Here is a 51752-nt window from a genome sequence, read left to right on the forward strand (position 1 = left end):
GCCGTCGACGCCGACACCTCGGTGACCACCGGCGACGGCGGACACACACTGCTGCTCGCCGGGCATCCGCTTGCCGCGGGTGATCGGCCGGTGCTCAGCGCCGTCGCCAATCAGGCAGTCGGACTTGTGCATTCGGCACGGTTGGCCGCCGAGGCGAACGCGGCGCAGGCGATGCTGGAGGCCGACCGGCTGCGCGGGGCATTGCTTTCGGCGGTGAGTCATGATCTGCGCACACCCTTGGCGGGTGCGAAGGCGGCGGTGTCGAGCCTGCGCAGCGACGACGTGGAGTTCTCCGCCGAGGACACCGCCGAATTGCTGGAAACCGTGGAGGACTCCGTCGATCAGCTCACCGCGTTGGTCGGCAACCTGCTCGATTCCTCGCGCCTGGCCGCCGGTGTGGTGACTCCGCATGCCACCAGGATCTATCTCGACGAGGTCGCCCACCGTGCGCTGGTCGGAATAGGGATGAGCCCGCACGGTTTACGTCGCGGCGCGCTCGATCGGGTGTCGATCGAGGTCGGGGCGCTCTCGGTGCTCGCGGATGCCGGTTTGCTCGAACGGGTGCTCGCCAACCTCATCGACAACGCGCTGCGGCACGCGCCGGAGCCGACCACGGTGCGGGTGCGCGCCGAGTGGGATGGTGCGGTGGTGGTCATCGCGGTCGTGGACACGGGTCCCGGTGTGCCGCACGGAGTCGAGGAGCAACTGTTCGAGCCGTTTCAGCGGCTGGGTGATCGGGACAATTCCACCGGTGTCGGCCTCGGTCTCTCTGTGGTGCGTGGTTTCGTCGAAGCGATGGCGGGGGCGGTGCACGTGGAGTCGACGCCGGGTGGTGGGCTGACCGTGGTGGTGGAATTGCCCTCCGGTGAACCGGCGACGCCAGCACCCGCGGCGGCCACCGGCGAGGGTAAGGAGGATGAGCGATGAGATGCGCGGATGTGAACGGCGAAGTCGTTGCGCGGCAGGAAGATACCTTCGCGACCCGATCGTTCGGTGCTCGCCGCGAGAATCACGGATCAGCGCGATGAGCGATATCGCGAGGGTGCGGGTACTCGTCGTCGACGACGAACCGCATATGGCGCGCGCGTTACGGATCAACCTGTCGGCGCGCGGCTACGAGGTGCTCACCGCGAGCACGGGCGCGGGGGCATTGCGGCTCGCGGCCGAACGTCGTCCGAATGTCGTGATCCTCGATCTCGGGCTGCCGGACCTGGACGGCATCGAGGTCTTGGCCGGGTTGCGTGGCTGGACCGCGGTGCCGGTGATCGTGCTGTCGGCGCGTACGGATTCCGGGGACAAGGTCGCCGCCCTCGACGCGGGCGCCGACGACTACGTCACCAAGCCGTTCGGCATGGACGAGCTGCTGACTCGCCTGCGTGCGGCGGTGCGCCGAGGCGCCGCGGCGATCCCCGACGACCCCGTCGTGGCTACCGACTCGTTCACCGTCGATCTGTCCGCGAAGACGGTCACCAAGAACGGCGAACGCATCCATCTCACACCCACCGAATGGGGTGTGCTGGAAACCCTTGTGCGCCATCGCGGCAAGCTCGTCAGCCGCGCCGAACTCTTGCGCGAGGTATGGGGTCCGTCATACGAGACCGAATCCCATTACCTGCGTGTCTATCTCGCGCAATTGCGGCGCAAGCTCGAAAACGACCCCGCCCGCCCCGAGTACCTGATCACGGAGGCGGGAATGGGGTATCGGTTCCAGGGATGACCTCAGCGTGCGGCGCGCAGGCGCCGACCCGACCACAACAGCGCGGTGCTCGCGCCATAGCTGATCAGGTGGCCCAGGCTGATGCCCGCGCCTTGCATCAGATGTTTCGCAGGGCCGGGAAGGTGATGTTGACCGGAGACAACGCTGGCCGCGGCGATCGGCAGGGCAGGAGCCACCAGAGGGCCGGCCCAGCGCGGGTACGCGGTACGACCGGTGGCTACGGCGGCGATGGTGAGTGCCGACGCGGCGACCGTCGCGATGCCGAAGGGCCAGTAGGCGATGGCGATCGCCCGCCCGAAGTCGTTGGCCTGACGTAAGAGCCGCTGCTTGGCTTCCTCGCTGGTCGGCGCCAGTTCTTCCGCGATCTTGTAGGCCTCACCCCAGTGAAAGAAGGTGCCATGAATGAACGCGGGGGTGGTCCATGCACCCGCGAGCAGCAGCGCCGGCGGCAGCGCTCGCGCTTTCCCCGCGGGTGCGAGCCCTTCGTACAGGTGCCAGGCGGCCGCCAAATACAGTGGCGCGCCGAAGACTCCGCACATCGCTCCCGCGGTGAGCCGCGTTGTCGAGGCGGGCAACATCGAGCCGATCTCCGGTTTCACGTCCGGCTCGTGCAGGATCGGATGCTTGTCGGGTTCGATCTTCGACCCCAGCAGCAGTGCGTCGCCGAGGGCGTAGAGGAGAGAACCGGCAATGCCCGCGCCACCCGCCCAGCGAACCAGCGCCGTGTGATCAACCGACCGGCGTCGGATCTGAAATCGCGTCATGCGCACGACGGTACCACTTAATTAGGCTTACCTAACTAGAATTTCGGTGGATCATCGACTCAGCGCAGGGTCCTGGCCGCCGCCTCGGTGATCGCGGTGGCGACCTGCGCCAGTGCGGGCGAATCCAGGCGCCACTGCTGCCAGTAGAGCGGGACATCGATGTGGGCGTCGCGGTCGATGCGGACCGGTGCTGGAGTGTCGTGCTGGGAGTTGGTGAGCAGGTCGGGCAACAAACCCCAGCCGAGGCCGAGGCGGACCGCATCGGCGAACGCCGTGGCCGAAGGGACGTAATGACAAGGCGGATCGACCACCTGTCTGGTTCTTCGACGCAGGTAGCGGTGCTGAAGATCGTCCTTGCGGTCGAAGGCCACCACGGGCGCGCTCGCGTAGGTCTTCGCGGTCGCGCCGTCCGGAAACCAGGTGCGAGCGAACGCGCGGCTGGCCATCGGGCGATACCGGATGATGCCGAGCTTCTCGACCGTGCAGCCCTGCACGGCTTCGGCGGTAGCGGTGATCGCGGCCATCACGGTGCCGTCGCGCAACAGGCGCGTGGTGTGTTCCTCGTCCTCGCGGTGGATATCGAAGTACACACCGGCGGGTGCCGCGCACAGTGCGGGCATCACCCAGGTTTCCAACGAATCGGCATTGACCGCCAAGGGGATTCGAATCGGTTGATCGCCGGGACGGTAGGCGTCGCCGAGTTCGCGGGCGGTATCGATCGACAGCAGCTCGATCTGCCTGGCCAACCGCAGCACCGCGAGCCCGGATTCGGTGGGGCGCACGGGTTTCGTGCGTTGCACCAGGATCCGACCCGCCGCGTCCTCCAGTGCTTTGATGCGCTGGCTCACGGCCGAGGGGGTGAGCCGTAATCGTCGCGCCGCGGCCTCGAAGGTGCCTTCGCTGACCGCGGCATTGAGCGCGGCCAGCTGGTCCAGTTGCAGATCCATGATTAGCAACTCTAATGATAGTGCAGAATATTTAGCTGGAATGCCCTGGATGGCGGCCCTAACCTCGAGCGAGTGACATCTACTTCCGCGGCGTTGGCCGCCCTCTCCGGTCTGGGTTTCGGGCTCGCGTTGATCGTGGCGATCGGCGCACAGAACGCCTTTGTCCTGCGTCAGGGGTTGCGCCGACAACACGTGCTCGCCGTGGTCGCGGTGTGCACCGTCTCCGACGCCGTGTTGATCGCCGCGGGCATCGGCGGCGCGGGAGTGCTCATGACGTCGGCGCCGCTGGCGATGACCGTCGTGCGCTACGCCGGGGCCGCGTTCCTGCTCGGTTACGCGGTTTTCGCCGCGCGCCGCGCGTTCTCCTCCTCGACGTTGATCGCGGAGTCGAACGGCAAGACCGTCGCGCTCGGTGCCACGGTTCTCACCTGCCTGGCGCTGACCTGGCTCAACCCGCACGCCTACCTGGACACGGTGGTCCTGCTCGGCTCGTTCGCCAACACCTACGCGGGTGCCGATCGTTGGTTCCTCGGTGCGGGGGCCATGGTGGGTAGCGCGCTCTGGTTCGTCGCGCTCGGCTTCGGCGCACGACTGCTCGGACCGTTCTTCGCCCGGCCGGTCGCCTGGCGCATCCTCGATTCGGTGATCGCGTTGGTAATGCTCTGTCTGGCAGCGGGATTGGTGCTGACCGCATGACCGCGAGCATGGCCGGGCGGTGCGCTCCACACTTCCGGCACCGCAACGACTGACCGGCACGCACCGAGGCGGTCGGTGGACAACGTGGGCTGCGGCGTCAGGATCTCCTCGATCGTCCTGGCGGCGTCGCCTGTCGGCGTTCGGCGTCGATCTGCTGACGCCGTGCTGCCATGGCCTCGGTGGGCGAGGTTCCTTCGCGGAGTGCCCGGTGCAATGCGGCGGCGTCTTCGATGGCGTCGCGGGCGCCGACCCCCGCGGCAGGGGTGATGGCGTGGTCGGCGTCCCCGCAGAGGATCAGGCCCGGGTGCGGGGGTTCGGCGCGGGCGAAGGGGACGTTGCGGGCGTTGGAGAAGTGTGCGGTTTCGGTGTTGGCCAGCAAGAGGTCGATCGTGTCGGAAATCGCAGGGGCGGTGGACTCCACGGCCCCGACCCACGGGGCCACCGGTTGGATTCCGATATCGGCGGCAGCGAGCTGTTCGCGGGTGATCCTGGCGAACCACACCGAGATCGAGTCGTTCCAGATATGACCGAAAGCCGGTGTGGGGGAGACGGTCTCATCGATCTGTCCGTTGAAGTGCAGCACCGACGGTTCGGTGTCCGGCTGGAGGGGTTTGTCGGTTCGCCCGTAAACCACCACCTGGCCCGCGTATTCGGGTGTTCGCTCGGGTTCGAGATGGTTTCTCGCCCTTGAATCGATGCCGTCCGCGGCGATGATCAGTTCGTCGGCGGCGAATCGGGTGGAATCGCCGCACAGGGTGCGGCTCTCGAGGTCGAGATCGGCAATCGGTGTGTCGTAGTGGAACTCGGCCGGGGTGCTCGCCGCGAATTCGGTGAGCACACCCATGAGGTCGGCGCGCAGATACATGCGATGGTTGCTCGGCCGCGAGCGCACCGGTCCCGGCGCGTATTCGACGCGAATGGTCGACACCGGTTGCGACGCCGCGTACAGCCGATCGCGCGCGACCCCCAACCCTTCGAGCGCGTCGTGCCCTCGGTCGTCGAGAAACAGGAACGCCCCCGCGCGCACTGCCGGTCGACTCTCGAACACCGTGACCGCCATGCCGTCACGCGCGAGCGCACCGGCGAGCACGGTTCCGGCGATTCCACCACCGATGATCGTCACCATGTCTCGAGGGTAAGGGGATTCGCGCGGCGACGGCCACCCCTCGGTCGAGATACTTGCGCGCAACACCCGGCGACGGGCAAGCGTCGATGACGAATTTCCGGTCGGTCGAACACGAGGTCTCGTCGCGGGCTGGCTAGGTCATCAGCACCGGGCCTCGGCGGCCGGTCCGCGCCGCGCTTCTCGGACCCGCACTCGGCCGGTCAGCCTATTGTGCGTGCGGCGGTGAGCAATTCGGTGACCACCGCGGGGACGGCGTCGGCGAGGTCGGCGATGTCGGGGACCGATTCCTTACAGGCGATGAAACCGAAATTCAGCGCGTTGTGCGTGGACAGCACCGTCACCGTGAGCCCGGCGCCGTGGAAGACCGGCCCGAACGGGTACATGCCCGCCACCGGCACACCGAGGAAATACAGCGGCGCTGGCGGTCCCGGCACGTTCGACACCACCAGGTTGTGCACCACGGGGTGCTTCTCGGCCAGCCGCAGTGCCGAATACATGCGCGCGCCGAGCTGAAAGGTATTGGGCGGCGCGTATTTCGACCAGTCCTGCAAGAAGTCCGAGCCGACCAGGTCGTGTTCCTCCTTGGCGTCGCGGTTGGCCTCGGCGACCTCACGCAGCCGCTGCGCCGGGTCCTCGATATCGGTGCCGAGGCGGGCGAACAGGGCAGAGACCTTGTTGATGCCCTTGGTGTGGCGGGTCGAATCGTGCACGGAGACCGGCACGGAAGCCATCAGCGAGCGGTCGGGCAACTCGCCGTGCGCCAACAGATAACTACGCAGCACCCCGGCCACGATGGTGAGCACGACGTCGTTCACCTTCACGCCGAAGGCGGACTTGATCTCCTTGATCGCGGCGATGTCGGTGTCGGTGAACGCGACCGCGCGGTGCGGAGTGATCGTCCGGTTGAACGGGGTGCGTGGCGCCGAGAACGGTAATGCCATGCCGCTCTGGTTCTTTCGACGGCGATCGGCGAAACCGGCGACCATTCCCAGAGTTTTCGGCACCATGGCGAGCATGCCGATCTTGGCCGGGAACCGCAGCGCCGCCTCGGCGAACAGCCGCGCCTCGCCGGGGCTGCGTTCGGGTTGCCACTCGTCGGGCGGCACCTCGGTGTCTGCGCCGGGAGTGAGGTCGCACAGGTGCATCATCAGACTGGTGGCGGCGATACCGTCGACGGCGGCGTGGTGGTACTTGCACACCACGGCGATCGTGCCGTCGGCGAGTCCTTCCACCACCGTCATCTCCCAAAGCGGGCGCTCCCGATCCAAGGGTCGACCCGCGATGTCGCCGATCAGCTCGGCCAGTTCGGTATGACCGGCCGGTGCCGGAATGCCGACGCGGCGGACGTGGTAGTCCAGATCGAAGTCCTTGTCGGCCACCCAGACCGGGTGGTCGAGGTGGAAGGGCACCTCGTAGAGGCGGCGGCGCAACTGCGGAACGAGCGGTAGCCGGCGGGCGAGCTCGTCTTTGAACGCACCGAAGGAATAGTCGCCTTCGGCCGGATCGAGCAGCAGCAGTGCGCACACGTGTAGGTGCTGTGTGCCGGTCTCCAGGTAGAGGAAGCTGGCGTCCAATCCGGTCAATTTCTCCATAGCGAAAGGCTACAAGCGCGGCCGAGAAGGGGCTTGTGTATCGGTCCGCAATGTGTGTTACTAAAAGTTCCACATACTGACGTGGTTATTGCTACGCTGGCGCAGGGAGTTCGTGTTCGCCGGCACTATCCGGTCGAACACGAGCGGATCACGATCGAGGAGTACCGATGAAGCTGCTTCGCGCAGACCGACGCCGCCCGGACGTCGACCCGGGTGAGGTGGCATTGCACGCCCGCGACGTGCGCTTCGACTGGACCGATACCCCACTGCACTGGATGCCCGCCGAACCCGTTGCCTCACACCTGATCAACGCGCTCAACCTGCTGCTCCCCGAAGGTGAGCGGATGTTCTGCGCCACCTACGCCGAGGCACTGGCGTTCGTGCGCGACGAGAAACTACGCGAGGCGATGCACGGCTTCATCGGGCAGGAATCCATGCACGCCGAAACGCACGACAAGGTGCTGCTCGAGGTACTTGCCGCCAACGGGATCGATCCGGGACCCTATGTGCGTCAAGCCGAGTACCTGTTCCGCAAGACGCTCGCCCCCGCGCTGCCCGACGGCGTCGCCTACCGGCAGGTGCTGGTGGAACGACTCGCGGTGATCGCCTGCCTAGAACATTTCTTCGCCTACCTCGGCGACTGGGTGCTCAACGCCGATCTGGAGAAATTCGACGCCGACCCCCGCGTCGTCGACCTGTTTCGCTGGCACGGTGCCGAAGAGGTGGAACACCGCCACGTCGCGCACGATGTGGCGCTGTATTTCGGTGTCGGCTACCTGCGTCGCGCGGCGGTGATGACGATCGTGTTCCCGATGTTCCTCGTCCTGGTGGGTCGAGGCACCAAATTCCTGGTGCACCAGGACCCCGCGCTGCCCGATCTGGGATACGCGCGGCTGATCCCGAGGATATTCGGTGCCATGTGGCGTGGCGCGCTGCCGAGTGTGCCTTCGCTGGTGCGGAGCGCGGCGTCGACCTTCGTGCCCGGATACAATCCGGAATCAGTGGGGTCCACCGGTCAAGCCATCGCGTATTTGGCGAAATCACCTGCCGCGCAAGGTGTCGCATCATGATTTCGCCGAGCGGCATGGAAGTGGTGGCATGAATCTGCGGCCGCCGCCCGAGCGCCTACCCGCCGACCTCTTCGCCAAGCACAGCCGCGACCGGACGGTGCGCGCACTCGACGCCGTGGCCTCGGCGCGGCTGCGGTGGAGCGCGCTGATCAATCGCCGTGATCTCACGCCGAAGGTCGACGATCGTCGGATCGTGCTCGAGGTCGCCGAACGTCGCGTAGAGGCGCGCGACCAGGACGTGATGAGCGTGCGGCTGCGAGCACCGGACGGGCGACAGCTGCCGCCGTGGCGTCCCGGCGCGCACCTGGACCTCGAGCTGCCCTCGGGCCGGTTGCGTCAGTACTCGCTGTGCGGTGACCCCGCCGATACCCGCGCGTATCGAATCGCGGTGCGGCGCATACCGAATGGGGGCGGCGGGTCCGTCGAGGTACACGACACGTTGCCGGTCGGCAGCGCCCTCACCGTCCGCGGACCACGCAATGCCTTCCCGTTCGCCGTTCCCGGCTACGGATCCTCCGCCGCGCGTGTGCATTTCGTAGCCGGCGGGATCGGAATCACGCCGATTCTGCCGATGGCACGGTTGGCGAATCGACTCGGTGTCGACTGGACGATGGTCTACACCGGCCGCAGTCGCGACACCATCCCGTTCCTCGACGAGATCGCGGGATTCGGCGACCGGGTCACCGTGCGCACCGACGACGAACACGGTGTGCCCGACGCCGAAACGCTGTTGCCGAACGTGCGGGCCGACACCGCCGTCTACTGCTGCGGGCCGACGCCGATGACCAGCACGGTCGCCGCCGCCGTCCGTGAGATCCCCGGCGTAGAACTGCATTCCGAGCGGTTCTCGCCGCCGCCGATCGTGAACGGGGTGGCCTTCGAGGTGCAATTCGCCTCCACCGGCGAGGTGGTCGAGGTGGCCGCTGATCAGTCCGTGCTCGACACGATCCTGCGCACCGACCCGAATCGGCCGTACTCGTGTCGGCAGGGATTCTGTCGCACCTGCACCGTACGGGTACTCGATGGCGAACCGGAGCACCGGGATTCGGTGCTCACCGCCGCCGACCACGAGGCGGGTCAGATGCTGGTGTGCGTCTCGCGCGCGCGAGGTCGATTGGTGCTCGACCTCTGATCAGCACTGGCGAAAGCGCCGTGCGCACGGCCGCTACCTGCTCAGCAGAGATTCCCCACGGATGTTCGACGCCGACCTCGCGGTCGAGGTTCCAGAGCACGCATTCCTCGCCCGGTTCGGCGACCATCGACCACGCGACCACCGTGCGGCCGAGCTGTTCGGCCATCGAACCGTGCGAAACCTTCGGCGGCCCGGAACCTTCCGGGAAATGGTGCAGGAATCGTCCGTAGGCGCTGCCGCAGAATTCGGCATACCGTTCGGTGCACAGGATCAAGCCGTGCCACGCCTCGTCGACCGCGTGCGAGGGCATGCCGATCACCTGACCGTCACGCATCGCCGCCCCGCAACACCGCAACCACTGCCGCAAACCGGTTTCCACCAGTTCCCTCGGCTGCCACGGACAGGTTTTGTACACGGCCTCGGGCAGCGTCAATTCCGCGACTATTCGGGACATTTCGGTCAAATCTGTACCCCGCCGCCGCGACCAGGGAAAACGAAACGTCGCCACCTTTTCACTGTACGTCGCCCACCTCGGCCGTTACCGTGTGATATGACCGCAATCGTCATTGTCGCGATCGTGCTGGTATTCCTGGGGGTCGCCGTCGCGTCGACGGTATTCATCGTGCTCCGTACCCAACACGACCGCGCCGCGAACCCCTTCCCGGCCGACCCCACCGACCCGCGCTGGCGCAAACCGGAATCCGCCACCACCGATTCCCCCACGCAATGGGCCGTCGGAGGCGCCGCCATCATCGGAGTAGGTTCCGGCGACTGGTCCACCTCCCCGAACCCCGCCCACCACCACGGTCACGACCCCGGCAGCGCCCCGCCCGGTGGCTGCGGCGGCGGCACCTCCGATTCCGGTGGACAGAACGACAGCGGCGGTGGCGATACGGGCAGCAGCTGTGGCGGCGGGAGTAGTTGTGGTGGGGGAGGAGGTAGCTGCGGTGGTGGAGGCTCCTGATTAGGCTGTTGTGCAAGAAAGTCGCGAGCGTGCCCGCCGAGCACACGAAATACTCCGCCGCCTCGAGCTATTGGAGCGCTGGCAACGCCTCGGAAAGCCTGGACGGCTTCGCTGTGCTTAGCGACTGCGCGGTCGACGCCAATGTTCGCGCCGCTCACCCCACGGATGCGCTCCACGATTCTTGCGCTGAAGGCGCAGCGCGAAGCTGGGGGCCCGGCGCACCCGTCGATCGATATCTATCGCGGGGTAGTCAGTGGCGGGATAACCTCCAGCGCAGAACTTTCCGAATGGTTGAACGAACACCCGTCCGACGGACTCACAGGCTCTACCGCAGCCGGTTTGCTTCGACTGCGCTGATCGGCGCCAAAGTTCCTGGATACTGGGGGTGTGGTCGAGGATGTGCCGCTACCGGGCGGTTTCGTCAACCCGACCGTCAAGCGTGGCGATCGGGTGGTGCGACGGTGTCCGGCGCGGGCCGAGTTCGTGCATTCGTTGCTCGACTTCTTCGAGCAGATGGGCTGGCGGGGTGCGCCACGTTTTCTCGGTACCGAGGCGCCGGATCGTGAAATCCTCAGTTACGTAGCCGGATACGTCGCCTGGGAGCCCGATCGGGTGGCGGCGGTTCGGTCGGACGCCGCGCTCGTCGACCTCGCGCGGCTCGTCCGGCAGTTCCACGATCTCACGGCGACGCATCCGCTACGTGGTGCGGGGGAAGTGGTGTGTCACAACGATTTGTCGCCGAAGAACACGGTGTATTCCGGCACAGGCGATGCGCTGCGTCCGATCGCGTTCATCGACTGGGATGCCGCGGCACCGGGGCGGCGCATTCACGACCTCGCGCACGTCTGCTGGCAGTATCTCGAGCTCGGCCCGAGCGTGGACGATGTCGCCGAGGCGGGCGGTCGGATGCGGCTGATCTGCGACGCTTACGGTCTGCGCGTGCGCGACGAGTTGCGCTACGAACTGCTCGACACCGTGTTGTGGTGGCAGAGTCGATGTGCTCGTGGTATCGAAACCGGCGCTGCCGCAGGGGAACCCGGAATGCGCGAGTTGTGTCTATCCGGTGTCCCCGAGGTGATTCGCACCGCGCACCGGTGGGTCGTCGACCATCGCGCGGCGCTCGAGCGTGCGCTGTGAGGGGTAATCGCCGCTTGCCTCGGAATGTGGTGCCACAGTAGGAGAAGGGCTCAACCGAGTTGTCGCACAAGGGAGTGCGGCAATCGCGCCGATGCCATCGCGAAGACGTGGGTTCGATGAGGGCGCACCGCACAGATCACCATGCGGGCGGAAGTGACCGAGCGCCCCCTCTGTCAGGACACGTTCTGCCGGTGCGTACGGACCGTTCCTCCGGCGCCGGTGCGCGGTTCTCGTCTGGTATTTGCCCGACCTCACGCGTATTCCGACACCGATACGTGGCGGTCCAGCAGTCTGGCCCGATCGCCCGTCGGGTGACAACGCGTCACGAGGTGCGGGGCATCGCTTCAGCTCGTGGCGCTACGGTCCCATGACCAGCTGTTCTACCAGCGACATTTGACCTCAATATAGCTTTAGGTTGCACGCTTGCGGTGTTCGATCACGCGACAGTCGATGGAGGAATGCCATGCGAGCCGTATACGTGCCCGAGTTCGGTGGGCCGGAAGTGTTGGAGACCCGTGCGGTGGACGCGCCGGAAGCCGGAGCGGGGGAAGTGGTGGTGGCGGTCGCCGCCGCGGACGTGATGTTCCTCGACACTCGGCTGCGGGCCGGATGGGGGCGGGAGTTCTTCAAGATGGCGCCGCCGTATGTGCCGGGTGGTGCGGTCGGCGGCGTAGTCGAGTCGGTGGGCGCGGGAGTAGACCCGTCGTGGATCGGCAAGCGGGTCGCGACCAGGACGGTCGCCAGCCGGATCGGTGGTGGTCAACCGATCGGTGGGTACGCGGAGAAGGCGGTCGCCGAGGTCGGTGTGCTCACCGAGGTGCCCGAGGGGGTGAGTGTGCGGCAGGCCGTTGCGCTCGTGCACGACGGAAGGACCGCGAAGGCCGCATTCGAGCGTGCCGCGATCGCATCGGGGGAGTGGGTATTGATCACCGCCGCGGCCGGTGGGCTCGGCATTCTGCTGACTCAGTTCGCGCACGCCGCGGGCGCGCAGGTGATCGCCGCCGCGCGTGGGGCGGAGAAATTGGCACTGGCCAGTCGGCTCGGGGCCGACGTCGTGGTCGACTACTCCGAACCCGGTTGGGCGGACACCGCGCGTGCGGCAACAGGTGGAGCCGGACCGCAGGTAGTTCTCGACGGCGCCGGTGGGGATCTCGGTGGGGCGGCGTTGCGGATCGTCGCCGACAACGGAAGCTTCCTCGGATACGGTTCCGCCGCAGGAGAATTCGCTACCGGCGACGCGGAGTCGGCCGAAGCGCGGGGCGTCACCGTCTACAACCTGTTCGATATCACCACCGCCGACACCGACTGGCAGGCGCTCGCGGCGCAGGTCCTCGACGACGTTCGCGCCGGACGTCTCGAAGTGGTCATCGGCCAAACCTTCGCACTGGAAGATGCCGAAAAAGCCCACGCCGCTATCGAATCCAGGGCCGCTATCGGCCGAACCCTGCTGCTCACAGACTCGGTGTCCTAGCTCATACCATGCGATCATCCCGGCACGACGATAGGGTGCCGGGATGGAGACTCTCATCGTCGTCGGCGTTGTCGTCGTGGTCCTCGGTGTGGTGGTCGCCGTCGTGCAAATCGCCAGCAGACCTCCCCGCGCCAAGGACCGCGTCGACGAGTACGACGACTACGACGACGCGGCCGATTATGACGACTACGACCCCGACGACTACGACGAGTGGGGCGACGACTACCGCCGTTGAGCCAGCTCAGCCCACCGGAGTCAACGCGACCACCGCGATCTCGCGCGTGGTCTTCTTCTGGTATTCCGCGTAGCGACCCTTGTTGACCTTGTCCACGACCGCGAACAACCGCGCGTAATCGGGATCATCCGGCAACTTCGCCGCCGCCACCACCCGCACCTTGCGCCGCCCGACCTGAATCTCACACTCCGGCTTGGCTTTCAGATTCGCCAACCACCCCGGAGCCCGCGGCGATCCACCGTTGGACGCCGTCACCAAATAGCTGTCCCCGTCCTTCCCGTACGTCAACGCCGACGTCCGCGCCTGCCCCGTCTTACGCCCCACGGTCCGTAGCAACAACGTCGGATTCCCCGCCAACACCCGATGCCCGATCAACCCACCGCTGTTGTCATACACCCACTGATGCGCCTTCAGCACCTTCACGAACACACTGGCCACAATCGCCCCTTCACCCGTCATCGACCCCCACCCCACCACCCTATCGACCACCTCCGACTGGAACCCCCCGCACCCGAGCCGGTACCATCCACCCAGCCCGCCGCATTGCGGGTCCGGGGCGGTAGCTCAGTCGGTTAGAGCCGTGGACTCATAATCCATTGGTCGCGGGTTCGAGCCCCGCCCGCCCCACAAGACTGCTGGTGAGCCCGTCGACGCGGGCTGAGGGCTTGGCCATAACCAGCGAAATTTCGTGGAATTTCTCTACGGCTCCGCCTCCCCTGCGTGTCAGGCTGAGCTGAGGCCGCGACTTCACAGCAACTCGACCCGACGCGGGGTGAGAGACGGGCCGATTACCTCGAGAGCACCCACCGTCATGCCGATCGCGGACAATGATCCGACCCAGCCACGCGTCGGCGGTGGCAACCGCCGCAGTTCCACCCGGCTCAGAAGCTCGAGCACCTGGCCGCCTATGACCAGGCGTGTGTCGACGCGAAAACCCTCCGGCTCCACACATCGCTTGGCGGGTGGTTGCCACCTGCTCGCGACTCGCCACGACCGCAAGGGCGCTCATTTCCGGGGTTGCCTTACCTTGGCCGCGATGTCGATCTGCTACAAGGAGCTCGCCATGACCCACGGGCTATGTGCGGCAAGCCCTTGGTGGGGCTTCATTTCAGGCGCGGGACATCAGTGAAATGGCGCATGGTCTGAAACGTATTGTTTCACAATGTAATTCCTCTGGACGCCTGTCGTGAATGAATGTAATATGGGGACATGGGGGAACAATTCGGTGCACCGCACCAAGTAGGTCTTGGGTTGCTGGATGCTGTCACGAAGTTATCTGATCGTGATTGCACCGAACTGGCGGACGAACACGTGCTGGATAGGTTGCGTGAAATCGAAACTGCCACACGAATGCTCACCTCCGCCGGTATCGCCACGCTGGTCGAAGTGTCCGACCGGGGGATGCCGGAGCGAGCTGGTGCGCGGACGTTGAAGAAGTATCTGATGCAGACGTTGCGGTTGTCGCATGCCGAGGCTGGTGCGCGGGTCAACGCGGCCAAGGCGCTCGGACACTGGCATGCCCTGGACGGCAGTACTCGTGAACCCGAATTACCGCACACTGCGGAAGCTTTACGGCACGGTGAGATTTCTACCGAGCATGCGCGGCGTATCGCGAAGGTGATGAAACGTGTCCCTGGGCTGACCCCGAGCGCGGATGTGCAAGCAGCGGAGGAGATCCTGGCCGACTTCGCCCGCAATGGTTCGCCAGATGACATTCCGAAGGTCGGGGATCGGATCCTGGCGCATCTCGACCCCGATGGTGTGTTGACCGATGATGTCGACCGCCAACGCATGCGTGGCATCATTATCGGAGCCCAACGCGCGGACGGGATGTCACCGATCAGCGGCGAGATCACGCCCACGTTGCGGGCGTTGCTGGATCCACTCGTCGCGAAATACGCGCGCCCCGGGATGTGCAATCCGGAAGACCCCGACAGTCCTCGTGGTGGCACCGAGTCCGTCGATCGTGACGTGCTTGTGGCTGCGGCCGAGCGTGATCGGCGTAGCGCCGCGCAACGCACCCACGACGCGTTCCTGACAATCCTGCATCCCGACAACCCCGGCGGGTGGGGAACTCACCGGGGTGTTCCAGTGTCGACGATGCTGACGTTGAGCGTGGCAGAAGTGGAGAAAGCCGCCGGTGTCGCAACCACCGCAACCGGCGGCACCGTCCCTATCAGCGACGCACTCGAGCTGGCCCAGAAATCGCGACCGTTCCTGGTGGTGTTCGACCACGCGGGTGTTCCCCTACATTTCGGCACCACCAAACGCCTCGCGACCCGCGAGCAACGCATGGCACTCATCGCAGCCCTGCGGGGTTGCTCGCGTCCGGGGTGTGACGCACCAGCGAGTCTGTGCGCCGTCCACCATATTCGCGATGCCGCCAAAGGCGGACCGACGGACATCGGCAACGAGACTTTGGCCTGCGATGCCTGCCACGCGCTGATTCATGACGGTCCGAATGGTTGGAAAACCATTGTCATGGACAAAGATTGCGAATATCCAGGACGCACCGGGTGGATCGCACCAGCCCATATCGATCCCACTCGCACGCCGAAAATCAACCACCGTCACCGCTCCTCAGAGCTACTCGCCGCGGCTCTGACAAGAATCCATCACCGCCGCGAACACCAACAGCATGAACAATGGCTCCAACAACACCACCCACCACCGGCAGCATGAGTTAATCGACGCAGGAGCGGCCGAACAAGCACGCACGCGACTGCGCGACACCCTTGCCTCGCACACCACCGACTGTGGCGTGTACTTCGACTCGCGCGCCTGGATCATCACAGCCCGCCGTCGCTGAAACCAGGAGGCTGCGAGGCACGATGGATACGGTGAAGGGTATGGATCACCTTCCCGTACTCCAGGCGGCGCTCCTCGAATTCGGTGCGCTCATCACCAACGAGGTAGACCTGTCCGCGCCCGTACCCAGCTGCGGTGACTGGACTTTCCTCGATCTGGTCGACCATCTGCGCAACGGCAACATGTGGGTGGTGACCGCTGTGCGTGAAGGGCGGGGCGACAGTCGGGACGAGCCCGCGCCTGCGGATCCTGCGCGGTTACGGGGCTGGTACGACGAAGCCGCCGCCGCTCTCGTATCGACACTGTCCGCGGATCCGGCCACTCCCGCTTGGACTTTCACCAGTCAGATGCCGCGCACGGTGGGCTTCTGGCGGCGTCGCCGAATGCACGAGACGCTGATGCATCTGTGGGACGGGCAGAACGCGCTCGGCACACCGGTGCCGTTCGCCCGAGACCATGCTGCCGACGGCGTCACGGAAGTCTTCGACCTTTTCGCACCCCGAATGATCAAGCGCGGCTTGGCTGCCGAGCCGGACACGGCGATCCGTCTCCACGCCACCGACACCGACGACAACTGGACCTACGGCACTGCCGAACCCGCTGCCCAACTGTCCGGCACCGCAGCAGATCTGCTCCTCGCTCTCTGGACGCGTAAGCCGCTCTCCGATCCCGCGCTCACGTGGTCGGGCGATCGCAGTGCTGGTGAGCGGGCATTGTCGGGTCCGCTGGTGCCGTAGCTCGAGCGGGCGAAGCCGTAAGGAATGGCGCAACAGTGTTCGAGAGCGCGGAGCAGTCTGGATCACCCGAAGAGGTTTGCGCACACGGACGCATAGCGTTTGTCATAGCTGGGGTTGGATATCGTCGGCGACCCTCAGCAAGAGCTGTCCGTGGGGAGTGGCGGTCGTTCTCGAGGCAGCGGAAGAGCTCGAAACCGCGATGGTGGAGGGCGTGCGTGTCCGATGGGCGTGGGATGCAGCGTATCCACCGGAGATACTCCCGCAAGCTGATGACATGGAAGTACTGAGCGATGCGCTGATGCGAATCCGCAACAAGCGGAGCGGATCTGCTGCGGCAGAGCAAATCGGCGACGGCTGACGATGGTGGGCGAACCCCCGTTCGCGATAAGTCATTTTTGCGTCCGCACACATGAAACCCCCTGCCAGGTCGTTACGCCGACGCGGGGCTGAATTATCAGATCGTCCGTCTGTTGCCGAGCGCGGCGGTGATCAAGGAGCGTGCAGCTTGTCCGGTCACCGACTGGCCGGCGAGTGCGTTGAACGCTCGGCCATACACCGCGATCTCTCTCGGTTGGGTGATCGTCAGTTCAGCGGTGATGGCCTCAACGTTGACCATACGGTCATCGAACATTACGAAGTTCGTCAGCTGTAGCGGCAATTCTGCCGTTGCCGGAACGATCCCTACCGATGCTCGAGGCAGTCCTATGACGGCTAACAGCCGGTCGAGTTGTCCGATCATCACCGTGTCGTCGCCCACCGTGGTTGACAGTGCCTGTTCGGCGAACAGGATATGAAACCGGCGGTCACCACGGTAAAGGAACTGTTGGCGTTCCATGCGGTTGGCGACCGCTTCTTCGATGTCATCGCTGGGGAGCCGATAAAACGCGGTGGAATATCTGAGTATGGCCTCGGCGTACTCGGCAGTCTGGAGTATGCCCGGTATGACAGCGGTCTGATATATCCGCATCAGCTTCGCTTGCTCCGCAAGCTTTATCGACTTCTTCTGCCACTGCCGTAGCCCTGCGGCGTGTTGGCGCCGGTACTCCATGTACGCGGCGTCGATGTTGTGGACGGTCGCCAACAGGTCTGGCAGCTGACCGTTCGCGCGTGCGTGCTCGCAGTAGGCGCGAACGTCAGCGTCAGAGGGGTTCAGTCTTCCGTATTCGATTTTCGATACCTTGGATTCGTGCCAGCCGGACAGACGCGCGAGTTCACGGCCGCTGATTCCCGCTCTCCGGCGAATCTCGCGAAGTTGGGCTCCCAGCGCCTCTCTCGCGTCCCGAACACTATTCGCCATCTACCGGACATACTCCGCATACGGTGTAGCTAGCGGCCACAACCGATCCCGCACCCGACGAAAATGCTCAACGATTCCCGGGTCGGTAGTCTGAGCGGAGACGCCTGCCGCATGGCCGGTTTGGTCGACAAGATTGAAAACTACCTTCTCATCGAACAACCAGAAATCGTCAGTGGGTACTTCATTCGTATCGACCAGATGTCGGGGGATGTACCGAATGTCTTCGCCGGCTTCGGTGTTCATCGCCGCCACCGCGAGCAGCCACCGTTGATAGTCGACGTGCGGAACGGTGACCACTCGGATACGGGCCACTTTTACGCCACGGTTGGTGGCTTCCCGTACGAGACTCGCCCAAGGGACGAACCAGGCAGCATCGGTGGCGACGCTGGTTTCGCCATCGAGGAACCGCCTCAACGGTTCCGATTCATTCGCAACCTCGTAGGTGTCTCTGACCTCTACATGGACAGCTTCACGCTGGCATTGCCCGAACAGGTCAGGCCACGGGTCGCCGGTCAGCAGTTGCACCGAAGTACGTCCTCTCTCGTAGGGGAACCTCCACCACTGTTTCATCGTCGGCCAGTTCCAGTTGACCCAGTGCCTCACTGTCGGTGACGGCTTGACCCGCCAGTGTGAACGTCCCGCGTCCGGTGTCGGCGAGTGTGGCACCGATGTAGGTTCGTGGCTCCGCGAAACCAGGGAGCAGGTGGGGGATCTCCACCGTTCCGGGCGTATCGGTTTGCCACCCCTGTACGAGAAAGCTGTTCCGGTCGGTGACGTACAAGGACGGGCAGTCATTCGTGCCGCTGCCACCCTTGCCGAGAAATGTGATCCGCATGGTCTGACCCTTGTCCAAATAGTGTGCACAGGATTTCTGTGTCGTCTCCATGATGCTTCCCTCGCGAAGCAATAGAAACCCTGTTCACAAAATATGTGCAAATTTGTGCACACTTGTGGACAGTGGTAGACGCACTTCTTAACGTCCGTATCGAGCCCCGGCGCCGGGCGGTTGGGTCCTCGGCGTCGGGTGCGGACCACTCAGGGGATGACAGGGGAAACACCATGCGGCCTACTGCTTTCGGGTGGATCGACTACGACTCGAGTATTTCGCCTGATCGGGATCGGGCTCAGGTGTCGAGACTTGCGCAGCGGCTCGGTTATCGCGTGGTGTGGGCGGATGTGCGGTCGGTGTTGCCGGTGGTCGATCAGGTGCGTAACACCGGGGCAGCTGTGGTGGTCATGCCCAGTCCGTACCACGTCGACCCGTTGGTGCTGAACCGTCTGATGGAGGTCGTTGATGTCGAGACTGTGCTACCTCGGTTGTCGTTCGCGCGGTGGGTGGTGTTCGGGCTCGGTCGGTGATCGCGTTGGGATATGCGGTCGCGATCGGGTTGCCGTTGGGTGTGCTGGTGTGGGCGGTGTTTTGGCCGCGCAGATGACGAAAAGTACATCCTTGCAATCGGGTTGGATTGCGAGGGTGTCGTATGGTCGCACCTTCGAGAACGGTAGGAGCCGCGCCGATGGAGCGGGTGAGGAAGGCCCCGGGCAGGCCGAGCGAGCGGGTGTCAGCCGAAGGGGTCGAATCCGGCGGTAGTCGATCGCGATCAACGCTCACCGCCGAGCTGCCGAGCCCGTGACTCACCGGCGAGCGCGAGGTAGTTCTCCAACCGCACCCGCACGGCCGCTCGCGCGCGGTGCAGGATGACGCGTTGGTTTCCCGCGGTGATGCCGAGCAGCTCGCAAACCTCGTCGGAGGAATAGCCTTCCGCGTCGCGCAGGGTCAATACGATTCGGCTGCGGTCGGGGAGTTCTGTCATTGCGGCGGCGATGATTTCGCGCATTTCGACACGCTCGGCGGCGGCTTCGGGTTCGGAGTGGCGTTGGGGTTCTCGACCGGGGCGCCAGTGGCCGGGGTGGGGGTCGCCGACGGGGCGGAATCGGGTGGGGTCGACGGTGGGGTTGCCGTCTTCGGCGAGGAGGCTGCCGAAGGGAATCGTTCGATGTTCTTTCATGCCACGCTTTTTCGAGGTATTCACCAGGATGCGGAACACCCAGGTCTTCAGGGTGGACCGGCCTTCGAAGCCGTCGATGCCGCGGATGACCGCGATCCACGTGTCCTGGACGACTTCCTCGGCGGAGGCAGGGGTGGAGACGAACGATTGCGCCAGGCGCAGCATGGATCCCGACCAGGCGTCCAGGATCAGTGCGAACGCGGCTTCGTCGCCGTGGCGTAGTCGGCGGACCAGGACATCGTCGGTCGGGAAGGCGGCGTCGGTGCTCATGCGCTTGCACTCGATCGCGGGACAGGCACCCGTCGGGTGTTTTCTCCACCGTTCACTTCATCGACCGTAGGGTCGTTATGTCGGAAATGACGTGTTGAGCCGCTGACGAAACTATGACGCCACGGTCCAGGGGCGCGGGCTAGCTTTCGTGCGGAGCCTGTCCGCGTCGGCAGCGTCGTGCGGCAGCGTCGAGTTCTTGCGCCACAGCGGGATTCGATGCGGTGGTGGCGGCCAAGTCGAGGAGATCGGCAGCGACGGTGCGCAACTGTGGCTCGGCGAGGCCCGAGCGGGCGGCTTCGTCCCATGCGTCGGCAAGTGGTGCGCCGAGCGTGGTCGCCGCGGCGAGCGACTCGGGGGTGGGCAGGAGCGCTTCGAACGTGTGCAGGGGGGTGGACCACGAGTTGTCGGGCTGGGCGTCCAGGTAGCGGATCTCGAGGTGGCCGGTGGCACGCACGGGTGGGAACAGAGTGGTGAGGTGGTAGTCGAGGTCCGCGCGGGTGGGTGGTCGGCCGATCTCGTCGTCGAGGGCACCCGCGATCCAGTCCGCGAAGGTGGCGTCGGGTGCGTCCCATTCGGCAGTGGATTCGGTGGTCGGTCGAACGCACAACAGTGGTACGGCCAGTGCCCAATGCGCGTAGGCGGTAATCGGGTCGGCGCCATGTGGTGCCGGGGGACGAGTGCGTGCTGGATCCAGCTGGAACCAGGCCCGCATGCGCTGCGACGCCCAATGTCCCGGCGGGACGCCGCATGCCGACGGTGAGCAGGCGAACGCCGCGAGTAGCGCTGGCCCGACGTCGTGTAGGGCGCGCCAGCGCGCGGTGACTTCCGCGCGGTCGGCACCCGCGTCGACACTGATCTGGGTGGCGGCGGTATTGCACATCATCACCGCGCCGAACGGGCCGATCTCGGCGAACGCGCGCTCCATCGTCCGGTACCTGGGTGCGGACAGGATGCGTTCGGGACGACGCCGGTCATCGGCGGCCCGCGCAACGAGCCGGACTCCTTTGGTCGCGAGCATGTCGGTCAGCATCGCGGTGTCGGCGTGCAGGTGCTCGCACAGTCGGTCGACGTCGTCACACGGCACGCTGGACAACTCGACCTGACCGCCCGGCTCGACGGTGACGCCGCTGCCGCCCGGCAGTGCGTGCTGTGGTGAATCGGGGGCGATAGAGCGCGGTGCGTAATCGCCGAGGGCGGCGGCGAGGACACCGGACCTGGGTCGGTGGCCGTAGGTGGAACCGGGTGGGCCCAGGACCGTCAGCCATTCCAGTTCGACGCCGATCCGCGTCGGCGGCGCGAGCGCGAAGCATGCTTGTTCGAGGTAAGCGGCCGCCGCGGATCGGGTCGAACAGACATCGGTGTCGTGCGTGACCGTCGTATTCCATTGTGCGAGAGCAGCAGCCATTTCTACCTCCATGTCCGGTCACCGCGCAGTTCCCGGTGGACATCTCGGCGTTACAACGGTTGTAACGAGTCGCGCCGTGCGTAGCACTGGATGAACTGCACGCGCTCGTCGATGAGCGATGTGCCGTATGTCGACTCGTTCACAGAATGGAAGAACTCATGATCACGACTCTTATCCGTCGGCCCGTTGTCTGGGTGGTCGCGCTGGTGGTGGCCGCCGTATTGGTGGTCGCGCTGTTGCTGTTTCAGCCGTGGCGGGTATTCACGACCGTCCGGGTCGACGAAACCGCGCTCGTCGCCCCCGACGCCGATGAGGTGCAGTCTGTATCAACGGGTTCCTTTGTGTCCCATGAGCATTCGACCACGGGCGAGGTTTCGTTGCAGACGCTGACGGATGGCACGGTCACGCTGCGGCTGGCCGACCTCCGTACTTCCGATGGCCCTGCCCTGCACGTGTGGCTCAGCGATCAGCCGCTGGAGCCGGGGCAGGGTGGCAATCTCGACGACGGCAGGCATGTGGACCTGGGTTCGTTGAAGGGTAACGAGGGCAATCAGAACTACGCCGTGCCCGCGGGAACCGATTTGACGGGGCTGCAAACCGCCGTCATCTGGTGCGAACGGTTCGGCGTCTCCTTCGGTGCCGCGACACTCACTCAGGTCTGAGACGCCGGGCCGGCGACCGTCGGGTGAGCTGATGAGGGGTGGCTCGCCCGACGGCGCCGGCGACGGTGGCTCGTGCTGTCCGGCACGGTGCGCCACCGCCATCGCGTCGGGTCTCGACCGGGAGTCACAATCCGGTCCGCCGCGACCGAGCACTGTGGTGCCGATAGTCGGAAGCGTTACGGCGGTTCACCCGATTGATCGGCTCCTCGACAAGACCGCTCGTTGCCGGTACTCGCCCGACGTGCGATATCGATGCGCCACGGCCGCTGAGGAATTCGTTGAATCAACGCCGCCCATCTCGGCGTGGTTCACCGCGCGGTATTTCTCGGATTTCCGGACGGCGCGGGGTAGCCGCCGCGGTGTGCGTGCCGCACCGGCGAGGATCGCGGCCGTCTGCCCCCCGATGGGGATGAAGATACCTTTGGGTCACGTCGTTCGCGATCTCCCTGCCGTGCTCAATGGTCTAGGAAAAGCCTGTGGCACAGTGAGTGTCACTGTTCGTGTGCGGCGACGGGTCGACGCCGTGTGCCATACAGCCGTCGAACGATGTCGAGGGCAACCAGTGCCCAGACTGTCCCGATCGCCACCAGCAGACCCACCCCGAAGTTGCGATCGAGCACACTGTCGTTCGCGACGATCTCACCCTCACGTCCCACAACGGGGACCGCGAGAATGATCAGGGTCGCGGTGCACACGGCGCCCACGGTGATCGGCGCCCACCAGCGTGCGGGCAGGATGCGTCGAGCGGCGAGGCCGAGACCGGCGAACAGTGGCGCGATCACACCATCGTGTAGCAGGATTCCGCCGCCGAACCACCAGGCCAGCGAAACCTGGTCGGCAGGGCCCAAATCGAGGACGAGCGTGAGGCCGTACCAGCCGAGCCAGAGTCCGGCGAGGCCGAGCAGCAGACGGGTCGCGGTCATGTCAGCACCTCGATCGCGGAGAGCCATTTGGTCTGGAGCACACCGGGTCTGGTGGGTGCGATGAGTCGGCACGGGTAGCCGTGGTCGAGGTCGAGTTCCGCACCGTTGAGGCGCAGCGCTACCAAGGTATCGGCGTCGACGACGTGTGTTTGCGGCAGCACCGACCGCCGGTACAGCCCACTGCGTTCCAATGAGCGGAATTCGACGTCGCCGCCGCGGTATTCGCCGACGGCGGCGAGTAGATCGCGCAACCGGATCCCGGACCAGTGCGCCGAAGCACTCCAACCTTCCACGCAAGCCAGCGGCACTTCGGCCTCGGTCTGCGGCAGTGCCGCCAGTTCGGCACGGGTGAACCCGCGTTTCGCCTCGCCCACACCGACTTCCAGGCGGTACTCCTCGGCGGTCGCCTCCGCGATCACATTGGCTTGATCCGCCGTGCGATTGACCGGAAGACCCTGTGGCCCTTCACCACTACGCGGAGCGAGCACCGAGACTCGGCGCAGCAGCGGCACCGATTGGCCCGCGATCGCCACCCCCGCGACCACGGCCGCCGCCGTGGCCGCGACGAAAACTCCGCGACGAGACACGGCCCCGGGTTCCTTCGGCGCCGAGACGGTTTCGGCGGACGGCCGTGCCAACGCGGAGCGGACCACCGGAAGCTTGACGGCCAGATGCACCGCGAGCGCACCGAACGAGACATACGCCATGGCGTAGTGCGTGGTGGTGAAGAAGAACTTCCACGGATAGAACTGTGCCGTGTTGAACAGGCCGGTCACCAGCTGGAAGATGATCGAACCCACCAGTACGGCAATGGATCCGCGTTCGAGTAGGCGCAACGGATTGCCGATCAACGGCCGGGCGAACAGTCGAGGAAAGACCGCCCACAACTTCACCAGTAACAACGGAATGGCCACCACACCCGACACCACGTGCGCGCCCTGGGTGAGTCGGTAGAGCCACACCGGATTGGCGGGCCACCAGAACCACGGCGGTGGATGTTGGATCCAGTGGCTGATCAATCCGGTGACAAAGCACATGGTGATCGAGACGCCGAGGAAGATGCCGACCCGCGCCGCCACCGCGGTCGAGCGCGCGGGGGAGATCCGCTCGGTGACGAAGCCGGGTAGTAACAGGTCGTTGTCCTCGACCGCCACCGGCGGCTTTGTCAATGACACGGCGGGGTCGTCGGCATTCATCGGGACTGCTCCGTTCGTGGGTGTAACGCGCTGGCGGATCGGCGCCACTGAGTCGGTGGCTGCTCATACCGACCCCGCGCACACGCGATTCGTTACGTGCCGCGACGATCCGATCTCGAAACCCACGAAGGAATTACCGGGAACATGATGTACCTCGCGACTCTGCGCCACCCGCCGAACTACCGGGACACCGCACGGTGGTGTCGGGACGTATCGCCCGGCGCGACCGTGTTCGATGTCCGTTCGTGCTGGGCGCGCGGGTCGTGAGCACGGGAACGGTGTTGACGTCGGGCGCCACCCGCACCACCAGGCTGCTCGCCGGTGCGCTGAGCGGGCTGGTGGCCGGAGTGGTTGTCGCGGCGCTCGATTCGGCACGCGGCTCGGGCTGGTGGCTGTGGTTGGTGCACGCGATGGTGCTGGGTGTGCTGCTCGGCCTGTTCACCGGCAGACACCGACAAAGTCTCGGCTCGTCGTTCGCGATCGGAGTCCTGGCCGGGCTGCTCGACTGGATCGGTGGGCCGTTGACCCTGTCGGTGCTGGCGTCGGGGAGCGTGCCGAAGTGGTCGATCACCGATGCGACGGCCGCCTTCGACGACCTGATCCGCAGCGCGTTGCTGGGTGCGCTGGCGGGAACAGTGCTCTACGGTGTGTTCCTCGTGCTGCGGCGACGGTCGGTCGCGTCCGCCACCGAACAGCCGAGACCGCGCATCGTGGTGGTGGGCGGCGGTTTCGGCGGCGTCGGTGCGGGACGGCGATTGGACACGTTGTTGGCGCGCGGGCTGCGGGCTGATGTCACGGTGATCAGCGACGCCAATTTCCTGCTGTTCACGCCACTGTTGGTGGGGGTCGCCTCGAGTGCCCTCGAGGCACGGCATGTCAGTGCTCCGGTGCGAGCGGCGCTGCGGCACGCGACATTTCTGCACGGCAGAGTCGAGTCGATCGACACCGCCGATCGGGTATTGCACGTGACCTCGGGTAATCGGGGCAGCCAACGGGTGCCCTACGACCACGTAATCCTGGCAGTGGGTGGGGTGGCGCACTTCTTCGATCTGCCGGGCGTCGCGGAGCACGCCTTCGCGCTGAAATCCATCGATGACGCCAATCGACTGCGCAATCATGTGCTCGCCACGCTCGAACAGGCGGACCTGGAACCCGAGGTGGCCGAACAGTATCGGCTGCTCACGTTCGTCGTCGCGGGTGGCGGCTTCGCGGGCACCGAACTGATCGCCGAACTGTACGACCTCGTGCACGACGTGCTGCACTATTACCCTCGGCTGCACGATCTGCGCCCGCGCTTCGTCCTCGCGCACTCGGGTGGTCGGCTGCTGCCGGAGTTACCCGAGGAACTCGGCGACTACGCACAGCAGACCCTCGCCCGGCGCGGCATCGAGTTTCGGCTCGGCGTCCGGGTCACCGGCGCGGACGCCGACAGCGTGCGCCTGTCCGACGGTGAGATCGTCGCCACCAACACGCTCGCGTGGACCGCCGGTAACCGACCCAACCCGTTGCTGAGCTGTCTCGAAACCGGTAGCAGTGGACCTGTTTCCGTCGACGAATGCCTGCGCGTTCCCGATTTCCTTGGCGTATGGGCGATCGGTGACTGTGCGCGCATCCCGGATCCCGCGCAGCAGGGCGCCTTCTATCCGCCGACCGCGCAGCACGCGATCCGCGAAGGAAAGACAGTGGCGGACAACGTGGCCGCCGCGCTGAACGGTCGCACGCCGAAGCCGTTCCGCTTCGGCGCGCTCGGTGTGCTCGTGTCACTGGGTCATCGGCGCGCTACCGGGCTGGTGCTCGGCCGCCAGATTTCGGGTCTGCCCGGCTGGATTCTTTGGCGGGCAATCTATTTGAGCAAACTTCCGGGAACGGAGAAGCGGCTGCGGGTGCTCGCCGACTGGTTGCTCGACCTCGGTTTCCCCCGCGATATCGCACTCACCTCGTCGGAGATCGCGACGGTCCCGGCCTCGGCGAAGGAACACCATGTTTGACGCTACCGTCGTGCCGACACGCACGACCGACGATGAGATTCCGGCCGGTGAACCGGCGGCACGCGAACCGGGCCTGCGTTCGCGCACCGGTGCGGCCGTCGGCGCCGTCGCCGGTCTGATCGGCGGACTCGCCTTCGGACTGGTGATGGTGTCGCTCGGCTTCCTGCCCACCGTGGCCGCCATTGTTCGCGCCGATTCGCCGATCCTCGGATTCTTCGTGCACATGGTGATCGCGGCGATCATCGGCGCCGGATTCGGAATTCTGGTGCTGCGCCAGCACATCGCGCCGAGCGAACTGCTGTTCTGGGGACTGATCTACGGGGCCGTCTGGTGGTTGGCCGGGCCGCTCACGATTCTGCCTGTGCTGCTGGGCGATCCGGTGCGTTGGACGATCGCCGACACTCAGGATCTGCTGCCGAGTCTCGTGGGTCATCTGCTGTACGGGGCGATCACGGCGGCCGCTTTCGCCGTGTTGGCCCGCCGCGTCGACGGCGTGGCGCGGCGCACCGTGCGGGCCCGCACCGTGGTGTCGGCGGTGATCGCGGGAATGATTGTCGGTGCTCTGCTCGCGGTCGCTTTCCCTTCGATGCGTGACTCCGGGTACTCCTCGGTGATCGTCGGATCGTTCGCGGGTGCCGGGTACGGGCTGCTGTTCGGCGCCCGGCGGGAAGGGACAGGGCCCGCGCTGATTCACGGCGTGGTCTACGGATTCGTCTGGTGGATGACCGCCGGGTTGACGCTGTCCTCGGTCGAGGACGGCAACGGGTTGGACTGGTCTGTCACCGCGGCGCGTGCGGCCGTACCCACGCTGCCCGGATACCTGTTGCTCGGTGCGGGGACCGCGATCGTGCTGGGGGTGATCGAAGCGATCGTGCGCAGGACGTTGTCCGACGACGTGCGCGATGGCCAAGCTGACCGACTGGCCACCGGCGGTGTCGTTCCGGTGTTGCACGGTGTTGTCGCGGGGTTGGCGGGCGGTGTGGTGTTCACCGGGGTCATGGTGGCGGTGGGCTTGCTTCCTCGGGTGGCGGCGCTGGTGTCTTCGGGTTCGGTGTTTGTCGGAGTCCTTGTGCACCTGGTGATTTCGGTGTTCATCGGGGTCACGTACGCGATGTTCTTCCGGCGGCGCAGTTTCGATGCCGCTTCCGGTATCGGTTGGGGTGCTTCGTACGGCTTTCTGTGGTGGGTGCTCGGGAACCTCACCCTGCTGCCGCTGCTGCTCGGCTCGGCGCCGGATTGGTCGGCGGCCGCGCTGGCGGCCTCGTTCCCGTCGCTGGTCGGGCACGTCGCCTACGGTGCGGTGCTCGGCGTCGTCTATCAGCGTCTGGAACAGCGTGTCGCGCCGTGGTATCCCACGCGGAGCCGAGCGATCGAAAAACACCTGCTTGCCCGATACGAGCAGGTCCTCGGCACCGCACCGGCGCTGTGGAGCCTGATCGCGTTTATCGTGGCACTGATCCCGGTGCTCGTCGGATGAGCCGCGAACGCCTGGTTTTCGAAGGCACCTCGGGCACCGGACTCGCCGGACTCCTCGACCTGCCGACCGAGCCGCCGAAGGCGGTCGCGCTGTTCGCGCACTGCTTCACCTGCGGGAAGAATTCGGCCGCCGCCGTCGGCATCGCACGCGAACTGATCCGGCAGCAGATCGCCGTTCTACGTTTCGATTTCACCGGCGTCGGTGCTTCGGAAGGAGACTTCGCCGACACCACTTTCGGGACCAATATCGGCGATCTCGTCTGTGCCGCCGAACATCTGCGGGAAGTCTTGGCGCCGCCCACGATCCTGATCGGCCATTCGTTGGGTGGTGCGGCCGTGCTCGCGGGCGCGGGCATGATTCCCGAGGTCCGTGCTGTGGCTACGATCGGGGCACCCGCCGAACCTCGGCATATCGAACACCTCTTCAGCGCCGAGGCCGCCGTCATCGAATCGCTCGGCGAATCGACAGTCCGCGTGGGCGCCAGGCAGATTCGCTTACGCCGAGAATTCGTGCACGATCTGCGTCACCAAGACCAGATGACGCGCATCGCGAAGCTACGGCGTGCGCTGCTGATCATGCACTCGCCGCAGGACCGCGTTGTCGGTGTCGACAATGCCCGCCGCATCTATGACACTGCCGCACACCCGAAATCGTTCGTCTGTCTCGACAACGCCGACCATTTGCTCACCGACCGTGCCGACGCGACCTACTGCGCCCGGATTCTCGCGACGTGGGCGAGGCGCTATATCGACACCGAGAGCGATAGGGCGAGGGGCAAATAGCGAGTAACCCTGCGATGGGCCGGTGCGTGGGACACTGGGGGATCGGCACGACCGAGGAGGCACGATGGACTGCGACGAGTTGGTCGAACTGATCACGGCGTTTCTCGACGGTTCATTGGATGGGCCCACCGAGCAGCGCTTCAAGGATCACCTCGCCGAATGTGATGGGTGCGAGGCCTATATGGAACAGTTCCGCCGCACCATCGCGCTCGTCGGCGAGCTGCCCGCACCGCAGACCCTGCCCGTCGATATGCGCGGAGATCTGCTCACAGCGTTCCGAAATTGGGCAGAGTGAGCCGGGCGTAGCGATCCGCGCCATAACTCACCGTGCTGAGCGCAGTCGAAGGCATCGGCCGCGGAGGCACCCGCCCGCAGGATCTCCGCTGAGCCGTCGAGCAACGCGATCTGTTCGGTGACGTGACCAGCCGAGTGGGCCCGTGAAGAGAATGCGCGTGAGTTTCTCAGCGGTATTCGGGGTTCTCGAAGTCGAACCGCGCGCCCGCATCCCATTCGGTGCGCTGGTTACCGCGTGCGGGGACGCCGCCGTTGCTCTGGAGCAAACGCGCGAAGTGCAGCAGGTTCCATGTCATGAAGGTGGTGTTGCGGTTGGTGAAGTCGTTGCCGGGTCCGCCGGAACCGGGGTCCAGGTAGGACGGCCCCGGCCCCGCCTCGCCGATCCACCCCGCGTCAGCCTGCGGCGGAATCGTGTAGCCGATGTGTTGGAGGCTGTAGAGGATGTTCATCGCGCAGTGTTTCACGCCGTCTTCGTTACCCGTGAGCAAACAACCGCCGACGCGACCGTAATAGGCGTACTGGCCACGGTCGTTGAGCACGCCCGAATTCGCGTACAGCCGTTCGACCACCCGTTTCAGCACCGAACTGTTGTCGCCCAACCAGATCGGCCCGGCCAACACCAGGATGCCTGCGTCCATCACCTTGCGTTGCAGCTGTGGCCATTCGTCGACTTCCCAGCCGTGCTCGGTCATATCCGGCCAGACACCCGTCGCGATGTCGTGGTCGACCGCCCGTATCTGCTCGACCTGCACGCCGTTTTTGGTCATGATCGCGGCACTCGCATCGATCAGTCCCTGGGTGTTACTCGGTTCGGGAGACCGCTTCAAGGTGCCGTTGATGAACAAGGCCCGCAAGCCACTGAAATCCGTCATACGGCACAGTTCCCGACGGCGGGTGCATCGTTACAGCGCGTCCGCGCGCTGCGTTCCTGTCCATTCGCGGATCGCGGCGACGAACTCCTCGGGCGCGTCGGATTCCACGTAAAGGCTTGCGCCCTTGACGATCACGGTCTTGTGCTCGGGGAAGGTCGCTTCCAGGCGTTCGCGGTCCTGGGCTCGCATGGCGATGTCGGCGTCACCCCACACGATGAGGGTTGGCAGGTGCGCGATCTTGGCGAGGCCCGCTTGGACTTCGGTGAAGAAGGCGCGGCTGCCGAGGACTCGTTGGGGGAGGACCGCGGAGGCTTGGCGTCGTTCGGGAGTGCCCAGCGCCTTGCGGTAGTGGGTCATCTCGGCCGCGGTCGGCTTACGCCTCTTGTGGCCGTTGGGCAGGAATGCGTTGACGAGCAGGTTCAGCCGCCGAACCAGCAAGCGCATCGGCGCCGAGCCCACGATGCGGGAGAACGCCTCGAAGTGCAGGTCCCCGTTGACCGGCCAGGCCCAGGTGTTGACGAGCACCAGCCGATCGAAGACGTCCGGTCGCCGCTGCACGGCCGCCAGGCCGATCATGCCGCCCCAGTCCTGCCCGACCAGCGTGGCCTCCGTCAGGCCGAGTGCGTCGACAAACGCGGTGACCACGTCCGCGTGTTCCTCGGGAAAGTAGCGGTAGCCGGGCTTCGGTGTCGACAGGCCGAAACCGGGGTAATCTAGTGCGACACAACGGAAGTCGTCGCGCAGGGCGCTGATCACCTCGCGCCACAGGAACGACCAGGTCGGATTGCCGTGCAGCAGAAACAAAGTGGGACCCGACCCCTCGTCGACGTAGTGCACGGTGTGACCGTCGATGTCGAGGAAGTGGCTCTCGAACGGGAAGAGAGTGTCATCTACCCAGGCGGGTCGCACGCTCGCGGTGGTATCGGCCATGGTCGTTCCCCTCTCGACTCGGTCGCGCGTAGAATTGAGTTTCTCAATCACACTTTAGATAGTCAAGTAGAGGATGGGATGCGGAGCTACGGTCAATATTGCGGGCTTGCCCGGTCGCTCGAGGTCGTAGGCGACCGATGGAACCTGCTCATCGTCCGCCAGCTCCTGCTCGCCCCCGCCCGCTATCGAGACCTGATCGACGGCCTGCCCGGCATCGCGACCAACCTGCTCGCCGACCGGCTGCGCGACCTCGAGTCCTCGGGTGTGCTCGAGCGTCGACTATCGGGCGAGGGCAGCGTGGTGGAGTACGCGCTCACGCCGTGGGGCGCCGAGCTGCGTGGACCGATCGAGGGCCTGATCCGCTGGTCGGTGCCGTTGATGGTGCGCGGGTCCGACGGTGATTCGTTCCGCCCCGAGTGGCTGGCTCTCGCCGTTCCTGCCCTGCTTCAGGCGCGGGTCGAGGTTCGTTCCGCCGTGACGATCGGCCTCGAGTTCGATGATTCGCCGTTTCAGCTCCGGGCGACACGCTCCGGCTTCGAAATCGGTCCGTACGAAGGTGGTGACCTCGTCGCCACTGTCCGCGCCGATCCCACCTACATTCTCGGCCTTGCGGCGGGTGCTCTCACCCTCGATGATGCCCGCGCTATCGGGTTGGTCGAGGTCGACGGCGACGAGTCCGTTGTTCGCACCGTATTCGCTGCATGACGGATCACCACCTCGGCAACACCGGAGTGCAATGGCCATGGGCTGCCGAGCGTTTCGGACTTCGACGGCTACCACGGGCCGACGGCGTTGCTGTCCCGTACCGCGTCGCTGACCAGGTGCGCCGTTCTATCGGGTGTAGATTGCGCGTGCGAGGTCGCGCTTGGCTCCGCGTGCCGCCTCGATCGTGGACGCCTCGAACCCGGTGCCGCTCGGGCGCTGTGGGATCTGGTGGATGTCGTCGAGAATTGTCCAGCCCGAACCGAGTTCGACGAGCGAGTGATGCTTGGTGCCATAGAAATCGGCGCTGATCGGGATCGCCACCCCCGTGGCACCGGACATCGCGGCGACCAGGTGCATATGGAATCGCGTCGTGAGCCAGGTCTGGCCGGGGACGACCGGTAATCCGTGTTCCCACACCTCGACGAACGGGTAGAACCGCGCGCCGGGGAGGTGGTGCTGGATGAGGTCGAATACTTGCCGGTCCCCGCCGGGAATTGCTTCGACAACGCCGATCCGCTCGGGCGAGATAACCCACGCGTCCAAGGTTCGGAGCACGGCCGAAGCGAGGACGCCGAGATCGAACTCCACCAGATCGCTTTGCAGACACAGCATTACCTCGGGTGGGTCTTCCACGTCGGCCCGGATGACCGGCGGCGTGAGGAACGCGTCGTCGACACCGGGGTCGACGCCGAGCAGCTCTGCGGTCTTCCGATCGCGGACGTCGGCGATCTCGAACTCGGCGGCGGTGGCTCGCAGCAATTGCGCAGTCCCCTCCGACTCGGGGAAAAGTCCGAGACCGGTTACCGCGCCCCGTGTTTCCGGCGCGCGGGCCGCCGCGGCGGCACCGGCCAGCAGCCCGATATGCCGCGGCCAGATCCGGTTGATGTACCCGCCGCCGAGGAGATGGATCACCTGAGCGCGGTGTAGCAATGCGATCCCACGATCCCATCGCGGCGCCAGACCGGGATCGTCCACTGCCCGACGCACCCAATCCGCAACCTCCCACGGATCCTCCGAGGGCGCCTCCCAGCACAGTCGCCACAACGTATCGGTGAACCGCACTCGAGGATGCAACTCACCCAGCAACACCTGCGCGGGCCCCGGCGAGTGCGTGTCCACCCACACCGTCGCTTCGGGCGCGACCGTACTCAGATACCGCAACCACCCCGCCGTGATCAGCTCGTCCCCATAGTTCGGGTGACCTGCGGGGCCGACCAGGTAGTAGAGCGGTGGCGCTGGCATTGCGACTCCCATCTGAGCGGGGGGTGAAACGATGTTCGGAAAGTTCGGTCGAGGCCGGTAGGTGCATGAATCTCGGTAGCCCTCTGTGCTGGTCGTGTGCCACGATCGGCCATGGCCCGCCGCGATCGACAAACACGGGGCACAGCGACACCCACCGACATTCGGCGAGCGCACCGACATTCCAGTCTGCACCGTACCGAATTCGAAGAGAGCTCGGAGGCTACAGATCTGGCTCGATGATGGCCGAGTGCGCGCTGATCGAACGGTTGGCGGCGCGGCAGGGTCTGCCTGCGTCCGCAATGGCACGTTCGCTGCTACTCGCGGCCGCCGGCGATGAAGCCCCCGCGACCGCGAGTGCTGTGGAAGAGGCTTGGTGGCTGTGATCGCTGGTCTGGGCGCATGTCGAGGGATATCCCGTTCGTTCGGTCGCGGGTCGGGACGGCTGTTGTTCGCTGAGTGGAAATGGTGGGTCAGCGGCGAATCAGGCGTCGCGGCTGATGATTTGGTGCATTGTGGTGCGCAGTGTTCGTACGGCTTCCGTGGCGGGGAGGCTGCCGATGAGGACGCGCATGGTGAGGCCGTCGGCGGTGGCGATCAGTGACCGCGCTGCTGTGCGGGGGTCGGTGAGGTCGGGGGCGATCCGGCCGAGTAGCCGAGTCGCCTCGTGCTCCGCGCCGTCTTTGGCTTCGCCGAGCATGCGGGCGAAGGTGGGGTGGTTGATGCTGGCGGCGACGTACTGATGGAACACCGAGACGCCTACGCCGGAGGTTTCCGCGCGGGGGATCGGCTGGCCGATCAGCTGCCAGAGTTTTTCGCGGTCGTCGGCGCCGTCGGTGGTGTCGGCGTGTAGTCGGGTGGCGCCGTGCAGCATGGCTTCCAGGCTGGCGAGGAGAAGTTCGTCCTTGCTGGAGAACCAGTACTGAATCCGCCCCACCGAGACCCCCGCGGCCGTGGCCACATTGCGCATGGACACCGCGCCCATGCCGTTGTCCGCGATCACCTGCCATACCGCGCGGATGATCGTGGTGCGGCGTTCGTCGGGGTCCGGGTTGCGCATATGGAGATCGTAGCTGGAGAAAATACGACCGTATTGATCAATGTTGTAGTCTCGGGCAACCGATCAATACGACTGTATTTTCTGGAGTGGATATGGGTAAGACAGTGGACCGACTGAAGGGCGTGGCCGCACTGGTGGCGGCGGGACTACTGGTCCAGAAGATCGCCTCGATCGTCGCACCCGAGCCGCAGGTGGGGTATTGGCGGAGCAGGGAAGGATTCGAGACCTATCGCGCCGCTTACGACGCGGCGATGGCGACCCTGCCGCCCCCGACGCGCACCCGCGATGTCCCCACCGAATACGGCACGGTTCGGGTGTACGAGTGGGCTGCTGCCGAGGGAGCGGATGCGGGACTGCCCGTGGTACTGCTACCCGGAAACCGTTCCGGCACACCGATGTGGGCCGAGAACCTCACCCACTGGATCGGCAAGCGCACGCTTTTCGCGATGGACGCGGTCGGCGACTCCGGATTGTCGACCCAGTCGGTGCCCTTCACCTCGTTCGAGGATCGGGCCGCGTGGGTGGAGCAGGCACTCGCGGAACTCGGCCTCACGAGCGTGCATCTGGTGGGGCACTCCTTCGGTGGAGCCGTCGCCGCCCACCACACGCTCGGCCACCCCGGCCGAGTGGCGTCCCTGACTTTGCTCGAGCCGGTGCTCGTGCTGTACAGGTTGCCGGTCTCGATGTTTGTCTGGTCGGCCTTGCTGGCGCTGCCGGTGTCGCAGGGATGGAAGGACTACGCGTTGGCGGAGATCGGTGGCGTCCCGATCGCGAAGGTGCGCGAGCGCACACCCCTGTCGGCGATGGTCGACGCGGGCGCCAAGCATTACCGGTCCCACACGCTGATCCCACGAACCTTGACCGACGCGGAATGGCAATCGATGTCGCTCCCGATCCGGATCGATATCGCCGCCGACAAGTCCTTGGCCGGTGGCGACGAAGCCGCGAATCGAGCTATCGCCCTGGGTAAACAGCCGGTCACTGTTTGGCCCGAGACCACCCATTCGCTACCCATGCAGGCGGCCGAGCGGCTCGGGTCGGAGTTGATCCGGTACTGGGCGACCCACGATCTGTGAGCTCAGTGCTGTTGCGGCGAGGTCGGGAAACCTGCTTCTAGACCGCACTCGGCGGAATCGGAGCGTTCCTCGTCATCGACAGGCGCACCGGCCCGTACGCGCAGTGCGTCCACGATCTGGCACGGGCAAGCTCGGTACGACGATCCTGAACGGTGCGATCGTTACTGTCGGTGCGCTTGTCGGAGAATGATCCGCCTTCTGCCCGAAGATGTCTCGTGACAGTCCGCTGAGGTCGTGACCACCGCGCCCGCAGTGACGCCGACACCCGCCGAGCCTCCGACCGCGGGGGGTGGCTGTCGCGATGAGGAGGGGGCACCGTCGGCGAGCGCGGAGAACAGCTCGACGGCGATCGACGCGGATCGGCAGCCGGTCGCCCCCCGGCGTTGCCTGGCGGGCCATCACCTCGACCGGGATCGCCGACCAGACCGGCTGGCCCGGTTCGCTGCGCGACTACATCGACGGTTGCCCCTTCGGTGAGGTCCTACGAGTGCGCGCCGACCGCGCCCACCCGTAGGACAGCGCTACCGCACGCTGCCAGTTCTCGTATTCCTCTGCGCGATGGGCGGCGTCCATGCGCGGCACCCATTGCGCCGCAACGCGCCAATTTCCGCGGAGCCCTTGCAGATCCGGCCAATAGCCGACGGCGAGTCCCGCGGCGTAGGCAGCGCCGAGGGAGACGGTTTCGGCGACGAAGGGACGCATGACGGGGACATCGAGGACGTCGGACACGATCTGCATCAACAGGTTGTCGGAGGTCATGCCGCCGTCGACGCGCAAGGAGCTGGCCTGTAGGCCGGAGTCGGCGTTCATGGCATCGACCACCTCGCGGGTCTGCCATGCCGTGGCTTCCAGAACTGCCCGTGCCACATGGCCTTTGGTCACGTAGGAGGTGAGGCCGATGAGCAGTCCTCGGGCGTCGCTGCGCCAATGGGGCGCGTAGAGGCCGGAGAAGGCGGGGACCAGGTAGCAGCCGCCGTTGTCTTCCACTGTGCGCGCGAGGGTTTCGATTTCCGGCGCGGTGCCGACGAGGCCGATGTTGTCGCGCACCCATTGCACCAGTGAGCCGGTCATCGCGATCGGTCCCTCCAACGCGTACACCGGTTCGTCATCGATCTGGTAGCCGATGGTGGTGAGCAGTCCGTGTTCGGAGCGCACCAGTTCGTTGCCGGTGTTCATCATCAGGAAGGCGCCGGTGCCGTAGGTGCATTTGGTTTCCCCACGGGCGAAACAGGTTTGGCCGAACAGTGCCGCATGCTGGTCGCCGAGCGCCGCCGCGATCCGCAGGCCGGGAACCACGCTGCGGACGGTGCCGAACGACGCGGTGGAGGGTTGGATACGCGGCAGCATCGCGACGGGAATCCCGAAGAACCGCAACAACTCCGGGTCCCATGCGCGGGTGGCCAGGTTCATCAGGAGGGTGCGGCTGGCATTGGTGACGTCGGTGACGTGCGATCCGCCGTCCACGCCGCCGGTGAGATTCCAGATCAGCCAGCTCTCCATGGTCCCGAACAGGACCTCGCCGCGTTCGGCACGCTCACGCAGGCCGGGCACGGTGTCGAGCATCCAGCGCAGCTTGGGTGCGGCGAAATAGGTGGTCAAGGGCAGGCCGCACAGTTCACGAATCCGTTCGGCGCCGGGCGTCTCGGCGAACTCCTCGACCAAGTCCTCGGTGCGCACGTCCTGCCACACGATGGCGCGCCCGACCGGCACACCCGTGCGTCGATCCCACACCACGGTGGTTTCACGCTGGTTCGCGATCCCCACCGCCGCGACCTGCTCGGCGCCGACACCGGCGTCGCGCAACACCTGCGGCAGGATGCGTTCGACATTGCGCCAGATCTCCATGGCGTCCTGTTCCACCCAGCCGGGCCGTGGATAGTGCTGGCGATGTTCCCGCTGCGCTACCCCGGCGAACCTGGCTCGATGGTCGAACAGGATGCAGCGGCTCGAGGTGGTCCCCTGATCGATCGCCAGCACATAATGCTGTGTCATCCTCGGCTGCTCCTATCCTTTGATGTTTCTCGTGCGCCGGGCCGGATCTTCCGTCGGGACACGTTGGGCAGCAAAGCTTTCAGGCCATGAATACCTACCGCTGGCTCGTTCTTCCCTCGATCGGACCGCTGTCCCGGTGTCCGTATCGTCACGGTGCACCCAACTCTCGCGACACCGCATGCGCCGTGTCGCGCACATGCTTGATCAGCGTCTTCCGTAATTGCAGGTGACTGTCGCAGAGTCGGTCTACCGCGCCCGTGATCCCGATGGCGCCGACGACGAGCCCGCCGTGCGCGCGCAGCGGCGCGGCGATACCGGCCATTCCTGGTCGGAACTCTTCGATCTCACCCGCCCATCCGGCTTGCCGCACGGCGATCACCGCGCGGTCCAACTCGACGTGGTCGACGATCGTGCGATGGGTCATCCGCGCGAGCCGTCCGCGACCGACCCGCTGCGTCAGATCGGCGTCGGCGGCCAGCAGAACCTTGCCGAGCGCGGTCGCGTGTGCGGGCAGCTGTTCGCCGACCTCGAGCGCCTGTTCGAGATTGTCGGGCCGAAACACGTGGTGCACCACCACGATATCGGCGGTCCCGTCGCGCGCCGCGACCCGCACCGCCTCGCCGGTCCGCGCGCCGAGCACATCGGCCCAGTTGATGGCGCGCGAACGTAGGTCGTTCGGATCGAGGTACCCGGTGCCGATGCCGCGCAGCGCCACGCCGAGCCGATATTTACCGCTGCCCGTGTCCTGTTCGACGAAACCGACGCTCTGCAAGGTGCGCAGAATGCCGTGGGCAGTGGGCTTTGCCAGGCCGAGCGCGGCGGCGACATCGCTCACGCCGAGGCGACCGGAGCGAGCGAGCAGGCGCAGCACCGCCGCCGCGCGTTCGATGGATTGAATCGGCCCCGGCATGCACGCAACCTAACTCGCGAGCACGGTTCGACGATGTCGAACACGCGCGATGCCCATTCATCCGCTCGGGTGAGCCGGTGTGACCTGGGTCATTATTCGTGACCGTAGGACGGTACCGCTTCTCGCGGCCGGTGCCGCACGCACGGTGTTCGACAATGTCGAACGCTGCTCATATCCCGGTCGTCGAGTCGTCCGTACCGTCACGACCAGAACGGTCGCATCGGGGCGACCGATGGCACGACGGAGGCTCAACGGTGAACTTCGGCTCGATCTTTCTCAGCGAGGCGCTCGGCACGGGCGTGCTGGCGCTGCTCGGTGTTGGCGTGGTCGCCAACGTCCTACTGGCCAAGACCAAAGGTTTCGACGGCGGCTGGTTATTGATCAACTTCGGGTGGGGACTCGGTGTTTTCGGCGGCGTCTATGTCGCCTACAAGACCGGCGGCCACCTCAACCCGGCGGTCACGATCGGGATATTGTCCAGCGGCGCGGACGAATACGCGCCGGGGATCGGTGTCACCGTGGGCAATACGATCGCCTATCTGCTCGGACAGGTCCTCGGCGCGTTCCTCGGCGCGATCGTGGCCTACCTGGCCTACAAGAAGCATTTCGACGCCGAGGAAGATGCGGGCAAGAAGCTCGGTGTCTTCGCCACCGGTCCCGAAATCCGCTCCTACGCATGGAACTTCGTCACCGAGGTGATCGCCACCTTCATCCTGGTACTGGTGATCATCGGCATCGGCGAGACCCCGACCGGACTCGGCCCGCTCGCGGCGGCGTTACTGGTCGTCGGCATCGGCGCGTCGCTGGGCGGGCCCACCGGCTACGCGATCAACCCGGCGCGCGACCTGGGACCCCGATTGGCGCATGCTGTGCTTCCGGTGCACCGGAAAGCCAAGGACACCAACGCTTCCGGACGCAAGAACAACGACTGGGCCTACGCCTGGGTCCCCGTGCTCGGCCCGCTGGTCGGTGGGGCGCTCGCGGGTGTTGTCTCCACCCTCGCCTTCTGATCGTTGCGAAACCTCTTGTTCTCTATTCCTTTTCGCGAAAGGACCACACGATGAGCCGGTATGTCGGAGCCATCGATCAGGGCACCACCAGCAGCCGCTTCATGGTCTTCGACCACGGTGGCAACGAAGTCGCCCGCTGGCAGCTCGAACACGAACAGATCATGCCGAACGCGGGCTGGGTCGAACACAACCCCGCCGAGATCTGGGAACGCACCAGCACGGTGGTCAAAACCGCACTGGCGAACAATAATCTGTCCACCGAAGACCTGGTGGCGATCGGTGTCACCAACCAGCGCGAGACCACCATCGTCTGGAATCGCCACACCGGGCGCCCGTACTACAACGCCATCGTCTGGCAGGACACCCGCACCGACCGGATCGTCAACGAGCTGGAACGCGCCGGTCACGCCGACACCATCAAGGCCAAATCCGGGCTACCACCGGCGACGTATTTCTCCGGTGGCAAGCTGAAATGGATTCTGGACAATGTGCCCGGCGTTCGCGCCGCGGCCGAGAACGGCGACGCGATCTTCGGCACCGCCGACACCTGGGTGTTGTGGAATCTCACCGGCGGCCCGCGCGGCGGCAACCACGTCACCGATGTGACCAATGCCAGCCGCACCATGCTGATGAACCTGGAAACGTTGCAGTGGGACGACGAACTGCTGGCGTTGTTCGGGGTGCCGCGCCAGATGCTGCCGGAGATCCTGCCCTCGGTGCACCCCGGCCTGTTCGGCACCACCACGGCCGATGGACCGTTCCAGGCCGAGATCCCCATCGCCGGTGTGGTCGGCGATCAGCAGGCCGCCACTGTCGGCCAGCTGTGCTTCAAGCCCGGCGAGGCCAAGAACACCTACGGCACCGGAAACTTCCTGCTGCTCAACACCGGCACCGAGATCGTGCGCTCACAGCACGGTCTGCTCACCACCGTCGCCTATCAGTTCGGTGCCGAGGCGCCGGTGTACGCGCTGGAAGGGTCGATCGCGGTCACCGGCTCGGCCATCCAATGGCTGCGCGATCAGCTCGGCATCATTTCCGGTGCGGCGCAAAGCGAATCGCTCGCCCGTCAGGTCGACGACAACGGGGGAGTGTATTTCGTTCCCGCGTTCTCCGGTCTGTTCGCCCCGTACTGGCGTTCGGACGCACGCGGCGCCATCGTCGGTCTGTCGCGCTATAGCAACAACGCGCATCTCGCTCGGGCCGCGCTGGAAGCCATCTGTTACCAGACCCGTGACGTCGTGGAGGCCATGGAGGCCGATTCCGGGGTCCGCCTTGATGTGCTGCGCGTCGACGGTGGTGTCACCGCCAACGAGCTGTGCATGCAGTTGCAGGCCGATTTCCTCGGGGTGCCGGTCTCGCGACCCGTGGTCGCCGAGACCACCGCACTCGGGGCCGCTTACGCCGCGGGGCTCGCGGTCGGCTTCTGGTCGAATGTCGAAGAACTGCATCAGAACTGGCAGGAATCCAAGCGCTGGGAGCCGACCTCGACCGAGGAACAGCGCGAGCGTGGCTACGCGAAATGGAAGCGCGCCGTGGCGCGCACATTGGACTGGGTCGACGTCGATGACTGACCCGGCATCGCACTAGGAAAGAGAACCAACACCGTGACAACACATTTGGCTCCGCAGTACCGCGCCGAGGGTTTGCACTCGTTGGCGCGTGCGGATATCGACGTACTCGTCATCGGCGGTGGCGTGGTGGGTGCCGGGGCGGCGCTGGACGCCGCCTCGCGTGGCCTGACCACCGTGGTCGTCGAGGCACGCGACTGGGCGGCCGGCACCTCCAGCCGTTCCAGCAAGCTCATCCACGGCGGCCTGCGCTACCTCGAGCAGCTGGACTTCGCCCTGGTCCGCGAGGCCCTCAAAGAGCGCGGTCTGCTGCTCGACCGGCTGGCACCGCACCTGGTGCACCCGGTCCCGTTCCTGTTCCCGTTGCGACATCATTGGGAACGTCCGTACATCGGTGCGGGTGTCGCGCTCTACGACACCCTGGGTGGGGCGCGCGCTCTGCCCTGGCACAAGCACCTGAGCCGTTCGGGCGCACTGGAATTGGCGCCCGCCCTGCGCGCCGATGCGATGACCGGTGCGATCCGCTACTACGACGCACAGGTCGATGACGCGCGCCACACCATGATGATTGCCCGCACCGCCGCGCAACACGGCGCCACCGTGCTCACTCGCACCAAGGTGACCGGACTACTGCGCGACGGTGCGCGCGTCGTCGGCGCGACGGTGCGAGATCTCGAGACCGGCCGCACCTACGAGGTGCGCGCCCGCAGCGTGATCAGCGCGACCGGCGTGTGGACCGACGAGATGAACGCCATGACCGGCGTGGACTTCCCGTTCCACGTGCGCATGTCGAAGGGCGTGCACATCATGGTGCCGCGCGACCGGCTCGACCTGCGGACCGGTCTGATCACGAAGACCGAGAAGAGCGTGCTGTTCGTGATCCCGTGGCAGGAGCACTGGATCATCGGCACCACCGACACCGAATGGTCGCTGGACCGCGCGCACCCGGTGGCCACCGCCGCCGACGTGCGCTACATCCTCGACCACGTCAATTCGCTGCTGCGCGAACCGCTTTCCGAGAGCGACATCGTCGGCACCTACGCGGGCCTGCGTCCGCTGCTGTCCGGGGCCTCCGACGACACCGCGAAGTTGTCGCGCGAACACGCTGTCGCCGAACCGGTTCCGGGTCTGTTCGTGGTGGCCGGTGGTAAGTACACCACCTACCGTGTGATGGCCGCCGATGTCGTCGACGCCGCCGTCGCGGATTTCGGCAAGGCGGTCGCCCCCTCGGTCACCGAGAACCTGCCCATCCTCGGTGCCGTCGGGTACCACGAACTGCGCGAGGATGCCGCCGGCGTCGCGCGCCGTACCGGTCTCCCGACCGAGGCGATCACCCATCTCCTCGGCCGCTACGGCTCCTTGGCCACCGAACTGATCGAAATGATCGACACCACACCGGAACTGGGCAAACCGCTGCCCGGCGCACCCGGCTATCTCGCCGTGGAAGCGGTATACGCGGTCACCCACGAGGGCGCCCTCCATCTCGACGACATCCTCACCCGTCGCACCCGCATCTCCATCGAGTTCGCCGACCGAGGCCACACCGCCGCCGAAGCGGTAGCGGATCTAGTTGCCCCCCACCTGAATTGGAGTGCCGAAACCAAGGTCGCCGAACTCACCCGCTACCACGACCGAGTCCAAGCCGAACTGGCCGCCAACGCCGCCCCCGACGACACCACCGCCAACGCCACCCGCCTCACCGCGGTGGCGTGAGGGGCGATCGGGCGGGATCTTCCACGGGCGCGTCGTCCTGCCAAAACCGGCTCGGTCGTGCCCCCCATCACCCGGTCTTGCCGACACACATCGATCTATCACCGGCATCGGAGTCGATTCGCGTGGTGAGTATTGGGGGGTGTCCCTAGGGGATTCGTCAAGGGGTGGGTGGGTGCTGAGGCGTTCGGTGAGGTCGTCGCGGCGGGCCTCGAGGTCTTGTTGGCCGGCGAACTCGTAGTGGGTGCCGGTGCTGGCTCCGGTGGTGAGGCTGGCGATGTCGAGTTCGGCTTCGCCGCTGGTCCAGACGGTGAGCTGAGCGGCCGTGTGGGTGTATTCGCAGGTGAACCAGGCTGCGGACTTGTCGCGGGCCGGGCCGAGGGTGAGTTCCCAGTTGGTACCTTCGGACTCCCAGCTCTGGCTCCGGTTCTGGATGGCGGCCGTGAAAACGGTGCGGTCGAACTCGGTAATGCGGTGATCTTTCCAGGAGTTCGTCAGGCTGCGCGAGCTGCCGGTGTTCGGGCGGCGATCAAGGCTGCCGTTTCCTACCGACCGGGTGTGTACTTGCCGCACCCCGATAGCCGGGAAGTACCCGCCGATCGAGCGAGTCAGGCTCTAGCACAGTCGGATTCGGCCTCGACTATCGGGAATACCACATTTTCGTCCACGTGTTCTGTGGATCCTCGTGCACAACCCTGCCGATAGTGAACCACCGCGAATTGCCCGCGATGACAATCGAATACGCGCATGCCATCATGCAATCTCATCTGATTGCCGAGCCTCGACGTGTCCGGTCAAGGCGCAGGCGAAGCGGTGGCTCATCGAAGCGGGCCGGTCGATCCCGGCCGATGTTCCGCACGGGGGATTCTGAGCTGGTCGCAAACCACCTGCTCGACTTGGGTATCGAGCAACCCGCTATCAGCCTGATGTGGAAAACTTCTGGCGCTCTTCCTCGATCAGCGTGGTGAGGCCAGCGACCGTGATGCGCAGGGCGAGTTGGAAGCGCAGGTCTTGATCGGCGCTGGAGATGGCCTGTATTCCTCGGGCCGAGAGCGGATGTCCGGTGCGGTCCGGCGTTTCGGCCGACGTGCCGGTGTGATCGGCGTCTTCTTGCCGTTCGGCGAGTGCTTGTTCTTCGACACAGAAGCCAACGATGAAGTGCCGCAGCAGCATTGCGCATTGTGGGGCGAGATCCGGTGGGGCGCCCGCATCGAGCAGTGCCTGGAGAAAAGACTCGGTGATCTCGAGGGTGGCCGGGTCCCCGGCCAGGAATCCGGCGAATACACGGCCGCCGTCGCGATGGCTGAGGACGCTTGCTCGGAGCGCGCGAGCCCAGTTGGTGAACAGGTCCTGCCAGCAAGAGCGACGGTCGGCGGCGGTCATGGTGGCCGCCGCGTCGGCGCTCATCGCGGACGCCATGGCGCGCAGGATTTCGTGCTTGGACTTGATGTGCCAGTACAGAGTTGGCGATTGGACGCCGAGTTCGGCGGCGAGGGCGCGGGTGGTAATCGCGTCGACGCCGCCGGTGTCGAGCAGGCGCAGTCCTGCGCGGGCAATGGCCTCTCGGGTCAGCTTCTTCGCCACCTTGTCAACCTATCACCGCGTCAGTATTCTCTATCAACGATAGAGAAATAACGATCAATGATCGAGTGCTGATCTAGGAGTTCGAGATGCCCAGCAATAACCACATGGACCCGGTGATCATCGCGGGGGCTGGGCCCACCGGCCTGACCCTGGCCGCCGAACTGCGCCGAGGAGGTATCGAAGTACTGCTGCTCGAGCAGCGTCCCCACCGCCATGTGCCGGGTTCTCGAGCCGCCGGGATGCAGCCCCGCACCCTCGAACTGCTCGACCAGCGCGGCGTCGTGGCCAGCTTCCTGGCCGGCGGCCCACCCGCGCCGGACCTGAGCAGCTTCGCCGGAATCACCGTCGACTACTCGGGCCTGCCGACTCGGTTTCCCTACCTGCTCAATATCTTCCAGGCCGATGCCGAGCAACTGCTCGAGAACGTCGCCGCCGAACTGGGCGCGCCGGCGCGGTGGTCCACCGAGGTAACCGGGTTCGAGCAGGACGCCACCGGCGTCGATGTCATGGTCGTGGGGCCGGACGGTCCCGAGACCATGCGCGCCAGCTACCTCGTGGCCTGCGACGGTGGACGCAGCACCGTCCGTAAGCTCACCGGAGTCGAATTCTCCGGCACCGATGCCACCACGGTGTCGCTGACCGGCGACGTCGAACTCGCCGACCCGCCACCGCAACGATTGTTCCTGGACCGGCGCGAACTGGGCACGATCAGCGCGATGCAGTTCCGACCCGGCTGGTTTCGGGTCCAGACCTCCGAGGCCGAACGCCATGCCGCCCCCGGCGTTCCCGTGACTCTGGAAGAACTTCGGGCCTCCGCGCGACGGGTGGCGGGGACCGACTTCGGGATGCACAGTCCACGGTGGCTCTCGCGTTTCGACGATGCCACCCGCCAGGTCCGGCGCTATCGAATGGGGCGGGTACTCCTGGCGGGGGATGCCGCGCACATCCATTTCCCCTATGGCGGGCTTGGCATGAACATGGGCATGCAGGACGCCTGCAATCTCGGCTGGAAACTCGCCGCCGTACTGCGCGGCGAGACCACTGACGCGCTGCTCGATACCTATCACGAGGAGCGGCACGCAGTCGGCGCCGCGACCCTGAAACTGACCAGAGCCCAGTCGGCGTTGCTCGGGCCGGGCGGGTCGGTCTCGGAGTTGCATGCCGTTTTCACTCGCCTCATCGGCATGAACGAGGTCAATACCTATCTGGCAGCGACGTTGTCGGGTCTGGACATCCGCTATCCCGGCGCGGGGGATCACCCACTATTGGGTCGCCGCGTCCCCGACGCCGTCCTCGACATCGGCGGCGAGGCGACCTCGATCTATCGGCTCCTGCATCCGGCTAAGCCTGTGCTGCTCGACCTTTCGGGTGCCGCGATGTTCGATGCGGCTGTCGCCGGTTGGGCGGGGCGAATCACCGTGGTCACCGCCACCGGTGACACGGCGCCGTGGACCTTGGCCGATGGCCGCACCGCCGCCGCGCCCTCAGCGGTGCTCATCCGACCCGACGGATATGCCGCGTGGATCAGCGACGGCGTGCCAGACCTGGCTGCGCTGCGCCGCGCACTCACCACCTGGTGTGGCGCAGCCGCCGATCGCGCACCTGCCGTGAGCTGACCGAGGTCCGGCCTTCGGCGATGATCGCCCAGGCAACCGCATCGACCGGGGTGCGCAGTCCGCGTCGCGGCCATGTCGATGCCGTGCGCGCGTGTCGCGGCAACGAGCACGGAACAGTTCGCAGCACAGCTGGTCTCGAGGATCGCTCGCTCCTTCGAGGGGGTCTCGCTGGTATGCGGCGGTCATCCGGCACGGATCACGCCGTGTGGCACCGCATCGCGCGGGTCGAAACCGCGGAAGGTGAGGCCGATGACGAATCCCGCCGCTTCCTCGAGTTGCCGAGCCCGGTTCAGCGGTCCCAGCACCGCTGGCCGGGAACCCGCGTCGCGTACCAGTGCCTCTGTGGTGGCCAGTGCTTGCGGGTGGTCGCCGCATATCGCGACCGTCACCGGCGGTTTCGTCGCGTCGCTCCATTGCTCGGCGGGAAAGAGGTGAAACGCCTTCACCACGTGCGCGCCTACCGCGCGGTCGGCAATGTCCTGCGCGCCAGAACTTCCCGGTGGCGTGCGCAGCACACCGATGCCGTGGTCTACCGCGTTGGTCGGGTCGATCAGCGTCGTGCCAGCGAATGTCCCCGCGGGGGCACCGGCGCTGCGCAGAATGTCATCGATCCCGGTCCACGCCACGGCCAGCAACACCGCGTCCGCCCCGAGGACTGCCTCGCGTGCGGTGGCCGCTCGCCCGTTGTCGCCGAGGCGACCGGCCAAGACCTCGGCCTTGGTCAGTGAGCGTCCGGCCACCACGACCTCGTGCCCGGCCCGAGCCCAGCGACCGCCGAGTGCGGTCGCCAACATGCCCGTACCGAGTATCCCTATTCGCATTCGTTGCTCCTCCATTCGGTGTCATCGACCGAGAGCTACAGTAGGGAAACCACTACGCACCGATCGGTGCGCAACGAACGGGACCACGACATGGCGCGCGAACACGACCGGGAGTGGGTGGCAGACTGCCGGATACGCGCGGCCACCGACCTGTTTACCCACACCTGGGACCCCGTCGTCTTGGCCGCACTGCGTGCGGGGCCGCGTCGTCGGCATGATCTGCGCGCGGATATCGGGTCGGTCAGCGACAAAGCGCTCACCGAAGCATTGCGCCGCCTGCTCAACTCCGGCCTGATCGAGCGCAGCACCTACACCCAGGCCCCGCCGCGCGTCGACTACCGGCTGACCGATCTGGGCACGAGCCTTGTCGACGGACCGATGCACTCGCTCGGCCGCTGGGCGCTCGACCACGGCGACGCCCTCCTCACCGCCCAAGAAACCCCCCAACAACACCTACGCCACCGTTAGCCAACGTAGCCACAAGATCAGCAGGACATGAGTGTGGTCTTGCGGCGTCTTCGTGTCGGGATGTCCTGGTGATCTTGGATTGGTGCGGGGTGGGGGTGGTTTTCCAGTGGGGGGAAGGTGCGGGGGACTGGTGGTGGGGGTTCGCGCGATGATGTTTTGCCACGGGGCATCCGGGCCTTTTGGCTGGGCGGGCTACTCATCGTGGGAAGAGGGAAGCGAAGATGAGGATCAAGCGTGTACTCGGACTGGGGATCGTGGCGGTCGTCACGGTGCTTGCGGTCAGTGCCTGCGGGGGTGCCAGCGATGCCGGGACCGCCAGTCAGCATGCGAGCGAAGGCAAGCTGACCATCGGCGTGAAATTCGACCAACCCGGACTGAGCGTTCGCGGCGAGGACGGAGCGTTCTTCGGCTACGACATCGAGGTCGCGAAGTATGTGGCGGGCAAGCTCGGTGTGCAACCCGACGGCATCACGTTCACCGAGGCGCCCTCGGCGCAACGTGAGGACATGATCGCCAACGGTGACGTGGACTTCGTGGTCGGCACCTACTCCATCACCGACGAGCGCAAGGAAAAGGTCGACTTCGCCGGACCGTACTTCGCGGCGGGACAGAGCCTCCTCGCGCGCACCGACAGCACCGACATCAGCGGTGTCGAATCGCTGACCGGGACCAAGAAACTCTGCTCGGTCAAGGGCTCGACCGCGGCGCAGAACGTCAAGGAAAACTACGCCAAGGACGTGCAGCTCCAGGAACTCGCCACCTACTCCGAATGCGTCGACGCGTTGCGCGCCCGCACGGTGGACGCGGTGACCACCGACGACATCATTCTGGCCGGTTTCGCGGGACAGACGCCGGGCGAACTGAAGTTGATCGGCAACACCTTCACCGTCGAGGACTACGGCATCGGACTGAAGAAGGGCGACAAGGAATCCCGCGACAAGATCAACGACGCGATTCAGGCGATGATCGACGACGGGTCGTGGTTGAAGGCGTTCGAAAAGGAGATCGGGCCGCTCGGTGACTCCACCCTCACGCCGCCGCCGATCGACCGGTACTGAGCCGAATCGACCTGTCCGTCACCGGGACTCGGTGACGGACAGGTCGTAGCTCCAGCGTGGGTCAGAACGAACCCATATCGGCGGACAACCAGTGCTCCGGTCGCAGAGCGATGACCATGTGCTCGCCGAGCTGTGTTCGCTCGAACTCGACGAAACCGGCCACCTTGTCCGCAGGAAGATAGCGAGCGGCCATCTCCACCGCCTGGACCTCGGTGGACGGTTGCGGCTCGGTCGCCGGTCCCTCCACCGAGACATAGCGAACCGTGGGTGCGGTCCGTTGCACCATGAGACTGAACCGCCCGGCGCTCGCTATCGCCCGAGCCTTTCGTGAGTTCGGCGCGGTGCGGATCCATAGTTCGCCGCCGGGCGTGTACTGATACCAGATGGGAACCACCAGCGGCGCGCGATCCGGCCGTTCGACCACTGACAGCGCGCCGATGTGTGGTTCGGCAAGGAATTGCTCCCGAGCTTCTACCGATAAGGTCATGGGTCGCAGGCTATCGCCGGGGTCCGACACGAATCGCTGTCCGCGCCCGGCGCGCCGTCAGATTCCGCCCGGCGCGCCGTCAGATGACGCCCAAGGCCAGCATCGCGTCGGCGACCTGGATGAATCCCGCGATATTCGCGCCGGACTGATAGTCGCCCGGTGTGCCGTAGGCCTCCGCGGTCTCCAAGCAGCGGTCGTGGATGCCGCTCATGATCGTCGCCAGCCGCGCCTCGGTGTGCTCGAACGACCACGAGTCACGCGAGGCGTTCTGCTGCATCTCGAGCGCGCTTGTCGCGACACCGCCCGCGTTGACGGCCTTACCGGGCGCGAAGGTGACTCCGGCTTCGGTGAGTCGCTTGGTGGCGCCCGGGGTGCACGGCATATTGGCGCCCTCGGCGACGATGGTGCAGCCGTTGCTGATCAGGTTCTTCGCGTCGGTGCCGTTGAGTTCGTTCTGCGTGGCACACGGTAGCGCGATATCGCACGGAACGTCCCAGATCGAACCGTTCTCCACGAAATGTGCCGACTGGCCGCGCTTTTCGGCGTAGTCGCCGATGCGGCCCCGGTCGTCCTGTTTGACCTCCTTGAGTAGTTCCAGGTCGATACCGCTCTCGTCGACGACGTATCCGGAGGAATCCGAACAGGCGACGGCGATGCCACCGAGTTGGTGCACCTTCTCGACGGCGTAGATGGCGACATTGCCGGAACCGGAGACGACGACGCGCTTGCCTTCGAAGGAATCACCTCGTTCCTGCAGGATCTCCTTGGCGAAGAACACGGCGCCGTAGCCGGTGGCCTCGGTGCGGACCTGTGAACCGCCCCAGCTCAGCCCCTTGCCGGTCAGCACACCGGACTCGTAGCGGTTGGTGATGCGCTTGTATTGGCCGAACAGGTAGCCGATTTCGCGTCCGCCGACGCCGATGTCACCGGCGGGAACGTCGGTGTATTCGCCGATATGGCGGTAGAGCTCGGTCATGAACGACTGACAGAAGCGCATCACCTCGGCGTTCGAGCGTCCCTTCGGGTCGAAGTCCGAACCACCCTTGCCGCCGCCGATCGGCAACCCGGTCAGCGAGTTCTTGAAGATCTGCTCGAAGCCGAGGAACTTGACGATGCCCAGGTACACCGAGGGGTGGAAGCGCAGCCCACCCTTGTACGGCCCGAGCGCGGAATTGAACTCCACCCGGAAACCCCGATTGATCTGCACCGTCCCGGTGTCATCGACCCACGGAACACGGAAGATGATCTGCCGCTCCGGCTCGCACAGCCGCCGAATCACCGCGGCGTCGGCGTACTCGGGATGCTTGGCCACCACCGGCCCCAAGCTGTCGAGAACCTCCCGAACGGCCTGATGGAACTCGGATTCGCCGGGATTGCGCTGCAAAACCTCGGAGTAGATGTCCTGTAGTTTCTCGTCGAGACCAGGCACGCGGAGCACTCCCTTTCGATCGTCGGCGACCGCACCCGAGCGACTGCCCGCAGCGACCGCCCGGTTCGTACTCCTTATACGTTCTCACGCGGCGCGGCCCGGTCCGCAGACTGTCGTGTGGTTCGGTGGCCACACGGCGCAGCTGTGAATGGCGGTCATCGCGACTGACGACCAGGAGCGCTTGCTCAAAGTAGTATCATCAGCGATACTATATGCGTGTGGCAAAGGTCGAGAAGCTTCTCGCCAAGATGCGGGAATCCCCCACCAACCTCCGGTACGCGGAACTGCATGCGATCTGTCGAGCGGTGTTCGGACTACCCAGGCAGGAGGGGACAAGCCATGCGGTTTTTCGGGTTCCCTGGCCCGGTGATCCGCGGGTGAACATCCAGGAATCTGTGAACGGTGGATGCAAGATGTATCAGGTCAGGCAAGTGATCGCGGCAATCGACAAGCTACAGAAGATACGTTCAGAGGAAGGTCGGTAGCGATGTCCGAGGTGCGGGAACTTCCAAATCACACGCACTACGCGTACCGGGTTCTCTGGTCGCCCGAAGACGGGGAGCACGTCGGACTTTGTGCCGAATTTCCTTCGCTGTCCTGGCTTGCTCCTACGCAGGACGAAGCTCTCCGCGGAATCGGCGGGCTTGTGCGCGAAGTCATCACGGACATGGCGGGGAACGGGGAGTCGGTGCCGCGACCGTTGTCGGAGAACTCCTACAGTGGTCGCTTCCTGGTTCGTGTTTCCTCGGAACTGCATGCGCGTTTGGCGCGTGAGGCTGCCGAGATGAAGGTATCGCTGAATCATCTTGCGACGCAGCGGCTTGCGTCGCATGGAAGCTGCTGAGACGTGGGATCGTCGTGTGCTGCGCCGATACCATCGACCTCGCCCGGTGAGGTGCTCGCGGAAGAATTCATCAACCCGATGTGCATCACCCACGATTCGCTGGCGAGTGCGCTGGATGTTTCGCCTCGTCTGATTCACTCGATTATCGATGGCAATCGGGCAATCAGCACCCACACGGCGCGTTTGTTCGGCCTGTATTTCGGTACGAGCGCCGAGTTCTGGATCAACCTCCAGGCACGATACGACTCGATGCTTCGCTCGGGGCGGTGGTGAGTTGGCGAGCGGGTGCGGGCGCCTGTTATGTCCAAGGTTTCGCGGATTGTGTCGGTCGGTATGGCAGAGACGAGATCTCGCCCTCGCCGACGAACCGGCCGGAGGGTCCGGTCGTGGTGTGAGATCCGATGTGCTCCGGCCGGTTCGAGGGACTACGGGGTTGGCTCCTTGCCCGTCAGTGTCCGGTACATCCAGCGGCATGCCTCGTCTTCGGAGTCGAAGGTCGAGCGCACGTCGAAGGTTCCGCGTTCGTAGGCGCCGACCTCCCATTTTCCGGAGTCGCCGGTGCGCAGGAACCAGAAGTCGGTGGGGAGATCACCCTGGTCGTGAACGTCGGTGATGCGGTAGGAGCCCGGTGGTTGTCCCGCTGCCGCTAGTTCGGCGGCAAGGGCCTTGCGGTCCATGGCGATTCCCTTCACTCTGGGCGTTCCTCCACGAGGAAGCCGTTCTGGATCAGCCAGGTGACGCTCAGTGCGGCGCCCGCGTCGGGCAGGTACGACTCGTCCAGTTTGTACTGGGTGCCACCGCCGGGCTGAGCGAACCATGCGGCGATCGGCCCCGCGTCGACGCTGAAAGCCTTGGCGACGCAATATACGTGGTAGTTGCTCTGCGGTGTTCCGCTCGGTGTGTTCAGGTTCTGCGGTGGCAGGGCGCGCTGCTGGAACGAGTCACCGATGGGTGCGAGGTAACGGCCACCCGAGTAGCCGAATCGGTCGATCCGCTTGCCCGCGGGCAACTCTTCGGCATGCTTGATCGGCTGGCCGTTCTCGATCTCGAATCCGTCGGCGGGCGGGTAGATCCAGCCGTCCCCGGAACGGTATTCGGCGACGAAGGAATCCTCGGTGAGCTGTCCGAACCGTTCGTATCCGCCGAGTAGCGGACCGACCGGCGGGTCGCTCGGAAGTGGTTGCGGGCCTAGGAATTGCCGGTCGGGATCGTAGAAATCGGTGGTGGCCGTGGCGTTGTCGGGTGTACCCGGCACGCAGGCCGATCCTTGCGGGGCGCCGGTAGCGGCGACCGATGGTGTAGCGATCAGGAACAGTCCCGTGACGACGACAGTGCACAGCGAACGAAATCTCACACGAACCCCCAGCTGCGAATGATTATTTGCGGCTGAAAATTAGCACGAGAATTGCTCGCGTACAGGGTATTCGGGGTTTCGGCACGCTCGCGTCTCAAGGACGACAGGCGGTCGGCGATCGTCGACCGACGGACATTCGTGCCGTGAGAAGCGCGGTGGCCAAGGCGGTTCCGCTGCGCGGGGCACCATCTCGGTGCGGTGGTGCGGTGGTGCGGTGGTGCGGTGGTGCGGTGGTGCGGTGGTGCGGTGGTGCGGTGGTGCGGTGGTGCGGTGGTGCGGTGGTGCGGTGGTGCGGTGGTGCGGTGGTGCGGTGGTGCGGT

At 65.7% G+C, this 51752-nt stretch carries 54 protein-coding genes and 1 tRNA gene (1 of these 55 only partly in view); 29 read left to right on the forward strand and 26 right to left on the reverse strand.

Annotated features, from left to right (window positions below):
- Together ABEA50_RS17860 and ABEA50_RS17865 are read left to right on the forward strand one after the other, a co-directional pair.
- On the forward strand, positions 1 to 927 hold the end of the coding sequence (locus ABEA50_RS17860) for a sensor histidine kinase KdpD (RefSeq protein WP_345496680.1). The gene continues 1617 nt to the left of window position 1, outside the view; 927 of the gene's 2544 nt are visible here — the last part of the coding sequence; the start codon falls outside the window, past its left edge; the stop codon is at positions 925 to 927.
- A 97-nt stretch (positions 928 to 1024) separates the two neighbouring features.
- The gene (locus tag ABEA50_RS17865) at positions 1025 to 1717 is read left to right on the forward strand and encodes a response regulator (protein WP_345496681.1); all 693 of its coding nucleotides are present in this window, start codon (positions 1025 to 1027) and stop codon (positions 1715 to 1717) included.
- A gap of 2 nt (positions 1718 to 1719) precedes the next feature.
- Here ABEA50_RS17865 and ABEA50_RS17870 read toward each other — a convergent pair whose 3' ends face one another.
- Together ABEA50_RS17870 and ABEA50_RS17875 are read right to left on the reverse strand one after the other, a co-directional pair.
- Positions 1720 to 2481 (reverse strand): DUF6796 family protein, encoded by a 762-nt coding sequence (locus ABEA50_RS17870; protein WP_345496682.1) that lies wholly within the window; start codon positions 2479 to 2481, stop codon positions 1720 to 1722.
- A 59-nt stretch (positions 2482 to 2540) separates the two neighbouring features.
- On the reverse strand, positions 2541 to 3428 hold the full coding sequence (locus ABEA50_RS17875; protein WP_345496683.1) for a LysR family transcriptional regulator ArgP: 888 nt from the start codon (positions 3426 to 3428) through the stop codon (positions 2541 to 2543).
- Between the two features lie 72 nt (positions 3429 to 3500).
- Here ABEA50_RS17875 and ABEA50_RS17880 point away from each other — a divergent pair, with 72 nt between their 5' ends.
- Entirely contained in the window at positions 3501 to 4124 is a 624-nt protein-coding gene (locus tag ABEA50_RS17880; RefSeq protein WP_345496685.1) for a LysE/ArgO family amino acid transporter, read from the forward strand.
- Between the two features lie 97 nt (positions 4125 to 4221).
- Here the strand turns inward: ABEA50_RS17880 and ABEA50_RS17885 are convergent, their stop codons facing one another.
- On the reverse strand, positions 4222 to 5250 hold the full coding sequence (locus ABEA50_RS17885) for an FAD-dependent oxidoreductase (RefSeq protein WP_345496686.1): 1029 nt from the start codon (positions 5248 to 5250) through the stop codon (positions 4222 to 4224).
- Between the two features lie 200 nt (positions 5251 to 5450).
- Positions 5451 to 6842 (reverse strand): WS/DGAT/MGAT family O-acyltransferase, encoded by a 1392-nt coding sequence (locus ABEA50_RS17890; protein WP_345496688.1) that lies wholly within the window; start codon positions 6840 to 6842, stop codon positions 5451 to 5453.
- Between the two features lie 167 nt (positions 6843 to 7009).
- Between ABEA50_RS17890 and ABEA50_RS17895 the strand changes: the two genes are divergently transcribed.
- Both ABEA50_RS17895 and ABEA50_RS17900 read left to right on the forward strand, forming a co-directional pair.
- Positions 7010 to 7912, forward strand: a complete 903-nt coding sequence (locus ABEA50_RS17895) for a metal-dependent hydrolase (protein WP_345496689.1) — start codon at positions 7010 to 7012, stop codon at positions 7910 to 7912.
- A 28-nt stretch (positions 7913 to 7940) separates the two neighbouring features.
- Entirely contained in the window at positions 7941 to 9044 is a 1104-nt protein-coding gene (locus ABEA50_RS17900) for a PDR/VanB family oxidoreductase (RefSeq protein ID WP_345496690.1), read from the forward strand.
- On the opposite strand, the gene ABEA50_RS17905 is transcribed toward ABEA50_RS17900, so the two are convergent.
- Positions 8965 to 9498 (reverse strand): glycine-rich domain-containing protein, encoded by a 534-nt coding sequence (locus tag ABEA50_RS17905; RefSeq protein ID WP_345496691.1) that lies wholly within the window; start codon positions 9496 to 9498, stop codon positions 8965 to 8967. The genes ABEA50_RS17900 and ABEA50_RS17905 overlap by 80 nt on opposite strands.
- Before the next feature lie 96 nt (positions 9499 to 9594).
- Here ABEA50_RS17905 and ABEA50_RS17910 point away from each other — a divergent pair, with 96 nt between their 5' ends.
- The 4 genes from ABEA50_RS17910 to ABEA50_RS17925 all read left to right on the forward strand — a co-directional run bounded on the left by ABEA50_RS17910 (position 9595) and on the right by ABEA50_RS17925 (position 12851).
- Complete coding sequence (locus ABEA50_RS17910; protein ID WP_345496692.1) at positions 9595 to 10008, forward strand: hypothetical protein; 414 nt, start codon at positions 9595 to 9597, stop codon at positions 10006 to 10008.
- Between the two features lie 387 nt (positions 10009 to 10395).
- Positions 10396 to 11145, forward strand: a complete 750-nt coding sequence (locus tag ABEA50_RS17915; RefSeq protein WP_345496693.1) for a phosphotransferase — start codon at positions 10396 to 10398, stop codon at positions 11143 to 11145.
- Between the two features lie 463 nt (positions 11146 to 11608).
- A complete protein-coding gene (locus ABEA50_RS17920) occupies positions 11609 to 12616 on the forward strand; it encodes a zinc-binding dehydrogenase (protein WP_345496694.1) in 1008 nt (335 codons plus the stop codon).
- 43 nt (positions 12617 to 12659) lie between these two features.
- Positions 12660 to 12851: a hypothetical protein gene (locus tag ABEA50_RS17925; RefSeq protein WP_345496695.1), complete on the forward strand. Its 192-nt coding sequence runs from the start codon at positions 12660 to 12662 to the stop codon at positions 12849 to 12851.
- Positions 12852 to 12857: 6 nt separating this feature from the next.
- Here the strand turns inward: ABEA50_RS17925 and ABEA50_RS17930 are convergent, their stop codons facing one another.
- Positions 12858 to 13310, reverse strand: coding sequence for a nitroreductase family deazaflavin-dependent oxidoreductase (locus tag ABEA50_RS17930; protein ID WP_345496696.1), 453 nt, complete (start codon positions 13308 to 13310; stop codon positions 12858 to 12860).
- Between the two features lie 94 nt (positions 13311 to 13404).
- On the opposite strand from ABEA50_RS17930, the gene ABEA50_RS17935 reads away from it, so the two are divergent.
- Positions 13405 to 13478 (forward strand) — tRNA-Ile (locus tag ABEA50_RS17935).
- 120 nt (positions 13479 to 13598) lie between these two features.
- On the opposite strand, the gene ABEA50_RS17940 is transcribed toward ABEA50_RS17935, so the two are convergent.
- The gene (locus ABEA50_RS17940) at positions 13599 to 13748 is read right to left on the reverse strand and encodes a hypothetical protein (protein ID WP_345496697.1); all 150 of its coding nucleotides are present in this window, start codon (positions 13746 to 13748) and stop codon (positions 13599 to 13601) included.
- A gap of 312 nt (positions 13749 to 14060) precedes the next feature.
- On the opposite strand from ABEA50_RS17940, the gene ABEA50_RS17945 reads away from it, so the two are divergent.
- The 3 genes from ABEA50_RS17945 to ABEA50_RS17955 all read left to right on the forward strand — a co-directional run bounded on the left by ABEA50_RS17945 (position 14061) and on the right by ABEA50_RS17955 (position 16754).
- Positions 14061 to 15533 (forward strand): HNH endonuclease signature motif containing protein, encoded by a 1473-nt coding sequence (locus ABEA50_RS17945; RefSeq protein WP_345496698.1) that lies wholly within the window; start codon positions 14061 to 14063, stop codon positions 15531 to 15533.
- 167 nt (positions 15534 to 15700) lie between these two features.
- Positions 15701 to 16396: a maleylpyruvate isomerase family mycothiol-dependent enzyme gene (locus tag ABEA50_RS17950; protein WP_345496699.1), complete on the forward strand. Its 696-nt coding sequence runs from the start codon at positions 15701 to 15703 to the stop codon at positions 16394 to 16396.
- A gap of 157 nt (positions 16397 to 16553) precedes the next feature.
- Positions 16554 to 16754, forward strand: a complete 201-nt coding sequence (locus ABEA50_RS17955) for a hypothetical protein (protein WP_345496700.1) — start codon at positions 16554 to 16556, stop codon at positions 16752 to 16754.
- A 96-nt stretch (positions 16755 to 16850) separates the two neighbouring features.
- On the opposite strand, the gene ABEA50_RS17960 is transcribed toward ABEA50_RS17955, so the two are convergent.
- Genes ABEA50_RS17960 through ABEA50_RS17970 form a run of 3 tightly spaced genes read right to left on the reverse strand, consistent with a single transcriptional unit; the run spans position 16851 to position 18579 of the window.
- Positions 16851 to 17693 carry a helix-turn-helix domain-containing protein gene (locus ABEA50_RS17960; RefSeq protein ID WP_345496701.1) on the reverse strand — a complete coding sequence of 281 codons (843 nt, stop codon included), beginning with the start codon at positions 17691 to 17693 and terminating at the stop codon, positions 16851 to 16853.
- Complete coding sequence (locus ABEA50_RS17965; RefSeq protein WP_345496702.1) at positions 17694 to 18218, reverse strand: DUF6879 family protein; 525 nt, start codon at positions 18216 to 18218, stop codon at positions 17694 to 17696. It lies immediately after the preceding gene.
- Complete coding sequence (locus ABEA50_RS17970) at positions 18187 to 18579, reverse strand: hypothetical protein (RefSeq protein ID WP_345496703.1); 393 nt, start codon at positions 18577 to 18579, stop codon at positions 18187 to 18189. The genes ABEA50_RS17965 and ABEA50_RS17970 overlap by 32 nt, the downstream gene beginning before the upstream one ends.
- A 242-nt stretch (positions 18580 to 18821) precedes the next feature.
- Between ABEA50_RS17970 and ABEA50_RS17975 the strand changes: the two genes are divergently transcribed.
- Positions 18822 to 19052, forward strand: coding sequence for a hypothetical protein (locus ABEA50_RS17975; RefSeq protein ID WP_345496704.1), 231 nt, complete (start codon positions 18822 to 18824; stop codon positions 19050 to 19052).
- Positions 19053 to 19294: 242 nt separating this feature from the next.
- Here the strand turns inward: ABEA50_RS17975 and ABEA50_RS17980 are convergent, their stop codons facing one another.
- Together ABEA50_RS17980 and egtA are read right to left on the reverse strand one after the other, a co-directional pair.
- Complete coding sequence (locus ABEA50_RS17980) at positions 19295 to 19972, reverse strand: RNA polymerase sigma factor (protein ID WP_345496705.1); 678 nt, start codon at positions 19970 to 19972, stop codon at positions 19295 to 19297.
- Between the two features lie 139 nt (positions 19973 to 20111).
- Entirely contained in the window at positions 20112 to 21377 is a 1266-nt protein-coding gene (gene egtA, locus ABEA50_RS17985) for an ergothioneine biosynthesis glutamate--cysteine ligase EgtA (protein WP_345496706.1), read from the reverse strand.
- A 158-nt stretch (positions 21378 to 21535) separates the two neighbouring features.
- On the opposite strand from egtA, the gene ABEA50_RS17990 reads away from it, so the two are divergent.
- Complete coding sequence (locus ABEA50_RS17990; RefSeq protein WP_345496707.1) at positions 21536 to 22039, forward strand: DM13 domain-containing protein; 504 nt, start codon at positions 21536 to 21538, stop codon at positions 22037 to 22039.
- A 491-nt stretch (positions 22040 to 22530) separates the two neighbouring features.
- Here ABEA50_RS17990 and ABEA50_RS17995 read toward each other — a convergent pair whose 3' ends face one another.
- Entirely contained in the window at positions 22531 to 22962 is a 432-nt protein-coding gene (locus ABEA50_RS17995; RefSeq protein ID WP_345496708.1) for a hypothetical protein, read from the reverse strand.
- Positions 22959 to 24158, reverse strand: a complete 1200-nt coding sequence (locus ABEA50_RS18000; protein WP_345496709.1) for a molybdopterin-dependent oxidoreductase — start codon at positions 24156 to 24158, stop codon at positions 22959 to 22961. The genes ABEA50_RS17995 and ABEA50_RS18000 overlap by 4 nt, the downstream gene beginning before the upstream one ends.
- A gap of 263 nt (positions 24159 to 24421) precedes the next feature.
- Between ABEA50_RS18000 and ABEA50_RS18005 the strand changes: the two genes are divergently transcribed.
- The 4 genes from ABEA50_RS18005 to ABEA50_RS18020 all read left to right on the forward strand — a co-directional run bounded on the left by ABEA50_RS18005 (position 24422) and on the right by ABEA50_RS18020 (position 28700).
- The gene (locus ABEA50_RS18005) at positions 24422 to 26146 is read left to right on the forward strand and encodes an NAD(P)/FAD-dependent oxidoreductase (protein WP_345496710.1); all 1725 of its coding nucleotides are present in this window, start codon (positions 24422 to 24424) and stop codon (positions 26144 to 26146) included.
- A 10-nt stretch (positions 26147 to 26156) separates the two neighbouring features.
- Entirely contained in the window at positions 26157 to 27623 is a 1467-nt protein-coding gene (locus ABEA50_RS18010) for a hypothetical protein (RefSeq protein WP_345496711.1), read from the forward strand.
- Complete coding sequence (locus ABEA50_RS18015) at positions 27620 to 28405, forward strand: alpha/beta hydrolase family protein (RefSeq protein ID WP_345496712.1); 786 nt, start codon at positions 27620 to 27622, stop codon at positions 28403 to 28405. The genes ABEA50_RS18010 and ABEA50_RS18015 overlap by 4 nt, the downstream gene beginning before the upstream one ends.
- A 64-nt stretch (positions 28406 to 28469) precedes the next feature.
- The gene (locus ABEA50_RS18020; protein WP_345496713.1) at positions 28470 to 28700 is read left to right on the forward strand and encodes an anti-sigma factor family protein; all 231 of its coding nucleotides are present in this window, start codon (positions 28470 to 28472) and stop codon (positions 28698 to 28700) included.
- A 166-nt stretch (positions 28701 to 28866) separates the two neighbouring features.
- On the opposite strand, the gene ABEA50_RS18025 is transcribed toward ABEA50_RS18020, so the two are convergent.
- Positions 28867 to 29571 carry a flavodoxin family protein gene (locus ABEA50_RS18025; RefSeq protein ID WP_345496714.1) on the reverse strand — a complete coding sequence of 235 codons (705 nt, stop codon included), beginning with the start codon at positions 29569 to 29571 and terminating at the stop codon, positions 28867 to 28869.
- Positions 29572 to 29601: 30 nt separating this feature from the next.
- Complete coding sequence (locus tag ABEA50_RS18030) at positions 29602 to 30501, reverse strand: alpha/beta fold hydrolase (RefSeq protein WP_345496715.1); 900 nt, start codon at positions 30499 to 30501, stop codon at positions 29602 to 29604.
- 78 nt (positions 30502 to 30579) lie between these two features.
- On the opposite strand from ABEA50_RS18030, the gene ABEA50_RS18035 reads away from it, so the two are divergent.
- Complete coding sequence (locus ABEA50_RS18035; protein WP_345496716.1) at positions 30580 to 31206, forward strand: winged helix-turn-helix transcriptional regulator; 627 nt, start codon at positions 30580 to 30582, stop codon at positions 31204 to 31206.
- Between the two features lie 126 nt (positions 31207 to 31332).
- Here the strand turns inward: ABEA50_RS18035 and ABEA50_RS18040 are convergent, their stop codons facing one another.
- Both ABEA50_RS18040 and ABEA50_RS18045 read right to left on the reverse strand, forming a co-directional pair.
- Positions 31333 to 32448, reverse strand: coding sequence for a polysaccharide pyruvyl transferase family protein (locus ABEA50_RS18040; RefSeq protein WP_345496717.1), 1116 nt, complete (start codon positions 32446 to 32448; stop codon positions 31333 to 31335).
- A gap of 481 nt (positions 32449 to 32929) precedes the next feature.
- Complete coding sequence (locus tag ABEA50_RS18045) at positions 32930 to 33505, reverse strand: TetR/AcrR family transcriptional regulator (RefSeq protein ID WP_345496718.1); 576 nt, start codon at positions 33503 to 33505, stop codon at positions 32930 to 32932.
- 92 nt (positions 33506 to 33597) lie between these two features.
- Between ABEA50_RS18045 and ABEA50_RS18050 the strand changes: the two genes are divergently transcribed.
- Positions 33598 to 34581: an alpha/beta hydrolase gene (locus tag ABEA50_RS18050; RefSeq protein WP_345496719.1), complete on the forward strand. Its 984-nt coding sequence runs from the start codon at positions 33598 to 33600 to the stop codon at positions 34579 to 34581.
- A 450-nt stretch (positions 34582 to 35031) separates the two neighbouring features.
- On the opposite strand, the gene glpK (ABEA50_RS18055) is transcribed toward ABEA50_RS18050, so the two are convergent.
- On the reverse strand, positions 35032 to 36573 hold the full coding sequence (gene glpK, locus ABEA50_RS18055; protein WP_345496720.1) for a glycerol kinase GlpK: 1542 nt from the start codon (positions 36571 to 36573) through the stop codon (positions 35032 to 35034).
- 148 nt (positions 36574 to 36721) lie between these two features.
- The gene (locus ABEA50_RS18060; protein WP_345496721.1) at positions 36722 to 37483 is read right to left on the reverse strand and encodes an IclR family transcriptional regulator; all 762 of its coding nucleotides are present in this window, start codon (positions 37481 to 37483) and stop codon (positions 36722 to 36724) included.
- 254 nt (positions 37484 to 37737) lie between these two features.
- Between ABEA50_RS18060 and ABEA50_RS18065 the strand changes: the two genes are divergently transcribed.
- The 3 genes from ABEA50_RS18065 to ABEA50_RS18075 are packed head-to-tail and all read left to right on the forward strand — an operon-like array spanning position 37738 to position 41774.
- Positions 37738 to 38493, forward strand: coding sequence for an MIP/aquaporin family protein (locus ABEA50_RS18065; RefSeq protein ID WP_345496722.1), 756 nt, complete (start codon positions 37738 to 37740; stop codon positions 38491 to 38493).
- A 50-nt stretch (positions 38494 to 38543) separates the two neighbouring features.
- The gene (gene glpK, locus ABEA50_RS18070; protein ID WP_345496723.1) at positions 38544 to 40064 is read left to right on the forward strand and encodes a glycerol kinase GlpK; all 1521 of its coding nucleotides are present in this window, start codon (positions 38544 to 38546) and stop codon (positions 40062 to 40064) included.
- A 33-nt stretch (positions 40065 to 40097) separates the two neighbouring features.
- Positions 40098 to 41774 carry a glycerol-3-phosphate dehydrogenase/oxidase gene (locus ABEA50_RS18075; protein WP_345496724.1) on the forward strand — a complete coding sequence of 559 codons (1677 nt, stop codon included), beginning with the start codon at positions 40098 to 40100 and terminating at the stop codon, positions 41772 to 41774.
- A gap of 915 nt (positions 41775 to 42689) precedes the next feature.
- Here the strand turns inward: ABEA50_RS18075 and ABEA50_RS18080 are convergent.
- Entirely contained in the window at positions 42690 to 43355 is a 666-nt protein-coding gene (locus ABEA50_RS18080) for a TetR/AcrR family transcriptional regulator C-terminal domain-containing protein (protein ID WP_345496725.1), read from the reverse strand.
- Between the two features lie 86 nt (positions 43356 to 43441).
- On the opposite strand from ABEA50_RS18080, the gene ABEA50_RS18085 reads away from it, so the two are divergent.
- Complete coding sequence (locus ABEA50_RS18085) at positions 43442 to 44971, forward strand: FAD-dependent monooxygenase (protein WP_345496726.1); 1530 nt, start codon at positions 43442 to 43444, stop codon at positions 44969 to 44971.
- A gap of 182 nt (positions 44972 to 45153) precedes the next feature.
- Here ABEA50_RS18085 and ABEA50_RS18090 read toward each other — a convergent pair whose 3' ends face one another.
- Entirely contained in the window at positions 45154 to 45807 is a 654-nt protein-coding gene (locus ABEA50_RS18090) for an NADPH-dependent F420 reductase (RefSeq protein ID WP_425577658.1), read from the reverse strand.
- A gap of 51 nt (positions 45808 to 45858) precedes the next feature.
- Here ABEA50_RS18090 and ABEA50_RS18095 point away from each other — a divergent pair, with 51 nt between their 5' ends.
- Together ABEA50_RS18095 and ABEA50_RS18100 are read left to right on the forward strand one after the other, a co-directional pair.
- Positions 45859 to 46260 (forward strand): winged helix-turn-helix transcriptional regulator, encoded by a 402-nt coding sequence (locus tag ABEA50_RS18095; protein WP_345496728.1) that lies wholly within the window; start codon positions 45859 to 45861, stop codon positions 46258 to 46260.
- Positions 46261 to 46481: 221 nt separating this feature from the next.
- A complete protein-coding gene (locus tag ABEA50_RS18100) occupies positions 46482 to 47318 on the forward strand; it encodes a glutamate ABC transporter substrate-binding protein (protein ID WP_345496729.1) in 837 nt (278 codons plus the stop codon).
- Positions 47319 to 47379: 61 nt separating this feature from the next.
- Here ABEA50_RS18100 and ABEA50_RS18105 read toward each other — a convergent pair whose 3' ends face one another.
- Positions 47380 to 47805: a pyridoxamine 5'-phosphate oxidase family protein gene (locus ABEA50_RS18105; RefSeq protein WP_345496730.1), complete on the reverse strand. Its 426-nt coding sequence runs from the start codon at positions 47803 to 47805 to the stop codon at positions 47380 to 47382.
- A gap of 79 nt (positions 47806 to 47884) precedes the next feature.
- On the reverse strand, positions 47885 to 49234 hold the full coding sequence (gdhA, locus tag ABEA50_RS18110; RefSeq protein WP_345496731.1) for an NADP-specific glutamate dehydrogenase: 1350 nt from the start codon (positions 49232 to 49234) through the stop codon (positions 47885 to 47887).
- A gap of 487 nt (positions 49235 to 49721) precedes the next feature.
- Here gdhA and ABEA50_RS18115 point away from each other — a divergent pair, with 487 nt between their 5' ends.
- Positions 49722 to 50078, forward strand: coding sequence for a type II toxin-antitoxin system HicB family antitoxin (locus ABEA50_RS18115; protein ID WP_345496732.1), 357 nt, complete (start codon positions 49722 to 49724; stop codon positions 50076 to 50078).
- A gap of 3 nt (positions 50079 to 50081) precedes the next feature.
- Complete coding sequence (locus ABEA50_RS18120) at positions 50082 to 50351, forward strand: HigA family addiction module antitoxin (RefSeq protein ID WP_345496733.1); 270 nt, start codon at positions 50082 to 50084, stop codon at positions 50349 to 50351.
- Positions 50352 to 50503: 152 nt separating this feature from the next.
- On the opposite strand, the gene ABEA50_RS18125 is transcribed toward ABEA50_RS18120, so the two are convergent.
- Positions 50504 to 50770 carry a hypothetical protein gene (locus tag ABEA50_RS18125; RefSeq protein WP_345496734.1) on the reverse strand — a complete coding sequence of 89 codons (267 nt, stop codon included), beginning with the start codon at positions 50768 to 50770 and terminating at the stop codon, positions 50504 to 50506.
- Entirely contained in the window at positions 50767 to 51333 is a 567-nt protein-coding gene (locus ABEA50_RS18130) for a TNT domain-containing protein (protein ID WP_345496735.1), read from the reverse strand. Before ABEA50_RS18130 ends, ABEA50_RS18125 begins: the two co-directional genes overlap by 4 nt.
- Positions 51334 to 51752: the final 419 nt, after the last annotated feature.

The sequence above is a fragment of the Nocardia callitridis genome (genome assembly GCF_039543305.1).
GTDB classification, from domain to species: domain Bacteria; phylum Actinomycetota; class Actinomycetes; order Mycobacteriales; family Mycobacteriaceae; genus Nocardia; species Nocardia callitridis.

Coding starts and splice junctions, on each gene's coding strand:
- ABEA50_RS17865 (WP_345496681.1), top strand. CDS start 1,025: ATGAGCGATATCGCGAGGGTGCGGGTACTCGTCGTCGACGACGAACCG.
- ABEA50_RS17870 (WP_345496682.1), bottom strand. CDS start 2,481: ATGACGCGATTTCAGATCCGACGCCGGTCGGTTGATCACACGGCGCTG.
- ABEA50_RS17875 (WP_345496683.1), bottom strand. CDS start 3,428: ATGGATCTGCAACTGGACCAGCTGGCCGCGCTCAATGCCGCGGTCAGC.
- ABEA50_RS17885 (WP_345496686.1), bottom strand. CDS start 5,250: ATGGTGACGATCATCGGTGGTGGAATCGCCGGAACCGTGCTCGCCGGT.
- ABEA50_RS17890 (WP_345496688.1), bottom strand. CDS start 6,842: ATGGAGAAATTGACCGGATTGGACGCCAGCTTCCTCTACCTGGAGACC.
- ABEA50_RS17895 (WP_345496689.1), top strand. CDS start 7,010: ATGAAGCTGCTTCGCGCAGACCGACGCCGCCCGGACGTCGACCCGGGT.
- ABEA50_RS17900 (WP_345496690.1), top strand. CDS start 7,941: ATGAATCTGCGGCCGCCGCCCGAGCGCCTACCCGCCGACCTCTTCGCC.
- ABEA50_RS17905 (WP_345496691.1), bottom strand. CDS start 9,498: ATGTCCCGAATAGTCGCGGAATTGACGCTGCCCGAGGCCGTGTACAAA.
- ABEA50_RS17910 (WP_345496692.1), top strand. CDS start 9,595: ATGACCGCAATCGTCATTGTCGCGATCGTGCTGGTATTCCTGGGGGTC.
- ABEA50_RS17920 (WP_345496694.1), top strand. CDS start 11,609: ATGCGAGCCGTATACGTGCCCGAGTTCGGTGGGCCGGAAGTGTTGGAG.
- ABEA50_RS17925 (WP_345496695.1), top strand. CDS start 12,660: ATGGAGACTCTCATCGTCGTCGGCGTTGTCGTCGTGGTCCTCGGTGTG.
- ABEA50_RS17930 (WP_345496696.1), bottom strand. CDS start 13,310: ATGACGGGTGAAGGGGCGATTGTGGCCAGTGTGTTCGTGAAGGTGCTG.
- ABEA50_RS17945 (WP_345496698.1), top strand. CDS start 14,061: ATGGGGGAACAATTCGGTGCACCGCACCAAGTAGGTCTTGGGTTGCTG.
- ABEA50_RS17950 (WP_345496699.1), top strand. CDS start 15,701: ATGGATCACCTTCCCGTACTCCAGGCGGCGCTCCTCGAATTCGGTGCG.
- ABEA50_RS17960 (WP_345496701.1), bottom strand. CDS start 17,693: ATGGCGAATAGTGTTCGGGACGCGAGAGAGGCGCTGGGAGCCCAACTT.
- ABEA50_RS17970 (WP_345496703.1), bottom strand. CDS start 18,579: ATGGAGACGACACAGAAATCCTGTGCACACTATTTGGACAAGGGTCAG.
- ABEA50_RS17980 (WP_345496705.1), bottom strand. CDS start 19,972: ATGAGCACCGACGCCGCCTTCCCGACCGACGATGTCCTGGTCCGCCGA.
- egtA (WP_345496706.1), bottom strand. CDS start 21,377: ATGGCTGCTGCTCTCGCACAATGGAATACGACGGTCACGCACGACACC.
- ABEA50_RS17990 (WP_345496707.1), top strand. CDS start 21,536: ATGATCACGACTCTTATCCGTCGGCCCGTTGTCTGGGTGGTCGCGCTG.
- ABEA50_RS17995 (WP_345496708.1), bottom strand. CDS start 22,962: ATGACCGCGACCCGTCTGCTGCTCGGCCTCGCCGGACTCTGGCTCGGC.
- ABEA50_RS18000 (WP_345496709.1), bottom strand. CDS start 24,158: ATGAATGCCGACGACCCCGCCGTGTCATTGACAAAGCCGCCGGTGGCG.
- ABEA50_RS18015 (WP_345496712.1), top strand. CDS start 27,620: ATGAGCCGCGAACGCCTGGTTTTCGAAGGCACCTCGGGCACCGGACTC.
- ABEA50_RS18020 (WP_345496713.1), top strand. CDS start 28,470: ATGGACTGCGACGAGTTGGTCGAACTGATCACGGCGTTTCTCGACGGT.
- ABEA50_RS18025 (WP_345496714.1), bottom strand. CDS start 29,571: ATGACGGATTTCAGTGGCTTGCGGGCCTTGTTCATCAACGGCACCTTG.
- ABEA50_RS18030 (WP_345496715.1), bottom strand. CDS start 30,501: ATGGCCGATACCACCGCGAGCGTGCGACCCGCCTGGGTAGATGACACT.
- ABEA50_RS18035 (WP_345496716.1), top strand. CDS start 30,580: ATGCGGAGCTACGGTCAATATTGCGGGCTTGCCCGGTCGCTCGAGGTC.
- ABEA50_RS18040 (WP_345496717.1), bottom strand. CDS start 32,448: ATGCCAGCGCCACCGCTCTACTACCTGGTCGGCCCCGCAGGTCACCCG.
- ABEA50_RS18045 (WP_345496718.1), bottom strand. CDS start 33,505: ATGCGCAACCCGGACCCCGACGAACGCCGCACCACGATCATCCGCGCG.
- ABEA50_RS18050 (WP_345496719.1), top strand. CDS start 33,598: ATGGGTAAGACAGTGGACCGACTGAAGGGCGTGGCCGCACTGGTGGCG.
- glpK (WP_345496720.1), bottom strand. CDS start 36,573: ATGACACAGCATTATGTGCTGGCGATCGATCAGGGGACCACCTCGAGC.
- ABEA50_RS18060 (WP_345496721.1), bottom strand. CDS start 37,483: ATGCCGGGGCCGATTCAATCCATCGAACGCGCGGCGGCGGTGCTGCGC.
- glpK (WP_345496723.1), top strand. CDS start 38,544: ATGAGCCGGTATGTCGGAGCCATCGATCAGGGCACCACCAGCAGCCGC.
- ABEA50_RS18085 (WP_345496726.1), top strand. CDS start 43,442: ATGCCCAGCAATAACCACATGGACCCGGTGATCATCGCGGGGGCTGGG.
- ABEA50_RS18090 (WP_425577658.1), bottom strand. CDS start 45,807: ATGGAGGAGCAACGAATGCGAATAGGGATACTCGGTACGGGCATGTTG.
- ABEA50_RS18100 (WP_345496729.1), top strand. CDS start 46,482: ATGAGGATCAAGCGTGTACTCGGACTGGGGATCGTGGCGGTCGTCACG.
- ABEA50_RS18105 (WP_345496730.1), bottom strand. CDS start 47,805: ATGACCTTATCGGTAGAAGCTCGGGAGCAATTCCTTGCCGAACCACAC.
- ABEA50_RS18115 (WP_345496732.1), top strand. CDS start 49,722: ATGTCCGAGGTGCGGGAACTTCCAAATCACACGCACTACGCGTACCGG.